This is a genomic window from Thalassospira lucentensis MCCC 1A00383 = DSM 14000, assembly GCF_000421265.1.
Lineage (GTDB): Bacteria > Pseudomonadota > Alphaproteobacteria > Rhodospirillales > Thalassospiraceae > Thalassospira > Thalassospira lucentensis.
Map to the genome: position 1 here is coordinate 172,647 of NZ_ATWN01000001.1, position 57,671 is coordinate 230,317.

Consider the following 57,671-nt stretch of genomic DNA (forward strand, 5'->3'; position numbering starts at 1 on the left):
CAAACGGCGAAGGGTTTGATGCCATGTGCCAGCGTGTCTCCTTTGCCATGCAACAGGCATTGGCCGAGGTCACCGATAACGTCTGTGTTGTTGTTGCCCATTCAGGCGTGGCGCGCTGCATCCTGTATATGACCGGGTTTGAGGCCGATGGGCCACGCCTGCCCAACGCTACCCCGATGCTGTTCCGCCCGACCGCGACCGGCTGGGACTATGAAAATTTGACCGAAACACTGATCAAGGAGATTTCCGCGTGAACCAACCGCAGACCAATGCGCAAGGCCCCGACCAAACTGCACGCACCGCACGCGAAGCGGTGGTTTTTGATATGGATGGAACACTGGCGCATTTCGATGCCGATACCCTGGGGCATCTGGTTCATGGAGTGGAAAAACACTGGGATGCGTTTTTTGACGCGATGGATTTGGCCAAGCCGATTGAAAACATCGAACGCTTGCTGCGCATCCTGCATGCCTCGGGCCACGCGATTGTCATCTGCTCTGGCCGCCCCGCCGGTTGGCAACATCGCTCCGAAGCATGGCTGCGCGCCCATAACATTCCATTTGACGGCATGTACCTACGCCCCACCGATGCCGATCACCGTACGGATGAAGAAGTCAAAGAAGACCTTCTGGCGCAAATCCGTGCCGATGGGTTTGATCCGTGGCTGGTCGTCGATGACCGCAGTCGGGTGGTCGATAAATGGCGCGAGATGGGTTTGACCTGTTTGCAATGTGCGCCCGGCGATTTTTAGGGATGTGATTTTTAGGACGTGATTTTTGAGGGATCTGATTTCTAGGATCTGACTTTCAATCCTCATACAAATAAAAACACACAAAAAAGACCGGCCATGAAACGTCATGCGCCGGTCTTTTGAGACGGATTTGATTGTTCATTTAATTTGAATAATAGCGAACATTATTCAAAAAATTTTGCGTAATCGCCATACCCTTCGGCCTCAAGATCCTCAATCGCGACAAAGCGCAAGGAGGCCGAATTGATGCAGTACCGCAAACCCCCGCGATCCTGCGGGCCATCGGGAAAAACATGGCCCAAATGGCTGTCTGCATGTTTGGATCGCACTTCAATCCGGCGCATACCAAGGGTGTTGTCTTCGCGCGCAATCACATGTTCGCTGTCGATTGGTTTAACAAAACTCGGCCAGCCACATCCGGAATCAAACTTGTCACGCGATGTGAATAACGGCTCGCCCGAAACAATATCGACATAAAGCCCGTCTTCCTTATGGTCCCAGAAATCGTTGCGAAATGGCGGTTCTGTGCCGTTTTCCTGGGTAACGTAATACTGATCGGATGACAGGTCGGCGATTGCATCGGGGTCTTTGGTGTATTTGCTCATGCGTATCCTCTTGCCATCTGTGGGCATTCAAAATCATGTCTCCAAAGATGGCGGGAATATTGAAATTGTCCAGTCCCGACGCCGCCGAAACACATCAAAGTGAAGGCAGTTTACCCCTGACACCAAGGCTGGCGTTTGGTCTTGCCGTCATAGGCGCGCGCCAGTCCATTGCTGATCAGTTCAACATCAAGCGGACTGCCATCAATCCGCACCGATGCCACCACGCGCCCACCATATCGCCCCCATTCCGGTTCGCAGAACTCCACTGATTTGGCGGATTTCAGGCGGTTTCGCGCATAATCGCGGGCTTGCTTGGCAAGGTGTTTCTCGCTTTCGCATTTGCCCCGAATTTCGGGCGTATCCACCCCACGTACCCGCACCGACATATTGGCGATTTCACCAGGTAAACCGGGAATGGCGACATAGATAGTATCCCCGTCATAGGCATATTCCCCGCGATATTCGCGCAGCGGCCAGCCATAGCAGGCGGCCTGTGCCGGAAGGCTTGTTACGATCAGCGACAGAAGGCCAAGCATGGCGATGCGGGTTGTTCGGATTTTGCGGGCGAGGGGGATCATGAAATGGGGCGCTTATCTTTGTTATGGTCACGTTTTTAGGGGGCAGGCTAGAGCTTTAGGCGCGACAAAATCTGACTGGCACGCTGTTCAACCGGGCCTTTGCGGACCTCGATCAGGTCATATCCGCATTCGTGATAGGTCCGGCACAGGACGACATATGTTCTGACGGCTTCGGCGAAGTTTTGTGTTCGGGCATGATCGGTTTTGTAGATTTCCGCCCAAGGGGGCAGGATGAAAACGGTGCGGCGATAGCGGTATGTCTGGATCGCGCCCAGCAATCCTGTGTCGTCGGGCAGGTTCGATAACCGGCGATGCGCCAAGGTATCGGGCAGGCCGCGATCACAAAAGACCGTGCGCGGATGATGATCAAGCCCGGTCTGCCAGTCGCGGATGGATCGCCGCGCCATCAACCCGGCATAGGCTTCGTTATCGTCCCACGGCACAGCGTTGCCGCCGCGCTCGATCTGTTCTTCGATGATGGCGCGTGCAGCCTCCGGGCTGGTGTCATAGCTGCGGTGGTCAAGATGATTGATCAATGTGGTTTTGCCAGCACCGGGCCCGCCGGTAATGACAACAAGGTTGGATGTTATAGGCGTTTGCATTGGTGTTTCCTGCGCGAAGCGCCCCGATATGGAGGCACTTTGCGGCAAGGTCATGGCAGGTGTTGCTGATTTTTAGCGTGGAAGAAGCTGGGTGAGACGAGACTCGCTTTGTAGCGCCTTGCACTGTCCTGTCAACGTCAAAGCCAGAGTCAAAGCCAAAGCCAAAGCAGAGTTATTCGCCGACCTGAACCGATGGTTTTTCAATCCGGGCCAGAATATGGTCAGACACCAACTGGGCAGACGGCGACAGCCTGTGTCCGCGTGCGGTGATCAGGCTATAGGGTTTGATTTCGATGCCGCCGTCAAACGGCAGTTCGGTGATCAGTCCGCCACTGGCCAAAAGGCTTGTGACTTCCTCGGCCATTGGCGCAATGGAATCGGTATCGGCCAAGGTTGCCAATGTCACCAGAAGGGATGCGGAATTCAGACTGGAGTGGGGCAGCGGCAGGTGACGCGATATAAACGCGTCTTCAATCGTGCGGCGCATCAGGTTGCCGGGCGGGGGCAAAATCCATTCAAACCGTGAAAGCCGGGCCAGGGTTATCGGTTTGTTGTCATCAAGCAACGGATGACCAGTGCGCACCATCAGGCGGATGCGTTCACTGCGGATTTCGCGGATGTTAAATTGACGCGGGTTCATGTCTTCGGGCACACGGCCAATGACAAAATCATGATCGCCCGCCAGCAAATCCTTGATCAGAAGATGCGACGGCCCAACCGCAACATGGGCTTCAAGAAGTGAGTTGATCGATTGAATGCTTCGGATGGCGGGCACGACCAAATCAACGGCGGCTGCGGTCACGGCCCCGATGAATACCGTGCCGCCGCCATGCTTGATGTCCTCGATTTCGCGTTCGGCCTCGCGGATTTCGATCAGCATGCTGCGTGCGCGTCGGGCAAGGGCACGCCCGGCATTGGTCATTTCGATCCCGCGCGGGCTGCGCACACACAATCGCACCTCAAGAATCGTTTCCATTTCCGACAGCAGACGCGATGCCGCAGGCTGCGACGTTTTAAGCATATCAGCCGCCAGACTGATCTGACCGGTTTCCTCCATCGCAACGATCATGCGCAGGTGGCTCAGCTTCAATCCGCGCTGAAACAGATTGCCGGACCGAAAGAGCAAGGATTTGGCCGAGCTTAACGGACGGCTGTTGCGTGTTTCTGTCATGATGTTTTCTCCCTCGTGGGGATTTTAGTATATCGATTTTGATATGCAAGTTTCGAAATTACTTATTTGATTGTTATGTTGATGGCCTGAATAATGCTGCGCGTATCCTTTGGGAAAACGGATACACTATTAAGTGAAAACAAAGACACGACATACGCAGGCCACATCGCCTGAGAAAAGTCGGGCAAAAGAAATGGCTGTTATGCCGTGTCTTGTAGGGAGGATAGCAATGAAACGTCTCAGTGCCGTAATGGCAGGGGTCGCCTTTGGCGCGGCCGCAATGATGAGCCCGATGATTTCTGGCGGTTATGCACATGCCGACGAGAAAGGTTATGTCGGGATCGCAATGCCGACCAAATCTTCGGCACGTTGGATTTCTGACGGCAATTCCATGGTTAAGCAGTTTGAAGATGCCGGGTATAAAACCGATCTTCAGTATGCAGAAGACGATATTCCAAACCAGCTTTCCCAGATCGAAAACATGATCGTTAAGGGTGTTGATGTTCTGGTGATTGCCGCAATCGATGGCACGACCCTTTCGAACGCGCTTGAAAATGCGCAGGCAGCGGGCATCAAGGTTTTTGCCTATGACCGCCTGATCGTCGAAAGCCCGAATGTTGATTACTATTCGACCTTTGATAACTTTAAAGTTGGCGTTCAGCAGGCAACCTCACTGGTTGACGGTCTGCTTGAAGCCGGTGAACCACCTTTCAATGTTGAACTGTTTGGCGGTTCGCCAGACGATAACAACGCATACTTCTTCTATAACGGTGCAATGTCGATCCTGCAGCCGCTGATCGATGAAGGTACGGTTGTCATTAAGTCCGGCCAGATGGGCATGGACAAAGTCGGTACCCTGCGTTGGGATGGTGCGGTTGCACAGGCCCGCATGGATAACCTTCTGTCGGCCTATTACACCGATGACAAAGTCGATGGCGTTCTGTCGCCTTATGACGGGCTTTCGATTGGTATCCTGTCGTCGCTTAAAGGCGTTGGTTACGGTTCGGGCGACATGGCAATGCCAGTTGTTACCGGTCAGGATGCTGAATTGCAGTCGATCAAGTCGATCATTGCAGGCGAACAGTATTCCACGATTTTCAAAGACACCCGTGAACTTGCACGTGTGACCGTTTCGATGGTTGATGATGTTCTTGCCGGTCGCGAGCCGACCATCAATGACACCAAAACCTATGACAACGGTGTGAAGGTCGTTCCTTCGTATCTGCTTGAGCCGGTGATGGTTGATAAATCCAACTGGGAAGAAATCATTCTTGGTTCAGGCTACTACACCGAAGACGAAGTGAAGTAAGCCAGCACTTTAGCAATGGAACCCGGTGGAAATGTCGTTTGGCATGTCTGCCGGGTTCCAATGTCTGAACATTTCCGGATGCGGATGTCTTGCCAAAATGCACACTTTGCGTGATGTAGTTGCAGGCATGTTACGATCCGCCAAGAAATTATCCCGGACAATCAACAAGACACGTGTATAGAAGCGTCGTCGCACAGCGACGGCAGTGGGAGGACCGGATGGATACCATCCTGGAAATGAAGAACATCACCAAGACCTTCCCTGGGGTAAAGGCGCTGGATGATGTCAGCCTGAAGGTTGAACGTGGCGAAATTCACGCACTTTGCGGTGAAAATGGCGCCGGTAAATCGACCCTGATGAAGGTGCTGAGTGGTGTTTATCCGCACGGCACCTATGAAGGTGACATCCTCTATGACGGTGGCGTGCAGGAATTCAAGGATATCCGCAGCAGCGAAGAACGCGGCATTATCATTATTCATCAGGAGCTGGCTTTGGTGCCGCTTCTGTCGATTGCCGAAAACATCTTTCTGGGCAATGAAAATTCCGAAAACGGTATTGTAAACTGGCCTGCGACATTTGCGCGCACCGGCGAGCTGCTTTCGAAAGTCGGGCTTAAGGAAAATCCGGCAACACTTGTGACCAACATCGGTGTTGGCAAACAGCAGTTGGTCGAGATTGCCAAGGCGCTTTCCAAAAAGGTCAAACTGCTGATTTTGGATGAGCCGACCGCCAGTTTGCAGGAAAACGACAGTCAGAAGTTGCTTGATCTGTTGCTGGAATTCAAGGCACAGGGCATCACATCGATCCTGATTTCGCATAAACTTAACGAGATCAACCGGGTTGCCGACCGCATCACCGTGATCCGTGACGGTAAGGCGATTTCGACCCTTGATGCGCGCGGCGGACAGATTACCGAAGACGACATCGTCAAGGACATGGTCGGGCGCGATATGGCTCATCGTTATCCCGAACGCACACCCAACATCAGCAAAGATAAACTGATGGAAGTGCGCAATTGGTCGGCCACCCATCCGCTGCACCCTGAACGCAAGGTCGTTGATAACGTCAGTATCGACGTTGCGGCGGGTGAAGTTGTCGGGATTGCCGGGTTAATGGGGGCAGGGCGAACCGAACTTGCCATGAGCATCTTTGGCAAATCCTATGGTACTGAGATTTCTGGTGAAGTGCTGATCAACGGCAAACCCGCCGATGTTTCGACCGTTGAAAAGGCAATTGCCGCCGGTCTTGCCTATGTTACCGAAGACCGCAAGGAAATGGGCCTTATCCTTGATGAAAGTATTACGACCAACATCACCCTTGCCAATCTGGGGGGGGTGTCTGAACGCGGTGTTCTCAATGATGGTGCGGAACGTTCCGTTGCTGAAGAATACCGGGAGAAAATCAACATTCGGACACCGAATGTCGCGCAGAAGGTCGTCAATCTTTCCGGGGGTAATCAGCAAAAAGTTGTTTTGTCAAAATGGCTGTTTGCGGGACCGGAAGTTCTCATTCTTGATGAACCGACCCGTGGCATCGATGTCGGTGCGAAATACGAAATCTATACGATTATCAACCAACTGGCGGCCGACGGTAAGGGGGTCATTATGATCTCGTCGGAGATGCCGGAGCTTCTAGGCATGTGCGACCGCATCTACGTCATGAACGAAGGTGAGATCAAAGGGCAGCTTGCAGCAAAAGATGCGAGCCAGGAAGCAATCATGCGCATGATCCTGAAGGCGTGAGGAACAGACAATGAGCGATACTGAAAACAAATCACTTGGTTACTATCTGCGCACCCATATCCGTGAATACGGCATGGTTGTTGCGCTGGTCGCCATTCTTGCCTTCTTCCAGGTTGTGACCGATGGCATCATGCTTAAACCGGTCAACCTGACGAACCTGTTCTTGCAGAACAGCTATATCATCATCATGGCTGTCGGCATGCTGCTGGTCATTGTCGGCGGGCATATTGACCTTTCGGTCGGTTCGGTCGTTGGCTTTATCGGCGCCCTTGCTGCGGTGATGATTGTCCATTGGGATTTACCGACCGTCTTTGTCGTTCCGGCATGTCTTGTGGTCGGCGCAATCATTGGGGCAGCCCAAGGGTATTGGGTGGCCTATTGGCGCATTCCGTCGTTTATCGTCACTTTGGCCGGGATGCTGGTGTTTAAGGGCTTGACCCTGGCGCTTCTGGGCGGGGCATCGGTTGGTCCGTTCCCGCCGGAATTTCAGGCAATGTCGTCGGGCTTCCTGCCGGACTTCTTTGGCGGTTTGATCGAAGGGCGCTTTAACGTCTTTTCGATGACACTTGGCGTTGCACTGACGGCACTCCTGCCGATCCTGGGCATGCGGTCACGGGCAAAACAGGCGAAATTTGCCGCCGTTGATGAACCGATGGCGGTATTTGTCACCCAGCATGCGGTGGCCGGTTTGGCCATTCTGTTTGTGACCTATCTTCTGTCGACCTATCGCGGGTTGCCGAACATCCTGATCATTATGGCGGTGCTGATTGCGATCTTCACCTTTGTAACCAACAGCACAACACTTGGCCGACGCATCTATGCGCTGGGCGGGAATGAAAAGGCTGCCAAGCTTTCAGGCATTAATACCAAACGCCTGACCTTCTTTACCTTTGCCAATATGGGGATGCTGGCCGCTCTTGCCGGTCTGGTCTTTGCCGCACGTTTGAACACGGCAACACCAAAAGCAGGTCTTGCGTTTGAGCTTGATGTGATCGCAGCTGTCTTTATCGGCGGTGCATCGATGTCGGGCGGTGTTGGCAAGGTGATTGGTGCCGTGGTTGGGGCGCTGATCATGGGGGTCATGAACAACGGCATGTCGATTGTCGGTGTTGGCATTGACTGGCAACAGGTGATCAAGGGTCTGGTGCTGCTCGCAGCTGTGATCTTTGACGTCTATAACAAAAACAAAGCGTAACAATACGATGACGAGAAAAGGCGCAAATATTCCCACACACAGTCAATCCGATACGGTTTGGCAGGGATGTTTGCGTCTTTCACAGTCCCGCGTAACAGGTCCGTGTCTGTGCGTGAAAGGACCCGTCTCGATAATAATTCCAAAAGGAGAACGGGCATGACCAAGTTTAAACCGGCATCATGGCCACGCACCTTGCGTTCGCAAGAGGGCTGGTTCGGTGGCAGCAGCAAGGATGCCATCTATCATCGAAGCTGGATGAAAAACCAGGGTTTGCCGTCAGATTTGTTCGATGGGCGACCGGTCATTGGCATCTGCAATACATGGTCGGAGCTGACCCCGTGTAATGCGCATCTGCGAGATTTGGCAGAACGTGTTAAGCACGGCATTTACGAAGCAGGCGGCTTGCCGCTTGAATTCCCGGTTTTCTCGGCTGGTGAAAGCACGTTGCGCCCAACCGCCATGATGTTCCGTAACCTTGCGGCCATGGACGTCGAAGAAGCGCTTCGTGGGACGCCACTTGATGGCGTGGTCCTGATGGTGGGGTGTGACAAAACCACCCCGGCGCTTTTGATGGGGGCGGCCAGCGTGGATATCCCGGCGATTGTTGTCACCGGTGGTCCGATGCTTAATGGGAAATGGCGCGGACAGGATATCGGTTCGGGCACGTCGCTTTGGCAGCTTTCCGAAGACCGCAAGGCCGGTAAAATCAGCACCGAGGATTTCCTTGAAGCTGAAATCGCCATGTCGCGGTCGCCCGGTTCGTGCAACACGATGGGCACGGCGTCCACCATGGCCAGCATGGCCGAAGCCCTTGGTATGGCGCTTTCGGGTAATGCGGCCATTCCAGCCGTCGACAGCCGCCGTCGCGTGATGGCCCATATCACCGGGCGCCGTATTGTCGATATGGTCAAGGATGATCTGAAACCGTCCGACGTTCTGACCAAGGAAGCGTTTGAAAACGCCATTCGCGTGAATGGCGCGATTGGTGGATCGACCAATGCGGTGATCCACTTACTTGCGATTGCCGGACGTGTTGGCATTGATCTGAGCCTTGATGACTGGGACCGTTTGGGCCGTGATATCCCGACGATTGTCAATTTGCAGCCGTCTGGCAAATACCTGATGGAAGAATTCTTCTATTCCGGTGGTTTGCCCGTGGTGATCAAGGCACTGGCCGACGCCGGGAAGCTGCATAATGATGCGCTGACGGTGTCGGGCGAAACCATGTGGGATCAGGTCAAGGAAGTCCGCAACTGGAACGAAGACGTTATTCGTCCGTTCGAAAAGGCCCTGACCGAAAGCGGCGGTATTGCCGTGGTGAAAGGCAACCTGGCACCCAATGGTGCGGTGCTTAAGCCGTCAGCGGCAACGCCGGAACTTTTGACCCATCGCGGACGTGCCGTGGTGTTTGAAGACATCGATGATTACAAGGCCAAGATCTATGACGAAGATCTTGATATCGATGAAACCTGCATCATGGTTTTGAAAAACTGCGGCCCGAAAGGCTATCCGGGTATGGCAGAAGTCGGCAATATGGGCCTGCCGCCCAAGGTGCTGCGTAAAGGCATCACCGACATGGTACGTATTTCCGATGCGCGCATGAGCGGCACGGCCTATGGCACGGTTGTTTTGCATACTTCGCCCGAAGCTGCTGCTGGTGGTCCGTTGGCGGTGGTTCAAAACGGCGACATGATCGAACTTGATGTGCCCAACCGCCGTTTGCATCTTGATATCAGTGATGCCGAACTTAAACAGCGTCTGGCTGACTGGCACAGCATCGTTCCGGTGCCAGCAAGTGGCTATGCATCGCTGTACTACAAAAGCGTTATTGGTGCCGATAAAGGGGCCGATTTTGACTTCCTCGTTGGTCATCGTGGCAAGGAAATTCCCAAAGACAGCCACTGATCAACGCGAACACCAAAACTCCCGTCGGATGCTATTGGGGTAGCATCCGGCAAACACTGAACCGGCTGGCAAGAAATTGCTGGCCGGTTTGCGTTTGACGGGAATGTGCCAGCGAAACCGGGAAGATGAATGTAATTTGAAAATGGCAATCAAGGGTTGAATATTTTGATTTAAAGACCATACTGCATGTAGGGTTAAAATGCGTTTGGGGGCAAACGCCACGGGGGAGAGAACCATGTTCAAGCGGTCTTCAGCAGCACCATTGCGTGCGCTTATTCTTGCGGGGATTGGCTGTTGCCTTTCTGGTGCGGTTTGGGCGCAATCGTGTTCAGCCTTGCGCGATGCGCCGCTTGTCCCGACCGATACGGCGTTATGTAAATCGCTAAGTGCGACTGTGGCCGATCCGTCTGGCTTGCCGCTTGATCAATATGAAGACGCCCTTTCGAAATTCTTTGATAACTGGTGCCATCGCGATACGGATGCCGGATGGGTGCGCGATAAATATGTCCGTGATACCGGGCCGTTTACCGCCAGTCGCGACACGACCGATATCAATGGTCAATGGACAGGCACCTATCACGGGACCCATTCGCCCGTCGTCATCTGGTATTCCCCTGAGATGGTCACCTGGTTGTCGAAAAACCGGGGTGCCGAGGATGCCCGACCCAGTACCCCAACCGCGATCCCCGATGGTGCAATCATGGTCAAGGAGATGTATCCGCAACCTGCGGCGGCCTGTGCAGGGGAAGACCCCACACGTCTTTGGCCAACCAGCGGTGCGGCGATCATGGTGCGTGATCAGGAGGCATCCTATGATGGTTGGTTCTGGGGCTGGTATGGCTGGCCCGGATCGGGGTGGAAAGCCGATTGGCCAGCGGGAACCAGCAATGGTCCGCCCAATATGGGCTTTGGGCAATATTGTGTGAATTGTCATGGGTCGGCCAAGGACATGACCTTTGCCGAGGTACGCAACCTTGAAGGTCATCCGGGGCAACCCGAAGTTTTCCTGTCGCAGGATTTCTTTGCCGGGCAGTATCTGGGCCAGGATGGCGGTGTTGCGCCGTCTGTCAAAAAGATCACGCCATCCAATGATGCGCCGTCTGATATCCATAGTTTGCGGGCAAAACTTGAAAAGGTGCCAGATCCACTGGGCAAAGCCCGCACTAGTGCACATCCCGATATGGCGGCGATTTTAACCGCCTTTGCCAAAACCGGCAGCCCGTTTGAGTATGATCTGGCACCGCCAAGCGATATGCCGTCGCAGACTTATGATACTGTCTGGATGGATGCGGATGGCCCATCCGCGCACAGTCAATTCATGACCAGTGACCAATGTGTCGGGTGCCATGATGCCGGCAGTACGGGCTTGCAGTTTGACATGACCATGCCTGATCCGGATGGTGATCGTTTGTTGAACATGTCGCCGTACGCCACATGGCGATCATCGCCGATGGGGCTTGCGGGGCGCGATCCGATCTTCTTTGCCCAAATGGCAAGCGAGTTGCAAACCTTCCACAGTGATAAACCTGAACTGGTGCAAAACACCTGCTTTGGCTGTCACGGGATTATGGGACAGCGACAGTTCCAGATCGATCACAATATGGCGCAGCAGGCCAGTGCAACAGCTGGTGTGCAAACAGCAGTTGATTGTGGTGATTTTACCAGATCAATGGTCGATGCAATTCCATATCCCGCCAATAATTCGGCGGCTGGTCACGCATCCTATGGGGCGTTGGCGCGTGATGGCATTTCATGCATGGCGTGTCATCAGATGGTGTTGGGCAAGGATGCCACCGAGAAGTTCAAGGACGCACCGCAGAATGCCTGTGTGTTGCAGCGTCAGGAAACGCTGAACCCGGATGCAACGGGCTTTGCCAAAACCTTTACCGGCAGTTTCCTTGTCGGGGATGCCGATACGCTTTATGGGCCGTTTGATAAACCGCAAAAACATCCGATGGAATATACCCTTGGCATTACCCCGGCCAAAGGGGATGCCATCAAGACATCGGAAATGTGTGGCACCTGCCATACCGTGCATTTGCCGGTGTTAAAGGATGGCAAGCAGGTCGGCACGGTTTATGAGCAGACAACCTATGCCGAGTGGGCGTTTAGTGGGTTTAGAACCGGCTACACCCTTGATGGTGGGTTGCCCGGTGGTGCCGGGAAAATGGCGATGAGCTGTCAGGAATGTCATATGCCATCGGGCGATGACAAAGCCAAATTCCGCAGTAAAATCGCCTCTATTCAGGAATATTCCAACTTCCCGGCTGCTGCCAATACGTTTGGGCCGGAGTTGCTTGACCTTGAGACCCGTGACGGGTTTGCCCGCCATACGCTGGTTGGGTTGAACCTGTTCCTGGTTGAGATGTTCCAGCAATTCCCGGATGTTATGGGCATTCCAACCGCAGATCCGATGCTTGGCGACAAGGGCGTTGATCCGCTGGCCTATACCGAACGGGCGATGATCAAGCAGGCGCGCAGTGATACGGTTAATATCGCCATTAAGGACGCTGCGATCAAGGATGGCAAATTGACCAGTGAGGTCGCCATTGCCAGCCTGACCGGGCACAAATTCCCATCCGGCGTTGGGTTCCGCCGCGCGTTTGTGACGTTTGAAGTGCTTGATCAGGATGAAAAAGTCATCTGGGCATCGGGCCGGGTCAATGGGGCCGGGGTGATTGTTGATCAGGGCGGGACGCCAGTTGACGGCGAACTTTGGTGGGACAATCAGTGCAGCGCGCGTATTGATCCGCTTAAGCGGGCACATCAACCGCATTATCAGACGGTAAGTGCGCAAGATCAGGTCCAGATTTATCAGGAACTGGTCAGCACGCCGCCGCTTGATGGCAGCAGCCAATATAGCTGTGGTCACAACGTGGCGCCCAAAGGGCAACTGACGACCAGCTTCCTGTCGATCTGTGCCGAGGTGAAAGACAACCGTTTGCCGCCGGCCGGTTACCTTCCGCTTAAGGAACGGATTGAAATTTCCAATGCGCTTGGGGCCGGGGATGAGCTTGCCGAGGATGCCGGATTTACGGCCATTGGCGATGATCCCGATTATCGCACATCAACCGCGACAGGCGGGGACCACGTGAAATACGACATCAAACTGTCTGACATCGACGGGACACCGGCATCTGTGCGTGCCAAAATGTCCTATCAGGCGACACCGCCGTTTTATCTGCAGGATCGTTTCTGTACGGCCAAGGGTGATGATACCGAACGCCTTGCCTATCTTGTCGAGCACCTGAACCTTGATGATACCGCCGCTGAAAACTGGGCGTTTGAAATCGTCAATACCGGGGCGGTGCCGATCAAGTGATCTGAGGGTTGTTACCCTGCTGCGAAGATGGTTTACATTTCAGTTCAACCGCTGAGAGCTGGGAGTTTCTTGGTCGCGGGCTTAGGAAATAGCGATTGGGTTTCTTTGCCGTTACCGCCCTAGTCTAGGTGAATGGGTTAGTTAAGGCTGCTATTTCACAGCAACGTTATCGAAGAAGACAAGGGGGTTGATTTCGATTTCCTTGCCGGTCATCGTGGTAAGGAAAATCCCAAAGACACCCATTGGTTGAAAATTAAATGGATAGCAGATTCATTTCTGTCGCCGGACACCACGGTAGGTGTCCGGCGACTTTTAACCTCATGGAAAGCAGATCTGTCTAACTTAACTCAGTTTGTGCAATGGGAGGCAACTATTGCATTGTTCAACAGAAATACTGGAATTCCTTGCAAGTTAGAATACACTAATCCACATGGCTCGCACTTGAGACTGTGTTCGATTTTTGTCAGTTTACTGTGACACTTTGGGCACGCGTGCGACGGAGCTTTGGGAGAATTGACAGAGGTTGGATTTTTCTCAATCAGCACTAACGCGCCATGATGATACGCATCATGGCAATAAGGGACAAGTTCGTGCTTCAGAATCTTGTATCCAAGCTTTTTCACCGCAGGAATTATCCCCAAATTCCAGCCGCGATTGTACAACTTGGTTCTCTGTCCCTTGCTTCCTAGTTCGTAGGATGCCTCAATCACGAATACGTACTTACGGGCTACGCGATACATTTCTTGTATCGCTTCAAGTTCATATCCACCGAGCTCTTCGAGGCAATAGTGGCTGTACACAATATCAATGCTGTTATCTGGGTAAGGTAATTGAAGAATATTTGCAGCCGATAGTGTGTCTAAAGCGATTGATTTTTGGGCAGAAAAATCTCGTGCAAACTTGCATCTAGACCAAGATATGTCACTTCCATTGTAGGAGTTTTGTTCCTGATTTATAAATTCAGCCACTGGTAAAAGTGTTGTGCATTCTCCGGCACCCGCTTCTAGGACGGATCCGGGATCTTTACCTAATAGGCTAGCCACAAGTTCTGAGAGCCATTTATTGTGCAGGTCAACTGATTCACCGTAGTTTACCTGTTTGATTTCTCCGTAGTGAGTTCCCAGAGACACTAGGCCGCCTTCATCATGCCTTCGCATGTATTCGTCAACATATGATCCAGAACGCTTGTCATACGTAATGAGCGCATCCTGATAGTGTTCTTTCTGCAATCCGGCTGGCAGCTTTTGCAATGCTCTTTTAGCAAAAAACTTTATCTTGCGTTTGATGATTGCACGGATGTTAATTTTTGTTCTTTTATCAGTCATTTTTGACCTGTTAAAAATTTAATTTTATTAAACGAACTGCATATTATTTAGCTTAAGGTCATCTTTGGTTCAATCGAACTTTTGTTTTCAACGGTATCGTTCAAGTTCGGATCTGTTTGAATTGACCTATTCTTTTGATCTATCTCTTGACAGATATTGGTTAGCTCTAAGAAACTTGTCGCATGTTTGTCGGCAACGAGGTGCTTAACACCATTGTTTTTCTCAAAAGACACCGAAATAGAATAAGCTCCTACACTGCTTGCCGCTTCCATATCATTTGCATGATCACCAACCATGATAGTGGTGGCTGAGTTCTTTGGGGGCTGACCAAGTCGATCAAGAATGTAGCACAGGAAACGTCCGTCGGGTTTCTTTACCTCGAATGAATCACCTCCGGCAATCACAGTGAACAGATCAGCAATGCCAAGTTTTTGCAGGATAGCCTTGCACGGAGCTTCGGGTTTGTTAGATGCCAATGCAATCGTCCAGCCATCTGCTTTGAGGGCACGTAGAACATTTTCTGCATTCTCATAAAGACGGGTTTGGGTGTAGTTGGTGGCGACGTAGCGTGCGTTAAAATCAATATTTAGTTCATCAAGCGTTGCGTCGACGGGTGTTTTGCCCTGTGCGGCAAAGGCGCGTTTTGTCAGCATCCATGTGCCGTCGCCCAGCATGGCTTCGAGGTCGTGGCGCGCAAGCGGTGCCAGATCGTGCACGCCGAGCAACTCATTCATGGCAAAAAGCAAATCATCGACCCCGTCAATCAGGGTGCCGTCGAGGTCGAACATGATGAATTTTGCCATGATGTGGGGCTCCTGAAATGGATTGTTTGATCGGGGTGGGTAAGTTTAGGGGAACTTAACCGAGTTCGTGCCATTAACAAACGGTAACATCCGCTAACAGGCGGTAACAAAACGTGATTCTTTATGGGCTTTTGCTGCAAAAGAATATGTTCTAAGACTTGCGTCAAATTTGATGAACCGTGTGATTACGCATAATCGCACGGTGCAAGAACAGGGGATGCTGCACGAAAACGGCAGCAGGCGTGTTGATAAATGTCACTTGAGTTAAGTGTAGTTGTTTTGGCTGCAGGTATGGGCACGCGCATGAAAAGTGCCCTGCCCAAGGTGATGCATAAGGTGGCCGGTAAGCCGATGGTCAATCATGTGATTGATGCGGCGGCCAAACTTGATGCCGTGAAAACCATGGTGGTGGTTGGACCGGACATGCCAAAGCTTGTTGAGGCTGTCGCACCCCATCCGACGTTCGAGCAAACAGACCGTCTTGGCACCGCCCATGCGGTTTTGGCCGCCAAGGACGGGCTTTTGGGCCTGACGGGCAATGTGCTGGTTCTATATGCCGACAGCCCGCTTTTTACCGCTGAAACCTTGAAACGGTTGGTCGACGCGCGTGAAGAAGGGGATCACAGCGTTGCGGTGCTGGGTTTCCGCCCGGATGACCCGACCGGATATGGCCGTCTGGTGACGGATGCGAAGACAGGCATGCTCACAGCCATCGTCGAAGACAAAGAATGTGATGACGCGCAGCGTTTGATCAACTTCTGTAATTCCGGGGTGATGTGTTTCCGTGCCGAAGACATGATTGCGACCTTAGAGGCGATTGATAACACCAATGCCAAGGGCGAGTATTACCTGACCGATGCGGTTGAAGTGGCCCGCAACAATGGCAAAAGCTGTGTCGCGGTCGAAGTGGACGAGGCCGAAACCCTTGGGGTGAATTCACGTCCGCAATTGGCAGCCGCCGAGGCCATCCTTCAGGACCGTTTACGCATCACTGCGATGAATGAGGGGGCGACCCTGATTGATCCGGCGTCGGTTTTCCTGAGTGCCGATACTAAATTGGGTCGGGACGTCATTGTCGAACCCAATGTCGTGTTTGGACCCGGTGTCACGGTGGGCGATAACACCGTGATCAAGGCATTTAGCCATCTTGAAAGCTGCGTCGTTGGCCAAGGGGCCGATATCGGTCCTTATGCCCGCTTGCGTCCGGGGTCGGAGATCGGTGACGGGGCCAAGGTCGGCAACTTTGTCGAGATTAAAAAGGCAGTCATCGAAGACGGTGCGAAGGTCAATCATCTGAGCTATATCGGCGATGCGCGCGTTGGGGCCAAGGCCAATATCGGGGCCGGGACGATTACGTGTAATTATGATGGTTATCGGAAACAGCATACTGATATCGGGGCGGGGGCGTTTATCGGATCGAACTCGTCTTTGGTTGCGCCGGTTGAAATTGGCGATGGTGCGATTGTCGGTGCGGGTAGCACGGTTACCGGAAAAATTGACAAGGATGCACTTGTCCTGACCCGGGCGGAACGTACTGAAAAACCGGGCTGGGCTGCGGCGTTTCGCGATAAAATGCGCGCCCTGACCGGTAAGAAATAAACGAATACAGAACAATGATTTACCATCTGGTCGACCGTCCGGATGGCCCAAAGTGACAAGCGGCTAGAAGCGGGAAAGAAATCCATATGTGCGGCATTATCGGGATTATCGGCAAAGACAGTGTGAGCGAACGTATTCTTGAAGGGCTCAAACGCCTTGAATACCGCGGCTATGACAGTGCCGGGATTGCAACGCTGGTCAATGGCGATATTGAACGCCGCCGTGCCGAGGGCAAACTGATCAATCTGACCAATCGTCTGGCCGAAAGCCCGCTTGCCGGCGATGTTGGCATCGGTCACACCCGTTGGGCGACCCATGGTGTGCCGACCGAAAACAATGCCCATCCGCACACTGATGGCAAGGTCGCGGTTGTTCATAACGGCATCATTGAAAACTATCAGGACCTCAAGGCAGAGCTTTCGGGCAAGGGGCGCGCATTTGCCACTGAAACCGATACCGAGGTGGTTGTGCATCTGGTGTCTGATTTCCTTGATCAGGGCAAATCACCGCGCGATGCGGTTGCCGCGACCCTTCATCGTATCGAAGGTGCATTTGCGCTGGTGATTATGATTGCCGGTCAGCATGACGTGATTTTTGGCGCGCGCCGGGGCACGCCGCTTGCCGTAGGACTTGGCGAGGGGGAGATGTATCTTGGTTCGGACGCGATGGCCTTGTCGCATCTGACCAACAAGTTGATTTACCTTGAAGAAGGCGACTGGGTCGAAATGACCCGGGAGCACGTTCAGGTCCGTGATGAAAATGATGTTGAAGTGACCCGCGAAACCAAATTGTCGGCCGTTTCAGGTGCGATGATGGGCAAGGGGAACTATAACCACTTCATGCAAAAGGAAATCTTCGAGCAGCCTGCTGTAATCGGCGACACCTTGCATGCGTTTATCAATCCGGCGACCCAAACCATCAAACTGCCCGATATGCCGTTTTCCTTTGCCGATGCGACGCGTTTGACAATTGTTGCCTGTGGCACGTCCTATTACGCAGGTCTTGTCGCAAAGCACTGGATTGAGCGTTATGCCGGATTGGGTGTGGACGTTGATGTTGCATCGGAGTTCCGCTATCGCTGCCCGCCGCTTGCCAAGGGTGGCGTTGCGCTGTTTATTTCGCAATCGGGTGAGACACTCGATACGCTGGCGGCATTGCGCTATGCCAAATCAAAAGGCCAGAAAATCGTTTCCATCGTCAATGTGGCCGAAAGCACCATTGCACGCGAAAGCGACGTTGTTCTTCAGACCTATGCCGGGCCGGAAATCGGTGTGGCATCGACAAAGGCCTTTACCACGCAGTTAACGGTTCTGGCGTGCCTTGCGGTGACCATCGGGCGTGAAAACGGGACGCTGGCCAAGGACGAAGAAGCTGCCATTGTTAATGCACTGACCGAAGTGCCCAAACATGCCGCCGAAGTTCTGCATCACGATGAAGCGATCAAAAAGCTCGCGCTTGATATCGCTGATGCGCGCGATGTTTTGTATCTGGGCCGGGGTCTTGGGTATCCGATTGCCATGGAAGGTGCGCTTAAGCTTAAGGAAATTTCCTATATCCACGCCGAAGGCTATGCCGCTGGCGAGATGAAGCATGGGCCGATTGCGCTGATCGACCAATCGGTGCCAATCATTGTGATTGCGCCGTCTGACGAGCTGTTTGAAAAAACGGCGTCAAACATGCAGGAAGCCGCCGCACGTGGGGGCCGGGTGATCTTTATCTCTGACGCGCCGGGGTTGGCAAAGCTTGGTGATATTGCATCGGCCACGGTTGAGCTGCCAAAGGTCGCCGATTTCGTCGCCCCGATCCTCTATACCATCCCGGTTCAGATGCTGGCCTATCACGTTGCAGTCCATAAGGGGACGGATGTTGACCAGCCGCGAAATCTGGCAAAGTCGGTAACTGTCGAATAAGACAGTTCGCGCTTTTCATTGTGGCCGCCTGAATGTTGTGAGGCATTCTGTGCGGCCACAATTGTTTTAGAGCATTTTGCCCCAAAGACGACATATCAACGACAAAGTTGCAAACCACAAATCGACGATGCTGTTTTCGACGCCTGCTTTGGTGTCGACTGCCGGGCGTGATTTCTTGCGCTCGGAACACTGAAATCGAAAGAGTTTGCGATGAAGGTTGTGGTGACCGGAGGGGCAGGGTTTATCGGCTCGGCTGTTTGTCGGCTTCTTGCTCGAAAAAAGGGCTTTGAGATTCTTAACCTCGACAAATTGACCTATGCGGCCGACTTGCGCACAGTTGAGGTTGTCTCTGCTTTTCCCAACTATAGTTTCGCGAAAGTCGATGTTTGTAACAAGGAAGCGGTTGCTACGGTGTTTTCGGACTTTCAGCCTGATGCGGTGATGCATCTGGCCGCTGAAAGCCATGTGGATCGTTCGATAGATGGTCCAGCGGACTTTATTCAGACCAATGTCATCGGCACGTTTACGCTGCTTGAAGTGGCGCGGGACTATTTCAATGGTCTTGATGATGCGTGCAAACAAGCCTTTCGGTTTCATCATGTTTCAACCGATGAAGTTTATGGCTCTTTGGGTGACGAAGGGCTGTTTACCGAGCAAACGGCCTATGCACCGAATTCACCCTATTCAGCCACGAAGGCCGGGGCGGATCATTTGGTGCGAGCGTGGCATCATACCTATGGTCTGCCGGTGATTATCAGTAATTGTTCGAACAATTACGGGCCTTATCAATTCCCTGAAAAGCTGATCCCGTTGATGATCCTGAATGTTTTGCAGGGTAAAAAATTGCCCGTTTACGGTGATGGGGGCAATACCCGTGACTGGTTGCATGTCGAGGACCATGCAGAGGCCCTTTTTACCATCCTGACACAGGGCCGGGTTGGTGAGAAATACAACGTTGGAGGCTGTAACGAGGTTACCAATCTGGATGTGGTCCGCAAAGTTTTTGACGCGGTGACGACCCTTGTTCCCGAAACAGCGGGCAAGTCATTTGATGAGGTTGTTGATTTCGTTGACGACCGTCCGGGGCACGATTGGCGCTATGCGATTGATCCGTCAAAAATGCGCGATGAACTTGGCTGGAGCCCGAAATACAGTTTTGAAACCGGTCTTGCACAAACCGTGACGTGGTATGTCGATCATCGCGCGTGGTGGGAACCAATCCTTAAGGACAAATATGCAGGACAACGGCTTGGCCAGGGGATTGTGCAATGATCAAGGTTCTGGTCTTTGGTAAGAATGGGCAATTGGCGCAGAGCCTTGCGTGGCGAAGTTCTGCTTTTGCGGGCTTAAGCTTGCAGTTCCTTGATCGCAATGATTGCGACGTTGCGCAGTCAGACAATATTACCAAGGCCGTCGATCTACATCGTCCCGACATCATTCTTAATGCGACGGCCTATACGGCGGTGGATCTTGCCGAGAATGAACCTGAATTGGCGCGGCGTGTAAATTGCGATGCCGTCCGGACGATGGCTGAAAACGCGGCACGGCATTTGGTGCCATTTGTTCATATTTCGACAGATTACGTTTTCGACGGTGAGGGAAAGAAACCTTACCGCGAAACAGACCCTGTGGCGCCGCTGGGTGTCTATGGTGCGACGAAACTGGCGGGCGAAGAAGCCATTCGGGCGATCACCAACCAGCATCTTATTTTTCGAACGTCCTGGGTCTATAGCCCGTTTGGCAAAAATTTTGTCAAAACCATGTTGGGGTTGTTGGGCGATAAAACACATATTTCTGTGGTGGATGATCAGCAAGGGTGTCCGACAAGTGCGCTTGATTTGGCGACGGCCATTCTGCGCATCGTGCCCGACATTATCCGCCCTGGTTTTGATCAATTTGGCACCTATCATCTGGTTTCAGGTACCGAGATGTCGTGGTGCGCGTTTAGCCGTGAAATACAGGCAAAGGCGATCGAGATTTTTGGGCCGCAATGGCCGGGGGCAACGTGCGAGATCCAAGCGGTTACGAGTGCGGAGTTCCCGACGGCGGCAAGACGACCAAGCTATTCTGTGATGGCGCCGGAAAAATTCAGGGCCAATTTCGGGTTTGGTTTACCCGAGTTTGATCAGAGTTTGATGGCGGTTTTGCAAAATCTCGCAGAAGGGGATGCGCATGCGTAAGGGTATTATCCTTGCCGGTGGTACCGGGTCACGTTTGTATCCCTCAACGTTGGTTGTCTCCAAACAGCTTCAGCCGGTTTATGATAAGCCGATGATCTATTATCCGCTGACGACACTGATGCTGGCGGGGGTCAAGGATATTCTGATCATAAGCACCCCGCGTGATGTCCCGCTTTTTCGAGAATTGCTCGGCGATGGTTCTCAGTGGGGGGTGCGTTTGGCGTATGCGGTTCAAACCGAACCACGGGGCTTGGCAGATGCCTTTATTGTCGGGGCCGATTTTATTGGAGATGATCCCTGTTGTCTGATCCTTGGCGACAATATCTATTTTGGGCATGGCTTAACCGAGTTGCTTGGAAATGCGATGCGGCAATCGCGCGGTGCGACAGTGTTTGCCTATTTTGTTCAAGATCCCGAGCGGTATGGCGTGGTCGAATTTGATCGCGCGGGAATTGCACTTGATATCGAAGAAAAGCCAGACAATCCAAAGTCCAATTATGCGGTTACGGGATTGTATTTTTATGATGCAGACGTCGTTGATATTGCGCGCTCCATCAAGCCATCAGCCCGCGGTGAGCTTGAAATTACCGATGTGAACAAGGCGTATCTTCAGCGTGGGGCGCTTCGTGTGGAAAAAATGGGGCGTGGCTATGCTTGGCTTGATACCGGGACCCATGGGGCGATGCTTGATGCTGCCGATTTTGTGCGGACTGTGGAAAATCGGCAGAGCTTAAAAATCGCCTGTCCTGAGGAAATTGCCCTGAGAACCGGGATGATTTCAATTTCCCAGTTTGAAGACCTTATCACCGGGTTTGGTGCAAGTTCCTATCGCGAGTATCTTCAAACCGTACTGCGGACCTATGACCAAATGTAGCTAGGCTCAGGGGATCAAAAGTCCGGGTTGCGGCAATAATCAGCAAAGCTCATGGCCTGCATATCTTTTTGCGACAGGGTTAAGCCGCTTTCCTCGTGTGGCCACGGGATGCCAAGGTCTGGATCGTTCCACATGATGGATCGTTCTGCCTCGGGGGTGTAGGGGGCGGAAACCTTATAGTGAACCTCGGTGTCGGGTTCGAGCGTTACGAAGCCGTGGGCAAACCCACATGGGATCAAAATCTGGTTCCATTCTGTCGCACTGATTTCAGCACTTACCCATTTCCCGAAAGTCTTGGACCCTGCGCGAATGTCCACGGCAACGTCGAGGATGCGTCCATGAGCAACGCGCACGAGCTTGTCCTGCGCATAGGGTGTGCATTGATAATGCAGGCCCCGCAAAACACCGGCATTGCATGACACCGACTGATTGTCTTGAACGAAAGACTGGACAATTCCGGCATCGGCATAGGTCGTTTGATTATAGGTTTCCGAAAAGAACCCGCGTTCGTCGCTAAACTTTTTAGGAAAAAGCAGTTTTACATCCGGGATGGCGAGGGCTTCAAACTTCATTATTACGGCCTGAGATGCTGCGGTCTAACCATTTTAAAGTAACACGAAAAACAGACAAAACGACCTATCGTATTTAAGCTTAAGGATAAAGTTTGAACCAAAATAATAGGTCCTGACCCTAATCATTGTTGTCAGACGGTGATGGTCGTACGGTACGTTGGTACCCGAATGGAGACGTGTGATGCGGCGTGGGTTTGCTGTTTTTGTGGTCTTTTTGCCAGCCCTTCTTGCGGCATGCGCACAAGGCACGCGCCCAGTGGGCGATCTGGCGACGTTATCGTGTGATGCGCAACTTGCCTATATTGATGCGTTGGTCGCCCAAAACGGTGTGAGGAACGCGTCGGCTTCACCGGTTGCCGGGTTCGCATCTCTTCGGGCCAACCGGAACTCTGTTTTATTGGCGCGCCAGCTTGATGAAGATGGTGACGGGCAGGTCGATCAACCGGATCGTTGGCGGGACTTTATCGCACAGATGCGTGGCCTTGATCGCGACGCACGGCAAAGTGAAATGGCCAACCTTCCAGTTGTATCAGGTGTCTCTTTTGATCAGATTGAAGCTTGTGCCAACACAATGGCCACGTCTCTGATGCCCGATCAGTATCCGGTGCTGTCTGCAGCGGTATTTGTGCCTGATGACTATCTTGATTTTCAGCGCATCGCGGGTCTGTATCCGATAACAGCCTTCGCGGCCTATTTCGGATATGAAGGCTGGAAGCAGGAGAACTTTGCAAGTTTTGAGCAAAGGGGGGAGGACATTGCGTCGTTGGGAACGTGGTACGACTATTTAGTACCCGACCAAACTGATGACGGTTTCAACGACATTACGCTGGATGCCTTTGGCCTGCTGCAGCCAACGGGTGCCGAGCTTGAAAAACTGGCGCGGGCCTATGCGCCGGTTTTTCGGGTGAGAACGGGAAGTGAGAGTGACAAGGTTGGACAGCCGACCTTGCCCACGCGTGATGCTTTGGCCGTCGTCGATACAGATCATCCAAATATCTATTATCGCCTGAGCCATACATATTTTGCCGGAAAATGGCGGCCGCAAATCGTTTATGAGATCTGGTTCCCGGAACGCCCGGCCACCAGCCGGTTTGATATTCTGGCCGGGCATTTTGATGCGCTGGTCTGGCGGGTTACCCTTGATGATGATGGCACGCCATTGATCGGCGATGCGATCCATGGTTGCGGCTGTTATCACATGTTTTTTCCAAGTAACCGTTTGCAGCGAATCACCGCGCCAGAGGATAACGACATTCGCGAAACGGCGGAAATGCCCGCGAGATATGTTGATCAATCGATCTTGAAGCAGCCTGTTCTGTGGATCGATGAAACCAGCCACTATCTTCTGAAACTGACCGATGCCCGGGCTGACACAATGGCTGGTAATATGATCAGGCAAAACGCATCCCTTCGTCCAGCACGGGACTTGAGCCAGTTGCCGTTACAAAACGGGCAGGGCACGGCCAGCCTTTTTGATGAGGATGGATTTGTACCCGGCACGGAACGGCTGGAATGGATTTTACTCTGGCCGATGGGGGTTGAGAAACCCGGTGCCATGCGCCAATGGGGGCATCATGCAACGGCGTTTGTCGGGCGGCGGCATTTTGATGAGCCAGACTTGATGGATCGGTATTTCACGCCGCGCTGATCTGAACCCGTGATTGTGTGCCACATTATTGCCTTTTGCGCATTGCGATGGCGCGTGATACCTCTATCGAACTGGCCCATGCTGTTTATGGCGGCACCATGGCAGCCAAGGCCCGATTTGGGCCAATGTCGCCGAATTCATGATATTTTTGCGACGAACACGCCAATCCTATTGACAAAAATCACCCACTCCAATACATCCTGTTAGCACTCGCCGGGGGTGAGTGCTAATACGGGCTCATCCCGGTTAGTCGTAGTTTTAAACGAGCCTTTAGCTTTAACACGGAGTTGTCTAAAATGAAGTTCCGTCCGCTGCATGATCGCGTCCTGGTCCGTCGTGTCGAGTCCGACACCAAGACTGCCGGTGGCATCATTATTCCGGATACCGCGAAAGAAAAACCGCAGGAAGGCGAAGTCGTCGCTGTGGGTTCTGGCGTGCGTAAAGATGACGGCTCTGTCGTCGCGCTTGACGTCAAATCAGGTGACAAAGTCCTGTTTGGCAAATGGTCAGGTACCGAAGTCAAGGTTGACGGCGAAGAGCTGTTGATCATGAAAGAGTCCGACATTATGGGCATCATGGAATAAGTCAGCCCTTTGGGTGATTTATGTCCACGTTCATCCGTCTCATAGAGAGGAAAGAATATTATGGCTGCTAAAGACGTAAAGTTTTCTACCGATGCACGCGCTAAAATGCTGCGTGGTGTCGACATCCTGGCAGATGCTGTCAAGGTGACGCTCGGCCCGAAAGGTCGTAACGTTGTTATCGAAAAATCCTTTGGCGCACCGCGCGTGACCAAAGACGGTGTTACCGTTGCCAAAGAAATCGAACTTTCTGACAAGTTCGAAAACATGGGCGCACAGATGTTGCGTGAAGTTGCCTCACGTACCGCCGATATGGCGGGTGACGGCACCACCACTGCAACCGTTCTGGCTCAGGCGATCGTGCGTGAAGGCAACAAGTCTGTTGCTGCGGGCATGAACCCGATGGACCTGAAACGCGGTATCGATCTTGCGACCAACAAAGTCATCGAATCGATCCAGAGCCGTGCACGTAAAGTAACCGGCCGCGATGAAATCGCACAGGTTGGTAACATTTCGGCAAACGGTGACCGTGAAGTTGGCGATATGATCGCTGAAGCCATGGAAAAAGTTGGCAACGAAGGTGTTATCACCGTCGAGGAAGCCAAAGGTCTGCACACTGAACTCGACGTTGTCGAAGGCATGCAGTTTGACCGTGGTTACCTGTCGCCGTATTTCGTAACCAACCCTGAAAAGATGGTTGCAGATCTCGACAATCCTTACGTTCTTCTGTTCGACAAAAAAGTTTCTTCGCTGCAGCCGATGCTGCCGCTTCTTGAAGCTATTGTTCAGTCGGGCAAGCCGCTTCTTATCATTGCGGAAGACGTCGAAGGCGAAGCATTGGCAACCCTGGTTGTCAACAAGCTGCGCGGTGGTCTGAAAATCGCTGCTGTTAAAGCACCGGGCTTTGGTGACCGTCGTAAAGCAATGCTTGAAGACATCGCCGTTCTTACCGGTGGTCAGGTTGTTTCCGAAGATCTCGGCATCAAACTTGAAACCGTTACGCTCGACATGCTCGGCACCGCGAAATCGATCACCATCACCAAAGAAGAAACCACCATCGTTGATGGTGCTGGTGAGAAAGCACAGATCGAAGCACGTGTTGCCCAGATCCGCGCTCAGATCGAAGAAACCACTTCTGACTACGATCGCGAAAAACTGCAGGAACGTCTTGCGAAACTCGCAGGCGGTGTTGCCGTAATCAAAATCGGTGGCGCTTCGGAAGTCGAAGTTAAAGAACGTAAAGACCGCGTTGACGATGCCCTGCACGCAACCCGCGCTGCTGTCGAAGAAGGCATTGTTGCTGGTGGCGGTACGGCTCTGCTGTACTCTGTCCGTGCTCTTGAAGGTCTTGAAGGCGAAAACCACGACCAGACCATCGGTGTGGACATCGTTCGCCGTGCGCTTCAGGCGCCGGTTCGCCAGATTGCTCAGAACGCAGGTGTTGACGGTGCGGTTGTTGCCGGCAAGCTGCTTGAGCAGGATGACGTTGAATTTGGTTACGACGCCCAGAAAGGCGAATACACCAACCTCGTCAAAGCTGGCATCATCGATCCGGCCAAAGTTGTTCGTACTGCCCTGCAGGACGCAGCATCGGTCGCTGGTCTGCTGATCACCACCGAATGCATGATCGCTGATAAACCGGAAGATAAATCTTCTGGCGGCGGCGCACCTGACATGGGTGGCATGGGTGGTATGGGCGGCATGGGCGGTATGGGCTTCTAAGCCTTACCAACCAACCGACCTATTTGCTACGGAAAGGGGCCTCGCATTCGCGGGGCCTCTTTTCTTTTGTTCTTGGCCCTAAAACAAAAAAAAGCCCCGCCACAATCTGTGGCAGGGCTTTGTCTTGAGCGCGACTAAAAGGCTAGCCAAACAGCTTTTTCAATGCGCGTGGCTGACACCGCAAATACTGGTTGGCGGCTTTGACTTCGGCCCCCAGTGTTGCAGCCGCATGCCAAGGCCAGCGCGGGTCATACAGAATACCGCGCGCAAGGGCGATGGCATCGGCTTGGCCGGTAAAGGTGATGGCTTCTGCCTGTTCTGCCTCGGTGATCAGGCCAACCGCAATCGTAGTAATGCCGGTTTCTGATTTGATGCGATCGGCAAAGGGGACTTGATAGTTCGGGCCAAGCGGGATTTTCTGATCAATATGCAGGCCGCCCGATGAGACGTGAATGAAGTCGCATCCACGTGCTTTGAGGACCTTTGCCAACTCAACGCTTTGATCAATGTCCCAGCCGTCCTCAACCCAGTCACTGGCCGATATGCGCATGCCGACGGGGAAGTCCGTACCGACTTCGCGGCGGACTGCGTCATAAACTTCGAGCGCGAAGCGCATGCGGTTTTCAAGCGATCCACCATATTCGTCATCGCGCTTGTTAGAATGCGGGGACAAGAATTGATGGAGCAGATAGCCATGCGCGCCATGGAGTTCGATGGCCTCAAACCCGATGCGAAGGGCGCGCTTTGCGCTGTCGGCAAAGGCTTGCACAATTTCGGCCATGCGTGACTTGGAAAGGGCTTCGGGGGTTGGGTCACCCTGTTTAAACGGGACTGCCGACGGTGCAACAACCTGCCAACCATTTTTATGGTCAGGATCAATGGCAGCGCCACCATCCCATGGTTTTTCACAGGATGCCTTGCGCCCGGCATGCGCCAGTTGGATGGCGATTGGCATGTCGGAATGGCTGCGCACGGCCTTGATGGTTTTATCAAGGCTGGCCTCGGTTGTGTCATCCCACAGGCCAAGATCGCCGTAGGTGATGCGTCCTTCGGGCTCGACCGCACTTGCTTCTATGATCAGAAGTCCTGCGCCAGATTGGGCAAGGTTGCCCAGATGCATGTCGTGCCATGCGGTGGAGCTTCCGTTGTCAGCGGAGTACTGACACATCGGCGCAATGATAATGCGATTATCGAGGGCCAGTTTCCCCAAAGACAGGGGCGAGAATAAAGTGCTCATGGAATATCCTTGATATAGGGGAGGCGGCGGGGAACCCGCCATGCAATGGGGTGAAGCTAGTCTTTGGCCGTAGACTCCGCCAGTCCCAAAGTCAGTTTTTCCAAGGAATGGAATGCCAGCGGAGAAAAATCAAAAAAAGATCAAAAAAATGCATCTGGCGACTTGCGGAAATTTTCACCCGATCTATCTCAAGGAGGCAAAGGGGCATGGTGCCCTGATACGCGTCACGGTTGCAGCCTGGTCTGGACCACCGACGCAAGGATACTCGTCTGTAATGGAGGGTTATTATGACTGGACTTCAGAACCTTAATGGATCCGCACGTCGTCTTTCTTCTTCGCCGATTGCTGCCGATCCTTTCACCCTTATTTCCCGTGGTTTCGGGCGTGATTTCGACCAAATGATCGGTTCGATCCTTGGGGATCGTGCCGTGCCGTCCAAAGCCGCGCCTGGCGCGGATGGTGATGCGCAATCGGTTTTAAGCCCGCGGATCGACGTCCATGAAACCGACGATCATATTGAACTGTCGGCCGAACTTCCCGGTGTCGAACAAAGTGATGTCGATGTTTCGGTTCTCGAAGGTGTTTTGACCGTCACGGGGGAAAAGAAAACCACCCGTGAAAGCAATGAAGGTGCCCGCGTTGTTGAACGCAGATATGGTAGTTTCAAGCGGTCGTTCCGTCTTCCCGACACCATTGATGCCGATAATATTGCCGCATCGTTTAAAAATGGTGTTTTGACACTTACTCTTCCAAAAGTTGTGGAAGAAAAACCTGAGCCGCGCAAAATTACTGTCAGCGGCTAGGTCTTACCTCATCCTCCCTGAACTTGTCTTCTCTGTGTTGCCTGACGGGCGGTTTTTACCGCCCGTCTTTTTTGTGGCCGTCAGGGATTTAAAGTGATGGATGGCGGGCGCAGTTTTCAAGTGGCATATCAAAAATCCCGGTTTGATCAAACTGGTCGAGTGCGTCATGCCAAGGTTTAAGATCAATTCCCTGAGCCTTGATCCAATCAGGATTATAGTAAGTATCGCGATATCGATCACCGCCATCACACAGCAGCGTCACGACAGAGCCCTTTTCACCGGCCTTGTTCATGTCGCTGATCAACGACAAGGTGGCGATCAGGTTGGTGCCGGTTGAGCCACCACAGCGACGGCCAAGATGCTTTTCAAGGTATTGCAGGGCGGCAAAGCTTGCGGCATCGGGAATGCGATACATCCGGTCAACGACATTTGGGTTGAAGCTTGGTTCAACGCGGGGGCGTCCAATGCCCTCGACGCGTGATCCCTTATCCCCGGTGATGCTGCAATCACCTGTTTCATAGCCATTATAGAAAACCGAATTTTCCGGGTCGGCCACGCAAAGTTCGCAGCCTTGCCCAAGGATGCGGCCATAGCGAATGTAGCGGCCAATGGTTGATGACGTGCCGCCGGTACCCGCCCCGACAATGACCCAGCGTGGAACAGGATGCGGTTCGTGTTTAAGCTGTTCAAAGATGCTTTCGGCGATGTTGTTGTTGCCGCGCCAGTCGGTTGCCCGTTCGGCATAGGTGAACTGGTCCATGTAATGGCCGCCGAGTTCACGCGCCAGACGTTGTGATTCGTCATAAATCTGACCGCTTTGGTCGACCAGATGGCTTTCGCCACCATAAAAGGCAATCTGATCAATCTTTTGCTGCGATGTGGATTTGGGCATCACGGCGATAAAGCGCAGGCCCAGAAGACGTGCGAAATAGGCTTCTGAGACTGCCGTGGAGCCACTCGATGCCTCGATCACCGGGGTGTCTTTGGTGATCCAGCCATTGCACAGTCCATATAAAAACAACGACCGGGCCAGACGATGTTTCAAGCTACCGGACGGATGGGTCGATTCATCTTTGAGATACAAGCCAATCCCGTCAAGCGGGGGCAAATCCAACCGGATCAGGTGCGTATCGGCGGACCGGTTAAAATCGGCTTCGATGGTGCTGATGGCTTCGGCAACCCATTGGCAGTCATATGGCATGTCGCATCCTGATACTGTTTTTTTGACGTTATTTTCGATATCGGCCCAGAGATAAGGGATTATAATACAAAAAACGAGCGTGAAATTGTCTCGATACATTTTGACGAAACGTACGAATTAAAACAGATTGGGCTTGCTAACACTTTTTTCAAAGCTAACACTCTATAGTGAGTGTCGCGATTCTATCGATCTGATTAGGTGACTTGGAAATCATGGCTGACAAAGAAAAAGATCCATTTGCGGCCCGTCATGGGTCTGAGATAGGTGCGGCCTATGATGTGCCTGTGCGTGTTTCGACCGTGATTGGCAAAAGCCAGATTCAGGTGGCACAGCTGATGCGCTTAACGCGCGGGGCGGTATTGGAGCTTGATCGTCGTGTGGGCGAGCCCGTTGATATTTACGTCAACAACCGTCTGGTCGCGCGCGGTGAGCTGGTTGTGGTCGATGATAACTTGGGTGTCACCATCACCGAAGTGGTGAAAACCGGGACGATTATCGAAACCCATCACTGATCTGTTTTTACGCGATACAAAAATTCAAACCACCGCGCCAAACTGGCCGGTGGTTTTTTGTTTTACGCAGTATGGAACCTCGGCAGTTGCTAGGCGTTTGATTGCAAAGTTCCCTTAAAATGCCACATTGCAGCCCAAGGCTGTATTGACATTTACTGACCTCAATTAAAACGAGGGCGAATTCCATGCTTAATTTCCTGACATCCGGGCTGATGGCCCTGATTGGTCTTGCACTTGCCGGTGGCGGTGTCTGGCTGATCGCGGTTGGCGGCAGTTGGTACTACGCATTGGCAGGGCTGGCTTTTCTGGTTGCTGCCTTTTTGTCGTTTAAACGCAAACCTGCACTGTTGCCGTTCTATGGCCTGTTTCTGATTGCCAGTCTGATCTGGGCCGTCTGGGAAATCGGGTTTGATTGGTGGCAGCTTGGGCCGCGCGGCGGGATTACGGTCCTGATTGGCTTGTGGCTGATTACACCGATGTTTCGCAAAACGCTGACGTCGGGGAAGCCCGTGCCTGATGTCAAACCTGCACGGTCCTTCTTGCTTGAAGGAAGTGTGGTGCTGGCGGTTGTTGTTGCGGTTTATTCCATGTTGAATAATCCCCATGAAATCGCCGGACGTTTGCCCAGCGAGCCGGTAACAAGCAGCCCTGCATATGGTGGCACGGTTCCTGACGGCGACTGGCATCAGTATGGGCGTACGCCATTTGGACAGCGGTATTCACCACTGGATCAGGTCAATGCGGACAACGTTGCATCGCTCGAGCAGGCGTGGGTCTATCAGACGGGTGACGTGAAGCGCGTTGATGATGTGCCCGAAACCACCTATCAGGTGACCCCGCTTAAGGTCGGTGAAACGCTTTATCTGTGTACACCGCATAGCTGGGCAATTGCCATTGACGCAAAGACCGGGCAGGAAAAGTGGAAATATGATCCCGGCATTCCGCAAAACCCGGATCGTCAGCATCAGACGTGTCGCGGTGTGACCTATTACAAAGACCCGGCGGTAACGGAAAATGGGCCGTGTACGGCGCGTGTTTTCCTGCCGACATCGGATGCGCGTCTGATCGCGCTTGATGCGGACACCGGCGAGGTTTGCCCGTCGTTTGGCGACGAGGGTACGGTGCACCTTGAAGAAAACATGCCCTATAACCCCGAGGGGTATTATTATTCGACGTCACCGCCCGTCGCGGCGGCAGGCAAGATCATCATTGGTGGGGCGGTGAATGACAATTATTCGACCAAGTCGCAGTCTGGTGTCATTCGCGCCTATGACATTAATACTGGTGAGCTGATCTGGAATTGGGACTCGGGTAATCCCGAACAGACTGAACCGATCCCAGACGATCAGACTTATACCGCCAATTCACCCAACAGCTGGTCGGTATCGAGTGCGGATGAAGCGCTTGGTATGATCTATGTGCCACTGGGCAACAAGGTGCCTGATCAGCTTGGCATGAACCGCGATGAGAATGTGGAAACCTATTCATCCTCCATCGTCGCACTTAGCCTTGAAACAGGGCAGGTTCAGTGGGTGCGTCAGACCGTCCATCATGATCTTTGGGATATGGACGTTCCGGCCCAACCGGCGTTAATTGATATCACACAGGATGGTCAAACAGTTCCGGCCCTTGTCGGTCCGACCAAGCAGGGCGATATCTATGTCCTTGATCGCCGCACCGGGGAGCCGATTATTCCGGTTAATGAAGTTCCCGCACCGGGTGGTGCGATCCCCGAAGATTTTACGGCACCAACACAGCCGGTTTCTGATCTGACCTTTATGCCTGATCCACTGACCGAAAAGGATATGTGGGGCATGACCCTGTTTGATCAGATGGCGTGTCGTATCGCGTTCCATCAGTTGAAATATGAAGGGCGTTATACCCCGCCATCCTTGCAGGGAACGCTGGTTTATCCGGGGAATTTCGGGACCTTTAACTGGGGCAGTGTTGCGGTTGATCCGGAACGTCAGGTGATGTTTGGCATGCCGACCTATCTTGCCTTTACCTCAAAATTGATCCCGCGTGCCGAAGTGCCGCCCCGTGGTACGGAAAAAGCCAGCGAAATGGGCATCAACCGGAATGAAGGTGCTGACTACGCGGTGAGCATGGGGCCATTTCTGTCACCGCTTGGTATTCCATGTCAGGCCCCGCCTTGGGGCTATGTTGCGGGGGCCGATTTGCGCACGGGCGAGATTGCCTATATGCACAAAAACGGTACGGTCGAAGACATGACGCCTTTGCCCTTGCCGTTTAAACTCGGTGTGCCCGGTATTGGTGGTCCAATCATGACCAAGGGGGGCGTGGCGTTCCTTGGTGCGGCAGTGGATAACTATTTCCGTGCTTATGATGTCTCGACAGGTGATCAGCTTTGGGAAACGCGGCTTCCGGCTGGTGGCCAGTCCACCCCAATGACCTATGAAACCGATGACGGGACGCAATATGTGCTGATCGTTGCCGGGGGGCATGGGTCCATCGGGACGACGCCGGGCGATTACGTGATCGCTTACAAATTGGCGGAATAAACCAGCACGCCAGACTTAAAACAACAAAGGCACCTGTTATCGCAGGTGCCTTTGTTGTTTTTTGGCTATAGCTGTATATCTATTGCGCGGCTTCGTTTTTCAGGCGGTCATGGACGCGTTTGATTTCTTCGGGGCGCAGCCGTGGCTCAAGGGATGTGACGGCGGCTTTTGCATCCATCTTTTCTTTTTCTTCTGCGCCGGGGGGAAAGGTGATGTTGCCGCGCGCAGCCCGCGTGAGCCAATAATAGGATTCGGCATAGTTTTGCGCGATACCCCAGCCGCGTTCATACATGGCCCCTAACATGAACTGGGCCGCGTGCATGTTACCCTTGGCAGCAATTTCAAAATAGTGGGCGGCTTCGACGTAGTTTTGCTGGGCTCCACGGCCATGATAATATTGCGCACCGATCAGATAGGCCGCATTGCTGTTGTTTGGTGCAGCACGCAGGGCGCGTTTAAAGTATTCCGTTGCCCTGAACTGATCGTAGTTCAGGCCCCAACCATTAAAATAAAGCACCCCGATATAGTAAATCGCGCCAGCATGGTTGGCCTGTGAGGCATACATGAACCATTTGGCGGCTTCTTCGTAATTGGCGGGGCCAGTGTTGCCGCGATAATACAGCAGACCCAGCGCATATTGCGCACGTGGGTCGTCATTCTGCGCCGCCAGTCGCCACTGCGCGCGTGCCATTTCATAATTACCCGCCTGATAGGCACGGTATCCTGATTGATAATCGCCACCCGCCGTATTGGCGTGCGCATTGTTAGGGACAAATTGTGCGGTAAGCAGAAAGCTTGCGACAAGGGCAATTGCCCAACCAAGGCGGAGTTGAGTACGCAGAGATAACAAAAAATGACCGATCAGGAGTTGGATTTGAAGAGTGGGACCACTTTGCGCGCGCGGCCTTCGATGGCGTCGAGAACCTTGAGGATGTCCGAGCTTTGCTTGATCCGCTCGCCGCTGTGAAGGGCCAGATACTGTCCAGCATTTTTATGCTCGGCTCCAAGTTTGATGACTTGAAAAAGCGGTGTTTCATGTGTTGATCGGAAAATGGAAAACATCGCCATGCCATCAAGGTGGTCAATGGCATAGTCGCGCCATGCGCCGCCTGCAACCTGACGTGAATAGGTGTTCATGAGTCTCATAAGTTCAGCCCGGTCAAAATGGACAAAGCTTTTGGCTTTGCGGTATTTGGCCAAATCGAACAATGTTCCCATGTCATGCTCCGGCGAGGTTGCATTCAGACCGACAGCATCCAGATGTGACTGTCATATGACACGGTAGCGTGGATTTATCCCCGCCTCAAGTTTCAATGATCAAATAAGGCACGGTTCTGAAATCAACGACAGGATTGGGCATGAGGAAAAAAGTGCTCTCGAACAGACTGTTACAGGCTGCGCGAGCGGGTCGGCGGCCAATCAAGGGTCTGCGCACCTGTGTTGTATGGGTCTGGTGTGCGATAGCAGCTCACAGCGGCAAGCGACCGGTAACAGTAAAGCGGCGGTTCGGGGATCGGGTCTTTTTTGCAGTAGGATTTGCCATCAATTTTACGAATGGTGGAGCAATCCTGCCCGGTTGAAAGCGAGACCACATGATCGACCAGAGTTTTGTCGGTGTTGATGATGCTGACGACATCAAAAGCCAGATACCACTCAGCACCGGTAAAGATGCTGGTTCCAGCGATATCAGACATGGTTGTGCTGCATCCTGATACGCCCGTACCCAGTAGTGCGGCAAACAGCCCGGCAAGGATGCGTTGACGAATGACGCGCTTGGCATCAGCTCGGCTGTGGATAATTTGACGACGTTTCATGGTGGTCTCCGTCCCGACACCGGGCAATTTTGACCGATGACATTTAAAACTCTGTTCCCTCGAAGCCTTTCAAAGCAAGTAGCGTGCCGAAATGTGTCGGGTTGGGGCAACTATCGGTCATATGGTCGCTGCGAACAGGATTTTTAGGCGTTTGGGCGTTTCTAAGATTGATATTAGGGGCCGGGGCGAGCAAGCGTTGTGCGCAATTTTACGGAAATAGCCGTCCAGTACGACCTAAACTGCCAGTCAAAACGTGTTTTTGCGGGGTGTCAGGCAATTCTTACCGCCCTTTGTTTTGCAACTACACAGGCGTTGTCTGGTTGCCTAATCTGGCTTGAGAGCACCCAGAAGGCAAAATAATCGGCTTAAAGGTGTGAATGACGTTGAGTAGACTTGACCCCTTGTATGCAGGCGCGTTAAATCCTTGCCGGAATTAATTCTGATAAGCGGGCAAGTTGCCCGCTTTCTTGTGACCGGATTGGAGCCGTTTTCGTGGTTGATATTTTCCAGGAAGTCGAAGAAGACCTGAAGCGTGAACGCAGCGAAGCGCTGTGGCGCAAATACGGTAAATACGTGATTGGCGTCGCCGCAGTCATCGTGCTGGGTGTTGCTGGTCGCGAAGGCTGGAAAACTTACGAACACAGCACCAGCATTGAAAATGGTACGCGTCTTGCCAACGCAATTGACCTGACCCAGTCAGGCGAAAACAATCAGGATGCCGCACTCGCCGCACTTGATTCCATCATTGCTGATGGCAATGCGGACTTTGTCGCACTTGGACATTTCCAAAAAGCAGCAGTTTACCTGCGTGCTGGCGTAAAAGAGTCGGCCGTTGCTGAACTTGAAGCCGTTGCTGGCAATGGTGACATTGATCAGGTTTATCGCGATCTTGCGGTTGTCGAAATTGCCATGAACAACGCGACCCAAAGCAACGCCATGGATTTGATTGCGCGTCTTGAGCCAATCGCGGTTCCGGAAAACGCATGGTATTACTCCGCACGCGAGATGATTGCGATGCTGCATGTTGCTGCGGGCGAAATTGATGCCGCCAAGCCGCTTCTGACCGAAATTGCCGACGATAACGAAGCACCGTCGGGCATGCGGTCACGGGCAAGCGAGATTCTCAAGGCGATTGGTGCCTGACCACATCTAGAACAGATTTGGTCGGGATAACGTCCTGACCAATGCGATGCGAGCTTGAACCAGAGGATACGGTTTTGACGTCACGCGCTTTTAAGTCACTTGTTTGTGTAATGGGTCTTTCGGTCTTTCTTGCTGGCTGTTCCAGCTGGCTTGGCGAAGACGAAGCACCGCCCTTACCCGGTGAGCGTATCTCGGTTCTTGCCCTGCAAAGTACGGTGCAGCCCGATATTGATCTTAGTGATCAGCGCGTTGTCCTGCCTGAACCCGAACCAATGGTCGATTGGCCGCAGAACGGTGGTTTTCCAAGTCATGCGCTTCATCATGTCGGGCTTGAGAACGATGTTCTTGAGCAAGACTGGTCGGTCAGTATTGGCGAAGGTTCAATGGATGACAACCTGTTGCTCAATCAGGCCATTGTTGCCCGTGGTGTGATCTTTACCATTGATGCCAGCGCAGAGGTTCGTGCCTTTGCCGCCACATCGGGTAAGGAAATCTGGTCGATTGAACTGGCACCCGAGGATGAAGAAGACAGTACCCTGCTTGGCGGTGGTCTTGCCTATGAGAAAGGCATTATTTACGCAACCACTGGCTTTGCCGAAGTCATTGCGATTGACGCACCCAGTGCGACGGTCCTTTGGCGTCAGCAGGTAAGTGCGCCGATGCGGTCCGCACCGACCGTACGTGGCGGGCGTGTCTTTGCCATTACGATCGATAACCAGACCATTGCGCTTAATGCGATGAGTGGTGAGTTGCTCTGGAGCCATCGCGGCGCATCCGAAGGGGCCTCCTTTATCGGTGGGGCAAGCCCCGCTGTGGATCAGGGGGTTGTGATTTCGGCCTATTCAACGGGTGAGCTTTATGCGCTTCGGGTTGAAAATGGTCAGGTGATCTGGTCGGATGCGTTGGCGTCTGCCGGGCGTACAGATGCGGTGTCAGCGATTGCCGATATTCGCGGTTTGCCGGTGATTGATAATGATCTTGTATTTGCGACCAGTAACTCGGGTTTGACGGTCGGAATTGACCTTCGGACCGGGTATCGCGTCTGGGAACTTGAGGCCGGTGGCATTCAGTCGCCATGGGTTGCGGGCGATTATATATACGTCCTTACCAACACAAATGATCTGATTGCCTTGCGTCGGAAGACCGGACAGGTTAAATGGGTGACCGTTCTGCCACGTTTTGTCGATCCCGAAGATCAGGATGAACCGATTGTGTGGACCGGTCCGGTACTGGTCGGTGACAGGTTGATCGTTGGTAACGAGCAGGGCGAAGTAATGACTGTTTCCCCTTATAGCGGTGAAATCATCGGAAAGGACGAAGTGTCCGGTCCGATTACCTTACCGCCATCTGTTGCTGGTGACAGCCTTTACTTCCTGACTGCGGATGCCGATCTAATCGCATATCGCTGATCAGGTAAGAAAAAGTTTTCCGCAAGGTTTCCTTGCAAGATTTGCGGTGCGCCGTGGGCTTTTGCCTCCGGCGCATATCGCCGTTTATAACGAGAGTCTGAAAGTCAGATGTCGCTAAAAGTTGCCATTATCGGTCGCCCCAATGTCGGGAAGTCGACCCTGTTTAACCGTCTGGTCGGTAAAAAGCTGGCCCTGGTTGACGACCAACCTGGCGTGACCCGTGATCGTCGCTATGGCAAGGGCCGTCTGGGCCATATGTCGTTCGATATCATTGATACCGCCGGTCTTGAAGAAGTGTTCGATAACTCGATCGAAGGCATGATGCGCCAGCAAAGTGAGATGGCGTTTGAGGAATGCGACGTTGCGCTGTTCCTGATTGATGCCCGTGCGGGTTTGACGCCACTTGATAACCATTTTGCCGATTGGCTGCGCAAACGCCAAAAGCCGGTCTATGTTATTGCCAACAAGCATGAAGGCATTAATCAGGACCCGGGGCTGTATGAGGCCTATGGTCTTGGCCTCGGCGATGTTGCACCGATTTCTGCCGAGCATGGCCTTGGCATTGAATTGCTCTATGACATTCTTGAACCGCATTGGAAAGAATGGAAAGACGGCGTTCGCGACGAAAAGAAAAAAGCCCAGCAGGCCGCAGCCGAAGCCCAAAAGGATGCGGCGGCGGAAGCAGGCGATGACGGCTTTGAGGATTTCGATAACGAAGACGATTTTCCCGATGATGACGGTGAAACCTTCCCGTCGTTTGAGATCGAGCTTTTTGAAGACGACGAAGATGAAGATGGCGAGCTGATTGACGAAGGTCCGCGCGACAATTCGAAAATCCAGTTGGCGATTGTTGGTCGTCCAAATGCCGGTAAATCGACGCTGCTTAATCAGCTTCTAGGCGAGAACCGCGTGATGACAGGGCCGCAGGCCGGTTTGACCCGGGATTCGATCGCAGTCGATTGGGCCTATGAAGGACGTCCTATTCGTTTGGTCGATACCGCAGGCATGCGTCGTAAAAAGAAGATTGATGACCGCGTCGAAAAGCTTTCGGTTTCTGACACGTTGCGCGTGATCCGTTATGCGCAGGTGGTTGTCTTGATGCTTGATGCGACCAACACGCTTGATAAGCAGGACCTGACGATTGCGCGTATGGTGCTTGAAGAAGGCCGTGCCTTGATTATTGCGGTCAACAAGTGGGACACCGTGATTGATAAATCCGGTGTCATGCAGGCGCTGCGCGATAAGCTTGATACATCCTTTGCACAGGCCAAAGGCATTCCGGTTCTGACCTTCTCGGCCTTGACCGGGCGCGGGACCGAACGGCTTATGCCCACGGTTATGGATATCCACGATATCTGGAGCCGCCGCATCTCGACATCCAAGCTGAACCGTTGGCTTGAAGTTGTTAGTGAACGTCACTTGCCGCCGGTTATTTCCGGACGCCGCATTCGCCTGCGCTATATGACACAAGCCAAAGCGCGTCCGCCAAGCTTCTTTATCAACTGCTCCAAGGCGGCTGAACTGCCCGAAAGCTATACGCGTTACCTGATCAACGGTCTGCGCGAGGATTTCGATATGCCGGGCGTTCCGATCCGCGTTAATTTGCGCAGCAGTGATAACCCGTTTGCGAAAAAGAAAAAGAAGCGCTGAGCGTTTTGATCTTGATTCAACTCATTGTAAAACCGCCCCTGGAAACGGAGGCGGTTTTCTTTTTGGGGCTCAAAACTTTATACTTTGGTTCGAAGAGTCGATTTTTCTGTTTCTCAAGCGGATTAATTGTTCGAATTTCACATCCAGTCCCCATATCTAGTTGGGCGCGGACAAGCTGACTGTGATGTGCGACGTTATCGATAAGGGAATGGGTGGGATAATTTAAATGCGTTTGAAGCATGTGCTGGTGATTTGTTTTCTGGTGCTCTCGGTGCTGCCGTTGTTCGTGAGTTTCGGGATGCTTCAATCCTATTCTGCCACGCAATACCGCAACCAGATCGGAGACAAGTTGAACGCTGTTTCGCAATTGGCTAAGCAACGTTTGACGGCGGCGATTGCGCGCATCGAAGACAATACGACGTTGCTTGCGAACCGCACCCTGCTTCGGCAACAAATGGGTGAGTATGCGCAAACGCGCGAATATGCACTTTACGATACGATTGAAAACAGCCTGCACGAAGCCAAGCAGGGTATGGAACAGATTGTCGATATCGGTGTGTTTGCGGCCAACGGGCAGTTTATCGCCTCGATTAATCGGACGGCGACCTCCTTTGATCGTTCCATGCTCAAGGGGCGCGATCGGATTGTTTTCTTGCGCCATTCTCAGGAACTTATTGTTCGCAGTATTGCCGAGATTGAGCTGAAGGGCCGTACCGTCGGCTACATGGTCGTTGATTTTTCTGGCCAGTTTATTCTTGATCTTGTGAATGATCACACGGGGCTGGGAGAAACAGGCGAATGGCTGTTTGCTGTACGTGACGAAAACGGCGATGCGTTGTTTGCGGTGCCGTTGAAATATGATGCAAGAGCCGCCTTTATCCGCCGAGTTGCCAAGGATCGTCTGGACGTACCAATTACGCAGGCACTTCTTGGCAAAGAAATCATTATGGCGAATGCACCTGATTATCAGGAACGGCCTGTCATGGCTTCTACGCGGTATATCAAAAATATGGATATTGGCTTGGTCGCCAAGATCAACGAAAGCGAAGTAACCGCGATCATAGATGAGGCCAATAAATATCTTGTCATGCTAGGCATTGCACTTGTGCTTATTGCCATTGTCGTCGGAGTTCTGATCGCCAGCCTGATTGCGAAGCCGGTCGAGCAACTTCGCAAAGCAACACAGAAGCTGGCTTCTGGCGATTTTGATGTGCAACCGGTTGAGGCCGGTTGGCGCGAGGCAAAGGACCTTGCGGCATCTTTCACCGATATGGCCGAATCCATTTACGATTTGCAGGAAAACCTGCAACATAAAGTCGAAGAACGCACACGTGACCTTGATGAGGCCAATCAACGTCTAACGGAGATTTCCGTGCGCGATCCGTTGACCGGTGTCCATAATCGCCGCCATGTCATGGAACGATTGGACGAGGAGGCCTCAAGAGCGCGGCGCTATAGTGGGCAGTTGGCTGTGGCCATTTTCGACATTGATCACTTTAAGCAGGTCAATGATACCCTTGGACATGCCACCGGGGATGAGGTTTTGATCGGTCTTGCGTTTTGTGTGGAACATACTCTGCGGACGTCTGACTTGTTTGGCCGTATCGGTGGCGAAGAATTCTGCATTGTCATTCCCGAGGCCGACAAAGAAGGCACAATGCTTTTGATCGAACGCATTCGGTCTGCGATCGAGGCCTTGCCGTTTAATTTTGACGGCAAGCAACTCAAAGTGACATGCAGTTTCGGGATTGTCTTTTTGGCCGAGGAAATTGATAGCACAATGCTGCTGATGGAGTGCGCTGATAAGGCGCTTTACCATGCCAAGGAAACCGGACGAAACAAGGTTGTCGTTTACAACGACATGCCAAAAGACCTTTTGTCTGAAACCAGCAAAGACAACGCCGGTTAAGCCGCGAGTAGGCCGGGATATCGGGCCTTTGCCTTATTCCGCCGGGATCGACGGCCCGTTATCGATAATGTCGCGGATGTGATCGGGCAGGTCGCTTTGCGTCAGGCGTTCCTGCATGCTGGCATCCTGTGTAAAGGCAAAGATGTCTGCCAGATCCTGCCCGGAAAAATCAACCTGATATCCTAGGTCTGCTTGCTGCAGATGAAGCATTTCATCTGCACCGCGCCACATACGGGCGAAAAATTCAAACGGATTGCGCGACTGATCCATGTTGGATGCATCAAGACTGGGCGCAATGTCTCCTCCGACATTATTCACCGCATGACACACAACGCAGCCGCGTTCGGCGAAAAGGTCCTTACCGCGTTCTGCGCTCATTTCAGGCCAGGACGTCTTCGGACCATCCTGTGCGGCGTGGGATGGTGTCACACTGGCTGTCAGGGTCGCAAAACCAATCGTGCAAAAGGCTGCAAGTGACAGGAGCTGTTTGCGATGGATGGCCGATTTCATATGACGTCCCTTTGACGGAGTGTTGATGCGGGTAGGTCATGCTAACGATCCGACGGCGGGGAAAGCAATCAATTGATGTTGCTAACAGAATTTAAATTCAAAAGGTAGCGGCAAGAAACACATGTTCCTTGCCGCGGGATGTCACGAAAAGCGTGGCGGGTTAAGCCGCGCAAAGCCTTCCTGAATGTAATAGGGGTAATGGGGATAGGGTGGGGTGCGTTTGCTTACCTGATCAAGGCGTGCGATCTGATCATCATCAAGTGACCAGCCAACCGCGCCGAGATTGGCGATCAGTTGATCTTCTGTTCTCGCACCAAGAATAACCGAAGAGATGGTGGGGCGTTGCAGCAGCCAGTTGATCGCCACTTGCGCAACCGTTTTACCAATCTCCCCGGCGATGTCGTCAAGCACATCGACAATGTCATAGAGCATTTCATCGTCAACAGGTGGCCCAAACTGGGCGGTTTCTTTTAACCGACTGCCACTTGGAAGCGGCGTTTCGCGGCGAACCTTTCCTGTAAGGCGGCCCCAGCCAAGCGGGCTCCAGACCAAGGCACCCAGTCCCTGATCTTCGGCCAGTGGCATCAGGTCCCATTCATAATCACGCCCGACCAGCGAATAGTAAACCTGATGAGCGACATAGCGCGAATATCCGTGACGCTCGGCAATCGAGAGCGATTTCATGATTTGCCAACCCGCAAAGTTGGACGCACCGACGTAGCGCAGTTTGCCAACCCGGATCAGGTCATCAAGCGTTGCCATAACTTCCTCAATCGGGGTTGTGGCATCAAACGCATGAAGTTGCAGGATGTCGATGTGGTCGGTGCCAAGACGCATCAATGCGGCATCGGTTGCTTTGACCAATCGATCACGTGATGTCCCATAGTCGTTGGGGCCATCACCCATCGGAAGTCCAAGTTTGGTCGATAGCAGAACTTTGTCCCGACGCCCCTTGATGGCCGCCCCAAGGACGGTTTCCGATGCGCCGTCTGAATAGACATCTGCGCTATCAAACAGGTTCATCCCGTGTTCGAGGCTGATATCAATCATTCTGGTGGCACCTTTGGCGTCAACCGTTCCCCAGTTGGAAAAAAGCGGTCCCGTGCCACCAAAGGTCCCCGCGCCAAGAGATAATGCCGGGACGCGCAATCCGGATCGGCCAAGCTGTCTGTATTCCATTTCGATCTCCATTTTTGAGCAAGCATGCGATGGGGTCGAATATGGACAGAGGGCATATTTTCAACTAGAGGTATCTTAGGAATATTATTTGTGAGCTCAATTCACTATGGCGCGTCTTGATACCAATCGATCGGGTGAGATGGAAGTTTTCGTTCGGGTTGTCGAACGGGGTGGTTTTTCGGCTGCTGCAAAAGACTTCAACATGACACCATCGGCGGTTAGCAAGCTTGTCGGCCGACTTGAAGATCGGCTGTCGGCCAGATTGTTTAACCGCTCGACGCGCAGGCTTTTGGTGACTGTCGAAGGACAGCGCTATTACGACCGGTCTGTGCGCATTCTAGCCGATATGCGTGAGGCGGAAGAAGAAGCCGCCAACATCGTGCAACCCAAAGGAAAATTACGTGTCAGTGTCAATATGCCCGTCGGGCTGCATCGTATATTGCCACTGGTCCCTGAGTTCCAAACGCTCTACCCCAACGTTGATCTGGACATCACGGTGAGTGACAAGGTCGTCGATCTTTATGAAGAACGGGCCGACATCGCCATTCGAAGCGGGCCGTTGCAATCATCCGGCTTGATTGCGCGTAAGCTCGGCGAATGTCGCATGGTCATCGCGGCAGCCCCCGGTTATTTGGAACGCCACGGTGTGCCTCAATCGATTGAAGACCTGAATGAGCATGTGCTGATCGGCTACAACTTCCCGCGCGCGATCAGCGAATGGCCGTTCGATGTTAATGGTGAAATCAAAACCGTGATGCCCGGGGGAAAAACATGCGTTGGGGATGCGGAAAGTGCGCGGATGGTTGCGTTGGCAGGCGGGGGGATTGTGCGGCTGGCAGCGTTTCATATCCGTGAGGATGTCAATGCGGGTGCGCTAAAGGTTTTGGTTGATCAGTTTAATACCGGGATCGGTGTTGAAATCCATGCTGTTTATATCGGGCAGGGCGGCAATATGCCCGCCCGTGTCCGTGCATTCCTTGATTTCTGTATTGAACGCGTCGATCTGACATAAAAAAGGCCGGGAGTGCCCGGCCTTTAAATGCGGTGTTTGGTTCGTGCTTAATAGGCGTCGACGACTTCGCCGTGTTTGGTGCAATCGGCTGCTGCCAGATCGACAAAGACATCCATGATGCTGTCAGCACTTGGCAACGTCTGTGGGTCTTCGCCCGGATAGGCTTCTGCGCGCATCTTGGTGCGGATGCGGCCCGGGTTGACCAGATTGACCCGTACAGACGTTTCTTCCATTTCCTGAGCATAGGACAGCACAAGGCTTTCCAATGCCGCCTTGGTGGACGCATAAAGCCCCCAGAAGGCACGCCCCTTTGCCGAGGCGTTCGAGGTCACAAAAATCGCCCGCCCCGCGTCAGACAGCTGCAAAAGCTTGTCCGTTGTGCGGATCAGGTGGAAGTTTGCCGTGACGTTGGTGGCAAAAGTGTTCTGGAATATCTGACTGTCGATATGACCGACCGGGGCCAATTCGCCCAGAAGGGCAGCATTTCCGACAACGATGTCGAGCTTGCCAAATTTTTCATAAAGTGACGGCCCGAGAATATCGATCTTTTCAAACATTGTCAGATCAAGCGGCAGCAAGGTCAATTTGCCACCGGCTTCCCGGACCTCGTCATCAAGTTCTTCAAGTGCGCCAACGTTACGGCCCACAGCAACAACCTGTGCGCCCTCGGCGGCGAACCGCTTGGCGATTTCACGACCGATCCCGTGCGATGCACCGGTAACCAGTGCAACGCGTCCTTCAAGACGTTTGACATCCGTCATGCAGATTGCCTTTCGACCAGCTGGCTGAGCTTGCGGCCCTTGTTTTCGGCAGTGTGATCGGTGAGCTTGATCGGGTAGTCACCCGTGAAGCAAGCGTCACAGAATTCCGGACTGTCATTGTCACGGCCGGTAAGACCGGTCGCACGATACAGGCCATCAATCGTGACAAAGGCCAAACTGTCGACGCCAATAAGCTTTGCCATGCTTTCAATGTCGTGATTGGCCGCCATCAGTTTGTCTTTGGACGGGGTATCAACGCCATAGAAGCACGGGTTCATGGTCGGCGGGCTGGTGATGCGCATATGCACCTCTGCCGCACCGGCGTTGCGCACCAGATCGACGATTTTGGTCGAGGTGGTGCCGCGCACGATCGAGTCATCAACCAGAATAACGCGCTTGCCCTTAAGCTTGCCGGGGTTGGCGTTATGTTTCAGCTTCACGCCAAGGTGGCGGATCTGATCGGTTGGCTCGATAAAGGTACGACCGACATAATGGTTACGGATAATGCCAAGCTCAAAGGGAATGCCGCTTTCTTCTGCGTATCCAAGGGCGGACGGTACACCGGAATCGGGGATTGGCACGACAACATCGGCGTCAACGGCCGACTCACGGGCCAGTTCGCGGCCAATGTTTTTGCGCACGTCATAAACGCTTGTGCCTTCGACGATGCTGTCGGGGCGGGCGAAATAGACATGTTCGAAAATGCAGAAACGCGATTTGACCGGTTTGAAAGGTTTGATTGATCGAACGCCATTGTCGGTAATCTCGACAACTTCGCCCGGTTCGACGTCGCGGATGAATTCCGCGCCAACGATATCAAGCCCAACCGTTTCCGAGGACAGGATATAGGCGTCATTCAATTTACCCAGAACCAGCGGACGCACGCCCAGCGGGTCACGCACACCGATCAGTTTTTTCTGGGTCATGACCACAAGGCTATAAGCGCCTTCGACCTGACGGATCGCATCGATCAGACGGTCAACGATCTTTTCATACAGGCTGGTCGCGATCAGATGAATGAAGGTTTCGGTGTCCGAGGTCGACTGGAAGATGGAGCCGCGTTTGACCAAACGTTCTCGTACGGCAAGCGAGTTGGTCAGATTGCCGTTGTGGGCAATGGCAAGTCCGCCAAATTCAAAATCCGCAAACAGCGGCTGAACATTGCGAAGGCCCTTGCCGCCGGCGGTGGAGTACCGCACGTGGCCAACAGCACGGTGGCCTGGCAGGCTTTTGATTACGTCTTCTGATCCGAAGATATCACCGACCTGACCGGAGGCCCGATGTGCGGGGAAATCTTCGCCGTCGTAGGATACAATGCCTGCTGCTTCCTGTCCGCGATGCTGCAAAGCATGAAGGCCAAGGGCCGTCAATGCCGTGGCATCCGGGGATCCGAAAACACCGAAAACGCCGCATTCTTCACGCAGCTTGTCGTCATCAAATGGATTGGTGGTCAGCATGAGTGGGTTCCGCTCTCTCGCCGGTGGCGCAGGGATGCCGCACTCTTTGCGATACCCACACGCCTCACTCGTTAGTGGTCGCCTCAATCAGGCGATCCAGATCATCGCGCGAGGGCCTTGTATACCCGTTTAGGGGCGCTGGTCCAGTCCCTTTTGGTTCCGGGCCGAGAAGTTGGCGGTAGGTTTGCTCGTTTGCATCGGCGTCACGCTGGGCACGCGCCAGTTCTTCGGCTGTGGTATCGAAAATTTCGTTAGGAGCCATGCGCATAATGAGGAAGGCACCTTCCTCAAGAACCGGACGCGTACGGGCATCGCGCACCCAGTCTGGTTGTGAGGTGGCAGGTAGCAACCACGACAGGGCAAGAAAGGCGACGCAGACAATCAATCCGCCGCGCAGCAGACCAAAAACAAAGCCAAGCGTACTATCTAGGCTGTCCAGTCCGGAATTTTGCACTGCCCGTCCGATGCGGCCACTGATGAACGAGAAAATCAGGAACGAGATTAAAAACAGGCCGATGCCGGTCGCAAGGTCGGCAATCAGTTCAGACGGGATCAAATCGCGCACATAGGGCCGTGCAACCGGATAACCATACAGCGCGCAAAGCCCAGCCCCCAGCCAGCCCATCATCGACAGGGTTTCGTGGATAAATCCGCGGAAAAAGGCAAAGATACCCGACACCAGCACAATGCCGACAATGACAAGGTCAAACACATCGCGTGCACCAAGATCGGGGAGGGCGGAGAAATCCATGTATCGGTAAACCTTGTCAGTCTGTCTGCATATTTGTCAGGGGCTTAGGCGTGTTTAAGGCACAATGACCGGTTAGTACATGCCTTCGCGTGGACGCACCTTGTCACGGACATCGTCGCCGAAGAGGTTTACCAAATCCTGAAGATGGCCGATTTCAGTCTGATTGAGGCCCTTGATCGATATCTTTTTCTTGGCCTGTATACCGTTTTTCGGGGTGTAGGCGTTACCAAAGCCAAGTTTGGTGGCTTCTTTCAGACGCGATTCGAGTTGCCCGACCGGGCGGACTTCACCCGAAAGGCCAATTTCACCGACAATCACGGTTTCATTGGGAACCGGCTTATCGGCCACAGCCGAAATCAGAGCGGCGGCAACGGCCATGTCGGCCGCCGGTTCACCCACGCGCAAGCCACCGGCCACGTTCAGATACACGTCAAACTGACCCAATGCCAAGCCACACCGGGCATCAAGGACGGCCAAAATCATGTTCATACGGGCCGAATCCCAACCGACAACCGCACGACGCGGGGTTGCCAGTGCCGATTGTGCGACCAATGCCTGAATTTCGACAAGCATCGGGCGGGTGCCTTCAAGTCCGGCAAAGACGGCGGTACCACTTACGGGACTGTCGCGGTCGGCCAAAAACAGGGCGGATGGATTGGGGACTTCGACCAGACCGGCATCACCCATTTCAAACACACCGATTTCATCGGTGGCACCGAAACGGTTTTTCACTGCGCGCAAGATACGGAACTGGTGGCCACGTTCGCCTTCGAAATACAGAACCGTATCAACCATATGTTCCAAAACACGCGGACCGGCAATCTGGCCTTCCTTTGTCACGTGTCCGACCAAAAGGATGGCAAAGCCCCGACGTTTGGCCAGACGGATCAGTTCCAGTGCACAGGCGCGTACCTGCGAGACGGTGCCGGGCGCACTATCAAGGGTGTCGGCATACATGGTCTGGATCGAGTCAATGACCACGACTTCGTGTGAGCTGGCCTCTAAGGTTGTGATGATGTCGCGCAGGCTGGTCGCGGCGGCAAAATCGACCTTGGTTTTGCTAAGCCCCAAACGGGCGGCGCGCATGCGGACCTGATCAATGGCTTCCTCGCCCGAGATATAGGCGCATTTGTGTTTTGCAGCCATCGCACCGACGGCTTGTAGCAGGATGGTCGATTTACCAATGCCCGGATCACCGCCAACCAAAAGGGCAGATCCCGGCACCAGACCACCACCACACGCACGATCAAGTTCGGCAATGCCACTGATCATGCGTGGTGGGCTGGCACTTTGGCCTTCAAGGGCGACGAAATCGATGGTCTTGCCTTTGGCGCCACCGGAAATACCGCCTGTGGCCTTGGGGCCTTTTTCAACCCGTTCTTCTTCGATGCTGTTCCATTCGCCGCAGCCCTCGCATCGCCCGGTCCATTTGCGATATTCGGCACCGCAGTTCTGGCAGATGAAACGGCTTTGGGTTTTGGCCACTGAATGCTCCGCAGATCATAAGAAAACGTTGAAAAACGTAGAATGGGATGAAGGGCAGGTATGTCAGGTTAGATCAAAGATGTTTGAGATCAAGATCAAGTGGTCCTTCGATATCACCAGCAACGAACTGTTGCAAATACGGGTTATCGGTCTGATCTATTTCCGACACGGGTCCATCCCAGATGATCTTACCCTGATACAGCATGGCAACCCGGTCCGCGATCTTACGCGCGCTGGCCATGTCGTGGGTGATGGTAACAGCACTTGCGCCGAGTTCACGGGTACATTTGACAATCAGGTCATTAATAACATCGCCCATGATTGGATCGATGCCGGTGGTCGGTTCGTCAAAAAACAGGATTTCGGGTTCTGTCGCAATGGCGCGTGCAAGGCCAACGCGTTTTTGCATGCCACCCGACAGGGATGCCGGCGACAGATTGGCAACATCGGCGTCAAGCCCGACATCCGCCAGTCGCGCAATCGCAAGATCGCGGGCAAGCTTGGGCTTCATGCCTTTGCCTTCGATCAGGCCAAAGGCAACATTTTCCCAGACAGAAAGTGAATCAAACAGGGCGGCCCCTTGAAACAGCATGCCAGTCTTGGCCAGCATGGCTTCATGGTCGGACCGGATGGCGGTCGTCATATCCAGACCGTCAATGACGATGGATCCCTGATCGGGGGTCAGAAGGCCTAAAATGCATTTCAGGGTGACGGATTTTCCCGTGCCCGAGCCGCCAATGATCGCCACCGAGGAACCGGCTGCGACATCAAGATCAACCCCTTGCAGCACCTTCTTGGCCCCAAAGGCCTTGTGAACATTGCGCAGGGATATTTTGGCTGGGGTGCTCATGATCTGTTTGCTGTCCTTAGCGGGTGAAGAACAGTTCGGTGACGACATAGTTCGAAATCAGGATCAGGATTGAACTTGATACGACCGCATTGGTGGTGGCCTGACCAACGCCCTGTGCGCCACCACGTGAATTATAGCCGTGGTAACAGCCCATCAGGGTGATGATAAAGCCAAACACAGCCGCCTTGACCAGACCCGATACAACATCAAGCTGTTCCAGATACTGGAACGTGCTGCGGATGTAGGATGCTTCGTTAAAGCCAAGCTTGTTCACACCGACCAGATATCCGCCCAGAACGCCGATGATATCACCGATCAGGACCAGAATTGGCAGGGTGATCAATCCGGCAATCACGCGCGGCACCACCAGATATTTAAACGGATTGGTCGAAAGGGTGACCAGCGCGTCGATCTGTTCGGTTACACGCATGGTGCCGATTTCAGCCGCAATAGCGGCACCAACCCGCCCGGCAACCATCAGTCCGGCCAAAACAGGGCCAAGTTCGCGGGTCATGGAAATGACCACAACCGTCGCGACCGCACTTTCGGCAGAGAACCGTGAAAACCCTGAATAGGACTGCAGGGCTAAAACCATCCCGGCAAACAGTGTTGTCATCGCGACAACCGGCAAGGAGAAATAGCCGATTTCACGCATCTGTTTGAAAATAAGCCGGAAATAGATCGGCGGGGCAATCATATGGCCAATGGTACGCCCGGCAAACACCGTGACACGCCCGACAAGAGCCAAAAACGAAAGAAACATACGGCCAACCGGCGCAAAGATCGGCATCGGAACCTTGATTACCCCTGTTATTGGCCAACCCATTATAGCTGACCGTTTTTTATCATTCAGCTTTCTGTATAGACCCGACGATAGCGATGTCCAAGAGAAGTTAGAATTTCATAACCGATTGTACCAGCAGCAGATGCAACGTCGTCAACCGTCATGTTCTCATCAAGCAATGATACCATGTCGCCACTCTTAAGCGGTTTACCCGGAAGATCGGTAATATCAACCGTTATGGCATCCATCGAAACCCGTCCGACATAGGGGACTGCATGCCCCTTAATCTTAAGCTTTCCGGCATTGGACAACGACCGAAGCCAACCATCGGCATAGCCAACGGCAATGGTTGCGATGCGCGACTTGCGCGTGGCTTTCCACGATGCGCCGTATCCGACAGTTTGTTCGGCTGGAATTTCGCGGATCTGCAATATCTTGGCATTGAGGGTCACAACCGACCGCATCGGATTTTCGGCTTCGGGGGTTGGATTCCCGCCCCAAAGTGCAAAGCCCGGACGGCAGAATTCCAAATGGTAGTCGTCGTTACGGAAGATGGCCGATGAATTGCAAAAACCACGCGGTGCAGGTGGAAGGCGGCGATACCATTTCATAAACAGATCAAACTGTCGCTTGGTAATCGGGTTTTCGTGTTCGTCTGCGGCGACCGGGTGGGTCATATAACCCGCCTTTTCAAAGCCATAGAGCAGTGATGAGTACCGATCAACCAGATCACTTACGTCTTGGGGCGACAGGCCAAGGCGGCTCATGCCGGTATCAAGATGGATAAAGGCCGGCGCCGGGCGTTCGTGTTCGCGGCACAGGTTTGACCAGCGTTCGATCTGTTCAAGGTCGTTTAAAACCGGAATGACATCATTCTCGATAAAGAACTCCTCGTCACCGGGTAAGACGCCATTGAGAACAGCAATACGTCCGCCGCCCCGCAGAAGCGGGAAAAGCTCGGCGGCTTCGTTGGCCTGGGCGACAAAGAACAGTCGGCAGCCCTGTTTTTTGAGGACCGGCACAATCATATCCGCACCAAGGCCATAGGCATCTGCCTTTACCACAGCACCACAGGTGCGACCGGTATAGCGCTTGGCCAAAGTCTTATAGTTGTCGGCAACTGCTTTCATATTGATTTGCAGTTCCGCGCACTCGGCAGCACGGCCGACGGCGGGAAAAACAGTCATTCGAATTACCCCGTGGAGTCCGTTTAGGGATGGAAAAGATCCCTATTCATGTTCTTCTTCGGTGTGATCAAGGTCGCCAAATTTGGTGTAGTTCCCGTCAAAGAACAAACGCACGTTGCCCACCGGGCCGTGACGTTGCTTGGCGACGATAACCTCTGCGGTGTTGTAGACGTGGTTCAAACGGTCCTGCCAATGTGAATAGCGTTCACCGAATTTATCGGTGGCTTCTTCCGGGCGTTGGACCGGTTCGGAACGTTCGAGATAATATTGTTCACGGTAAATGAACATCACAACGTCGGCGTCCTGCTCGATCGAGCCGGATTCACGAAGGTCAGAAAGCTGCGGACGTTTATCGTCGCGCTGTTCGACCGCACGCGATAGCTGTGACAGGGCCAAAACGGGGACTTCAAGCTCCTTGGCAATTGCCTTGAGCATACGGGTGATTTCCGAAACTTCCTGTACACGGCCATCGCCGCGGAAGTTGGTCGGTGGTGCCAGAAGTTGGAGGTAATCGACGACGATCATCGCAAGGCCATGCTGACGCTTCAGGCGGCGACAACGTGTGCGCAACGTCGATACCGGAAGGGCCGGTGTATCATCGATATACAGCGGAACCGTGTTGAGTTCTTGGGTTGCCAACAGCAGGCGTTCAAAATCCTGCTCGTTAAGGTCACCACGGCGCATGTTGTCGCCAGAAACCTCGGCGGCTTGCGACAGCAAACGCGCGGCAAGCTGTTCGGCGGCCATCTCAAGCGAGAAGACGGCAATTGCACCCGTACGGATTTCGTCGCGGGTGTCTTCGCCCTGTGCGCGGTTTTGATTGGATGCGATGGCGGCATTAAAGGCGATGTTCATCGCAAGGGCTGTTTTACCCATCGACGGACGCCCGGCAAGGATGAGCAAATCAGATGGATGCAAACCCCCAAGTTTGCGGTCAATGTCGCGCAAACCCGTTGTGACACCAACCACACGCCCGGCATTCTTATAGGCGTGATCGATATTCTCATAGGCCTTGGCCAATGCGGGGCCAAAGGCGACAAAACCCGATTCCGCCGACCCGGCGGTGGCAAGCGAGAACAGTTTTTGTTCGGCTTTTTCGATCTGGTTGGTGGCGTCTGTATCAAGTTCGTACTGATAGGCGTCATTGACCACATCTTCGCCAAGCTCGATCAGCTCGCGGCGCAGATACAGGTCATAGACCAGCTTGCCGTAATCACCGGCGTTGATCACCGACACAAGATTGTTTGACAGTTCGGCCAGATATTGCGCACCGCCGATCTCGGCCAGGTGTTCATCCTGCTTGAAAAAGGCTTTCAGCGTGACCGGGTTGGCCAGTTGTCCGCGTTCGATCAGCTTGCCGCAGGCTTCAAAAATACTGCCGTGGCGGCCATCGGCGAAATGTTCCGGGCGCAAGATATCAGACACACGCTCATAGGCGGCGTTGTTATTGAGTACCGCGCCGAGCAAGGCTGCTTCTGCCTCGAAGTTATGCGGAGCCATGCGTTCGAGCACCATATCGGCACCGTCACCGTGGTCTACATCAAGAGGAGCAAATAGGGCGTCTAAGTTGGGATCTGTCATGGGCGGAAAAGGTATCAGTCATCTGGTTGGCGGCAAAGAGTTAATCGGTATACATCATAGCGGGTATTCCATAAGCGCAGAGGTCGCGATTCAAATAAATTATTGAATTCGGGTGATTTTCCAAATTGGGCAAAAAGAAAACGGCATATCCGGATGGATATGCCGTTTCCCAAAGTGCGTCGAAAAAGACCAGCGATTACGCTTTGGTGTCTTCTTCGTTAGGAGCATCTGCAGAAGCTTCTTCTGGAACTTCTTCTTCGAAGAGTTCTTCAGCAGCTTCGAGAGCTTCTTCTTCTTCCGCTTCCATTTCCTCGATCGTGCCAAGAACAGCAGCACCTTTACGGAGCTGTTCAGCGGCATCTTCTTCGGAACGTGCAACGTTGGCAGTCACTTCGACAGCGACTTCCGGATGCAGATTGATTTTGACCTGGTGCAGACCAAGGTTTTTGATCGGCTGATCAAGAACAACCTGGGTACGGGCAACAGTGAAACCTGCATCGGTTACTGCGGTCGAGATATCACGTGCAGTTACCGAACCGTAAAGCTGGCCAACATCGGATGCCTGACGAACGAGGGTAACAGCAAGTTCACCCATGTTCTCGGCAACCGCTTCGGCTTCTTTGCGGCGGTCAAGGTTGTCAGCTTCGAGCTGTACTTTCTGTGCTTCAAACACGGAAAGGTTTGCTTTGGTTGCACGAAGGGCCATGCCCTGCGGCAGCAAGCGGTTGCGGGCGTGGCCCGGCTTGACAGTGACTACGTCACCCATCTGACCGAGTTTTTCTACCCGCTGGAGCAGAATAACTTCCATCACCGATCCTCCTCATTGCTACGGGTCATCGGTTCTTTCCCCCGCAGCCTGATTAAATGCTCAACAATTCCAAGTCCGGTGATCGCAACAAACGACCAACTAGACAGAACCGCGACGATGTAGAACACCGTCAGAATCATACGTTTTTGCGGCCATCGGGCTGCCTGCCCGTGTACCAGCGCCAATCCCTGAAACAGGAACGGCACCGCCAGTACCACCGCGACGTTTCGCGCCACATAGGCCAGAGAACCATCGGCAAAGCCGACCGTAAAACCAGCCACGGCAAACGCAAACAGCGACCATCCAGGCAGGGCAAAACTTGCCATTTTTGGTGTCGGACGCAGGTTTTTGCCTGCACGTACCAAAATTGCCTGTGCGATTGTTGCATTGGCAAACAGCATAAGAAGCCAGCTCACCGCAGCAATCGCCGGGAAGTAAATCTTGAACATACCAATCAGACCCTGAACATCAGACGTCATAGGGACGCCCATTTCCGAGTATATCTGGCTCAGGAATTGCGAAACGAATTCCTGAATGTCCAAACCTTCCGCCGTCAGTGTTCCGGTAATGATAATCATCACCGTCGCGACCATGACAGCCATGGCACTTACAACAACTCCGGAAGGAATAAAGGCAAGATTGCCGTTTTGATCCTTCCGAATGACCAGCGCCATGCGGGTCAACAACATCGCTGGTCCGGCAAACACGACCATAAAGACCGTGAAAGGCAGTAATCCCCCCAAAAGAACAAGGGCACTACATGCGGCAAATGCCGCAACCAGCAGGCGTTTGGGCCCTTGCCACAATCCCGTAAGGAAAAGCGGCAGATGCCCGAAATATGAAAGTAATAGCGCAACCGGATTACCCGAGAGAACCAGAAGAAACAGGACGGCACTGCCAAGTCCCGAGCCAATAGCTATAAGGGTGTCACGTTGCATTATTTACTCCCGACCCGAGACCATAAACGGGTCTCTTGCCGACTGACTTAAACCTGATCGGAATAAGGCAGCAGCGCCAGGAAGCGTGCACGTTTAATGGCTTTTGCCAGTTCGCGCTGCTTCTTGGCCGAAACCGCAGTGATACGGCTCGGAACGATTTTGCCGCGTTCGGAAACGAAACGCTGCAGCAGTTTGACATCTTTGTAGTCAATCTTCGGCGCATCCGCACCCGAGAACGGGCAGGTTTTGCGACGACGGAAAAACAGACGACGTCCAGCCATAATATATTCTCCTCGCTATCTGTTAGCCGTGCTGACGGGGACCGCCGCGACGATTACCGCCTCGACCGCCGCGCTCGTCGCGGTTACGCAGAATTGCTGACTGTTCTTCTTCGAACTCGTCAACTTTGACAGTCATCTGACGCAGAACGTCTTCGTTCAGGCGCATCTGACGCTCATATTCCGCGATCGTTGCGTGGTCGGCTTCAATCTGGAAGAGAGTATAGTGGCCTTTGCGGTTCTTCTTGACACGGTATGTCAGGGAACGCAGACCCCAATATTCGGTTTTAGCAATCTTGCCGCCGAGACCTTCAACGGTCTGGACCAGCTTTTCGTTCAGGCTTTCGACCTGTGCGGTCGAGAAGTCCTGACGTGCGATGAACACGCTTTCGTACTTGCTCATAATACTCCTAATCACTCCTTGTGGCTTATCTCTTCCCAACATGACCTCATGTCATGCAGGCATAGCCGGGCAATCCCGGCAAGGAGCCGTGAGACGGCGGAATATACACTTTTCGCCCATTAGTGCAACGCCAAATACACCTTTTCCACAAGTAGGCGTCAGGATCGCAATTTGGACGCAACGCGTGCGTTTGCGTATGTTTCAGCCTTCTATGCACGTCTTTGTAAGAGTTGCACTTTCCTAAGGTCGGTTATGCGTGAAGTGGTTCACACTTGAAACAAAAAGTTCAAGGGAGTAGGCCTGTTAGCATTCGCTGGTCCGGTAATTCTCGCTTCCTGTTGGTTGTCCCCGTTGAAATCACGGGGGCCGTTATACCAAACCGGGGCGGGTGTTTTGTGTGTTAATGCCGAACCAAAGCATTGTCTTTTATTACCCGTGGTTTTGTGATGGTAGAACCCACAATTGATGCTGCGTCCTCACGCAGGGCATCTATGCTAAGTCTTTGTATGCTGGCACTTGTGGTCGGCGTGGTCACAGGTTATGGCGCGGTTGTTTTCCGTGCGCTTGTCGCGCTTATTCATAACGTCGCCTTTTACGGCGTCTTTTCCATTAATTATGATGCAAATCTGCTGACAGCGCCCAGCACCTGGGGCCCTTTGGTCATTCTGGTGCCGGTCATCGGTGGTTTGTTCGTTGTTTTTCTTGTTAATACATTCGCGCCAGAAGCCAAAGGCCATGGGGTGCCCGAGGTGATGAACGCCATTTATTTCGAACAGGGCCGTATTCGCCCGATGGTGGCGTTGGTCAAGTCGGTTGCATCTTCGCTTTCCATCGGGACCGGGGCATCGGTCGGGCGTGAAGGCCCGATCATTCAGATCGGCTCTTCGCTGGGATCCAGCATTGCGCAAATGTTCAACTTGCAAACCGGGCAACGCATCACATTGCTTGCCGCCGGGGCTGGGGCCGGAATTGCGGCAACATTTAATACGCCACTTGGTGCGGTGCTATTTGCCATCGAACTGATGATGCCAGAAGTTTCAACGCGCACATTCCTGCCGGTCGTGATTGCCACCGGGGCGGCGACCTATATCGGACGCATTTCGTTTGGTTTGGCACCCGCGTTCGAGGTGCCATTGGCCGCCGTGCCACAGGTCTCGGCCGTCGATCTTCAGGCGCTGATTGTTTATGTTGTTCTTGGTGTGTTGTGTGGGATTGCGGCTTGGGCGTTGATCCGTTCCATGCTGGTGACCAGCACCTTGTTTAAAAAGATGCCGGGCAACGATTATACCCGCCATGCTGTTGGTATGCTGTCGATCGGCATTCTGATGTATGTTTTGCTGCTGACGGGCGGCAATTACTATGTCGACGGTGTGGGGTATGGGGTCATTCAGGAAATCCTGCGTGGAACGATGACGTCCTTGCCGTTGCTGGTGATCCTGTTCTTTGCCAAACTTTATGCGACATCTGTCAGCATTGGTTCTGGGGCATCTGGTGGTGTTTTCTCGCCGTCGTTGTTTGTCGGTGCGACCCTTGGGGCTGCTGTCGGTGTTGTCGGCAACATGATCTTCCCGGATGCGGGCATTACGCCGGTTGAATTTGCGCTTGTGGGTATGGGCGGCGTTGTCGCGGCGGGTACTGGTGCGGCCATGACCGCGATCATCATGATTTTCGAGATGACCCGCGACTATAATATTATTGTGCCACTGGTTGTTGCGGTTGCGATTGCGCTTGGCTTCCGCCGGATGATCATCTCTGAGACGATCTATACATCCAAACTTGTGTTGCGTGGTCGTCACATTCCAAAGGAACGTCACAGCAACATGTTTATGGTCCACCCGGTGCGCGAAATCATGACATCCGATCAGATTTATATCGATGCATCTTTACGTGTTTCTGAAGTGATCGAGAAGATTGGTCCATCACCTGTGGCAAAACCGCTTGTTGTGATGGAAGGGGGGCGTATTGCAGGTGTTATTCCTGACGTCACGGCGCTGTACGCGGTTGCAGGCGATCAGGGACACAAGGCACTTAAGGAAGTGATCAAGGAAGACTTCGTTGTCGTGGTTGATGATATGAATATGTATGACGTGATCAAGCGCATGGAACGCCGTAAGGCACGCGCTGCTGTCGTCGTCAGGCCGTGCCGCGGGGTGCCACGTCAGGACGATATTCGCGGCGTGATTACGAAGTCGCATATCGCGGACAGCGTTGTTTCAAGCATGCAGCACTATATCGGCTAATCAGTTCATAAAGTGCACGAATTTGTGCGCTGCATGATAGACAGTTCTTCGAGAAAGGCAGCGAGCATGTCATACATGTTCGCTGCCTTTTGACTTGAAATCATGAAATTTCCTGCCACCTTGGTGTCAAGGTGTGTATGTGACGAGCCAAAAAGCCGTATCTGTTCTTGACAGTCGGGGCGGGCACGGTATCAAGAGGGCCTCAATTTTGAGGGGCCGATATTCGGCGCAGCCTTCGCATAAGCTGACAAAGGTATATTAAGTATAATGACACGCGCACTCGTTTTCCCCGGTCAGGGGTCGCAAGCGGTAGGTATGGGCAAGGAACTGGCGGAAGCATTCCCGGTTGCCCGCGAAGTTTTTCAGGAAATTGATGACGCGCTTTCACAGAAATTAAGCGCGCTGATGTTTGAGGGGCCGGAAAATGAACTGACCCTGACGGAAAATGCACAGCCTGCGCTGATGGCTGTCAGTCTTGCTGTTACCCGCGTTCTGGAAAACGAAGGTGGCTTCACGCTGACCGACAAATGCGATCTGGTCGCGGGGCATTCGCTTGGTGAGTATTCAGCACTTGCTGCGGCGGGGACTTTTGCGGTTGCCGATACGGCACGTCTTTTGAAAATTCGTGGTCAAGCCATGCAGGCCGCAGTTCCAGTTGGTGTCGGTGCAATGGCAGCCCTTTTGGGGCTGGACTTTGCCGATGCGGTTGCTGTGGCTGAGGAAGCTGCACAGGGCGAAGTTTGCACCGCCGCGAATGACAATGCCAATGGACAAGTCGTCGTATCTGGTCATAAGGCTGCTGTTGAACGCGCGATTGAAATTGCTAAGGAAAAAGGTGCCAAGCGCGCCGTTC

51 protein-coding genes (2 of these 51 cut by a window edge) are annotated in these 57,671 nt (G+C 53.2%); 25 read left to right on the plus strand and 26 right to left on the minus strand.

Translation table 11 applies throughout. The features are described from left to right. Positions 1 to 254, plus strand: partial view of a histidine phosphatase family protein gene (locus tag K355_RS0100830; protein ID WP_022730213.1) — the final stretch only. The gene continues 337 nt to the left of window position 1, outside the view; 254 of the gene's 591 nt are visible here — the last part of the coding sequence; the start codon falls outside the window, past its left edge; its stop codon occupies positions 252 to 254. Beyond that, positions 251 to 751 (plus strand): phosphatase domain-containing protein, encoded by a 501-nt coding sequence (locus K355_RS0100835; RefSeq protein ID WP_022730214.1) that lies wholly within the window; start codon positions 251 to 253, stop codon positions 749 to 751. The genes K355_RS0100830 and K355_RS0100835 overlap by 4 nt, the downstream gene beginning before the upstream one ends. A 164-nt stretch (positions 752 to 915) precedes the next feature. Here K355_RS0100835 and msrB read toward each other — a convergent pair whose 3' ends face one another. The 4 genes from msrB to K355_RS0100855 all read right to left on the minus strand — a co-directional run bounded on the left by msrB (position 916) and on the right by K355_RS0100855 (position 3,707). Further along, positions 916 to 1,356 (minus strand): peptide-methionine (R)-S-oxide reductase MsrB, encoded by a 441-nt coding sequence (gene msrB, locus K355_RS0100840; protein WP_022730215.1) that lies wholly within the window; start codon positions 1,354 to 1,356, stop codon positions 916 to 918. Between the two features lie 110 nt (positions 1,357 to 1,466). Beyond that, complete coding sequence (locus tag K355_RS0100845; RefSeq protein WP_022730216.1) at positions 1,467 to 1,934, minus strand: thermonuclease family protein; 468 nt, start codon at positions 1,932 to 1,934, stop codon at positions 1,467 to 1,469. Between the two features lie 47 nt (positions 1,935 to 1,981). After that, positions 1,982 to 2,536 (minus strand): AAA family ATPase, encoded by a 555-nt coding sequence (locus K355_RS0100850; protein WP_022730217.1) that lies wholly within the window; start codon positions 2,534 to 2,536, stop codon positions 1,982 to 1,984. A gap of 172 nt (positions 2,537 to 2,708) precedes the next feature. Then, a complete protein-coding gene (locus K355_RS0100855) occupies positions 2,709 to 3,707 on the minus strand; it encodes a LysR family transcriptional regulator (RefSeq protein ID WP_022730218.1) in 999 nt (332 codons plus the stop codon). Between the two features lie 229 nt (positions 3,708 to 3,936). Here K355_RS0100855 and chvE point away from each other — a divergent pair, with 229 nt between their 5' ends. From chvE to K355_RS0100880, 5 genes are all read left to right on the plus strand, one after another. Next, positions 3,937 to 5,016, plus strand: coding sequence for a multiple monosaccharide ABC transporter substrate-binding protein (gene chvE / locus K355_RS0100860; RefSeq protein ID WP_022730219.1), 1,080 nt, complete (start codon positions 3,937 to 3,939; stop codon positions 5,014 to 5,016). A gap of 218 nt (positions 5,017 to 5,234) precedes the next feature. After that, positions 5,235 to 6,758 carry a multiple monosaccharide ABC transporter ATP-binding protein gene (mmsA, locus tag K355_RS0100865; protein ID WP_022730220.1) on the plus strand — a complete coding sequence of 508 codons (1,524 nt, stop codon included), beginning with the start codon at positions 5,235 to 5,237 and terminating at the stop codon, positions 6,756 to 6,758. Between the two features lie 10 nt (positions 6,759 to 6,768). Continuing rightward, the gene (mmsB, locus tag K355_RS0100870; protein WP_022730221.1) at positions 6,769 to 7,953 is read left to right on the plus strand and encodes a multiple monosaccharide ABC transporter permease; all 1,185 of its coding nucleotides are present in this window, start codon (positions 6,769 to 6,771) and stop codon (positions 7,951 to 7,953) included. 156 nt (positions 7,954 to 8,109) lie between these two features. Then, positions 8,110 to 9,858: an L-arabinonate dehydratase gene (araD, locus tag K355_RS0100875; protein WP_022730222.1), complete on the plus strand. Its 1,749-nt coding sequence runs from the start codon at positions 8,110 to 8,112 to the stop codon at positions 9,856 to 9,858. A gap of 235 nt (positions 9,859 to 10,093) precedes the next feature. After that, positions 10,094 to 13,180: a hypothetical protein gene (locus K355_RS0100880; protein WP_022730223.1), complete on the plus strand. Its 3,087-nt coding sequence runs from the start codon at positions 10,094 to 10,096 to the stop codon at positions 13,178 to 13,180. Between the two features lie 347 nt (positions 13,181 to 13,527). On the opposite strand, the gene K355_RS0100890 is transcribed toward K355_RS0100880, so the two are convergent. Both K355_RS0100890 and K355_RS22795 read right to left on the minus strand, forming a co-directional pair. After that, positions 13,528 to 14,505: a methyltransferase domain-containing protein gene (locus K355_RS0100890; RefSeq protein ID WP_022730225.1), complete on the minus strand. Its 978-nt coding sequence runs from the start codon at positions 14,503 to 14,505 to the stop codon at positions 13,528 to 13,530. Between the two features lie 47 nt (positions 14,506 to 14,552). After that, on the minus strand, positions 14,553 to 15,308 hold the full coding sequence (locus K355_RS22795) for an HAD family hydrolase (RefSeq protein WP_022730226.1): 756 nt from the start codon (positions 15,306 to 15,308) through the stop codon (positions 14,553 to 14,555). Positions 15,309 to 15,560: 252 nt separating this feature from the next. Here K355_RS22795 and glmU point away from each other — a divergent pair, with 252 nt between their 5' ends. The 5 genes from glmU to rfbA all read left to right on the plus strand — a co-directional run bounded on the left by glmU (position 15,561) and on the right by rfbA (position 21,871). Then, positions 15,561 to 16,907 (plus strand): bifunctional UDP-N-acetylglucosamine diphosphorylase/glucosamine-1-phosphate N-acetyltransferase GlmU, encoded by a 1,347-nt coding sequence (glmU, locus tag K355_RS0100900; RefSeq protein WP_022730227.1) that lies wholly within the window; start codon positions 15,561 to 15,563, stop codon positions 16,905 to 16,907. Between the two features lie 86 nt (positions 16,908 to 16,993). After that, entirely contained in the window at positions 16,994 to 18,817 is a 1,824-nt protein-coding gene (glmS, locus tag K355_RS0100905; protein WP_022730228.1) for a glutamine--fructose-6-phosphate transaminase (isomerizing), read from the plus strand. Between the two features lie 210 nt (positions 18,818 to 19,027). After that, entirely contained in the window at positions 19,028 to 20,089 is a 1,062-nt protein-coding gene (rfbB, locus tag K355_RS0100910) for a dTDP-glucose 4,6-dehydratase (RefSeq protein WP_022730229.1), read from the plus strand. Beyond that, positions 20,086 to 20,997 carry a dTDP-4-dehydrorhamnose reductase gene (gene rfbD, locus K355_RS0100915; protein WP_022730230.1) on the plus strand — a complete coding sequence of 304 codons (912 nt, stop codon included), beginning with the start codon at positions 20,086 to 20,088 and terminating at the stop codon, positions 20,995 to 20,997. The genes rfbB and rfbD overlap by 4 nt, the downstream gene beginning before the upstream one ends. Then, positions 20,990 to 21,871, plus strand: a complete 882-nt coding sequence (rfbA, locus tag K355_RS0100920; RefSeq protein ID WP_022730231.1) for a glucose-1-phosphate thymidylyltransferase RfbA — start codon at positions 20,990 to 20,992, stop codon at positions 21,869 to 21,871. Before rfbD ends, rfbA begins: the two co-directional genes overlap by 8 nt. 14 nt (positions 21,872 to 21,885) lie before the next feature. Here the strand turns inward: rfbA and rfbC are convergent, their stop codons facing one another. Continuing rightward, a complete protein-coding gene (gene rfbC, locus K355_RS0100925; protein ID WP_022730232.1) occupies positions 21,886 to 22,443 on the minus strand; it encodes a dTDP-4-dehydrorhamnose 3,5-epimerase in 558 nt (185 codons plus the stop codon). A 181-nt stretch (positions 22,444 to 22,624) separates the two neighbouring features. Between rfbC and K355_RS0100930 the strand changes: the two genes are divergently transcribed. The 3 genes from K355_RS0100930 to groL all read left to right on the plus strand — a co-directional run bounded on the left by K355_RS0100930 (position 22,625) and on the right by groL (position 26,394). Further along, complete coding sequence (locus K355_RS0100930; protein ID WP_022730233.1) at positions 22,625 to 24,091, plus strand: hypothetical protein; 1,467 nt, start codon at positions 22,625 to 22,627, stop codon at positions 24,089 to 24,091. Between the two features lie 296 nt (positions 24,092 to 24,387). Continuing rightward, positions 24,388 to 24,675 carry a co-chaperone GroES gene (gene groES / locus K355_RS0100940; protein WP_022730235.1) on the plus strand — a complete coding sequence of 96 codons (288 nt, stop codon included), beginning with the start codon at positions 24,388 to 24,390 and terminating at the stop codon, positions 24,673 to 24,675. Between the two features lie 60 nt (positions 24,676 to 24,735). Continuing rightward, positions 24,736 to 26,394 (plus strand): chaperonin GroEL, encoded by a 1,659-nt coding sequence (groL, locus tag K355_RS0100945; RefSeq protein WP_022730236.1) that lies wholly within the window; start codon positions 24,736 to 24,738, stop codon positions 26,392 to 26,394. 142 nt (positions 26,395 to 26,536) lie between these two features. On the opposite strand, the gene K355_RS0100950 is transcribed toward groL, so the two are convergent. After that, entirely contained in the window at positions 26,537 to 27,631 is a 1,095-nt protein-coding gene (locus tag K355_RS0100950) for an NADH:flavin oxidoreductase/NADH oxidase (RefSeq protein WP_022730237.1), read from the minus strand. A 287-nt stretch (positions 27,632 to 27,918) separates the two neighbouring features. Here K355_RS0100950 and K355_RS0100955 point away from each other — a divergent pair, with 287 nt between their 5' ends. After that, on the plus strand, positions 27,919 to 28,434 hold the full coding sequence (locus K355_RS0100955) for an Hsp20/alpha crystallin family protein (protein ID WP_022730238.1): 516 nt from the start codon (positions 27,919 to 27,921) through the stop codon (positions 28,432 to 28,434). Positions 28,435 to 28,522: 88 nt separating this feature from the next. On the opposite strand, the gene K355_RS0100960 is transcribed toward K355_RS0100955, so the two are convergent. Next, positions 28,523 to 29,635, minus strand: coding sequence for a PLP-dependent cysteine synthase family protein (locus K355_RS0100960; protein WP_022730239.1), 1,113 nt, complete (start codon positions 29,633 to 29,635; stop codon positions 28,523 to 28,525). 212 nt (positions 29,636 to 29,847) lie between these two features. On the opposite strand from K355_RS0100960, the gene fliN reads away from it, so the two are divergent. Together fliN and K355_RS0100970 are read left to right on the plus strand one after the other, a co-directional pair. Next, positions 29,848 to 30,147, plus strand: a complete 300-nt coding sequence (gene fliN / locus K355_RS22805; protein ID WP_022730240.1) for a flagellar motor switch protein FliN — start codon at positions 29,848 to 29,850, stop codon at positions 30,145 to 30,147. A 185-nt stretch (positions 30,148 to 30,332) separates the two neighbouring features. Then, the gene (locus tag K355_RS0100970) at positions 30,333 to 32,669 is read left to right on the plus strand and encodes a glucose/quinate/shikimate family membrane-bound PQQ-dependent dehydrogenase (RefSeq protein ID WP_022730241.1); all 2,337 of its coding nucleotides are present in this window, start codon (positions 30,333 to 30,335) and stop codon (positions 32,667 to 32,669) included. A gap of 79 nt (positions 32,670 to 32,748) precedes the next feature. Here the strand turns inward: K355_RS0100970 and K355_RS22810 are convergent, their stop codons facing one another. The 3 genes from K355_RS22810 to K355_RS0100985 all read right to left on the minus strand — a co-directional run bounded on the left by K355_RS22810 (position 32,749) and on the right by K355_RS0100985 (position 34,483). Continuing rightward, entirely contained in the window at positions 32,749 to 33,519 is a 771-nt protein-coding gene (locus K355_RS22810) for a tetratricopeptide repeat protein (RefSeq protein WP_022730242.1), read from the minus strand. A gap of 11 nt (positions 33,520 to 33,530) precedes the next feature. After that, a complete protein-coding gene (locus K355_RS0100980; protein WP_022730243.1) occupies positions 33,531 to 33,887 on the minus strand; it encodes a DUF2794 domain-containing protein in 357 nt (118 codons plus the stop codon). 170 nt (positions 33,888 to 34,057) lie between these two features. Further along, the gene (locus K355_RS0100985) at positions 34,058 to 34,483 is read right to left on the minus strand and encodes a hypothetical protein (protein ID WP_022730244.1); all 426 of its coding nucleotides are present in this window, start codon (positions 34,481 to 34,483) and stop codon (positions 34,058 to 34,060) included. A 492-nt stretch (positions 34,484 to 34,975) separates the two neighbouring features. Here K355_RS0100985 and K355_RS0100990 point away from each other — a divergent pair, with 492 nt between their 5' ends. From K355_RS0100990 to K355_RS24920, 4 genes are all read left to right on the plus strand, one after another. Next, the gene (locus tag K355_RS0100990) at positions 34,976 to 35,626 is read left to right on the plus strand and encodes a DUF2659 family protein (RefSeq protein WP_022730245.1); all 651 of its coding nucleotides are present in this window, start codon (positions 34,976 to 34,978) and stop codon (positions 35,624 to 35,626) included. Between the two features lie 74 nt (positions 35,627 to 35,700). Next, positions 35,701 to 37,035, plus strand: a complete 1,335-nt coding sequence (locus tag K355_RS0100995; protein ID WP_028791194.1) for an outer membrane protein assembly factor BamB family protein — start codon at positions 35,701 to 35,703, stop codon at positions 37,033 to 37,035. Positions 37,036 to 37,143: 108 nt separating this feature from the next. After that, positions 37,144 to 38,685, plus strand: a complete 1,542-nt coding sequence (der, locus tag K355_RS0101000) for a ribosome biogenesis GTPase Der (protein WP_022730247.1) — start codon at positions 37,144 to 37,146, stop codon at positions 38,683 to 38,685. Between the two features lie 226 nt (positions 38,686 to 38,911). Then, positions 38,912 to 40,594 (plus strand): diguanylate cyclase, encoded by a 1,683-nt coding sequence (locus K355_RS24920; protein WP_022730248.1) that lies wholly within the window; start codon positions 38,912 to 38,914, stop codon positions 40,592 to 40,594. Between the two features lie 33 nt (positions 40,595 to 40,627). Here K355_RS24920 and K355_RS22820 read toward each other — a convergent pair whose 3' ends face one another. Together K355_RS22820 and K355_RS0101015 are read right to left on the minus strand one after the other, a co-directional pair. After that, the gene (locus K355_RS22820; RefSeq protein WP_022730249.1) at positions 40,628 to 41,104 is read right to left on the minus strand and encodes a c-type cytochrome; all 477 of its coding nucleotides are present in this window, start codon (positions 41,102 to 41,104) and stop codon (positions 40,628 to 40,630) included. A 141-nt stretch (positions 41,105 to 41,245) separates the two neighbouring features. Then, the gene (locus tag K355_RS0101015) at positions 41,246 to 42,283 is read right to left on the minus strand and encodes an aldo/keto reductase (protein WP_022730250.1); all 1,038 of its coding nucleotides are present in this window, start codon (positions 42,281 to 42,283) and stop codon (positions 41,246 to 41,248) included. 106 nt (positions 42,284 to 42,389) lie between these two features. On the opposite strand from K355_RS0101015, the gene K355_RS0101020 reads away from it, so the two are divergent. Next, positions 42,390 to 43,295 carry a LysR substrate-binding domain-containing protein gene (locus K355_RS0101020; protein WP_022730251.1) on the plus strand — a complete coding sequence of 302 codons (906 nt, stop codon included), beginning with the start codon at positions 42,390 to 42,392 and terminating at the stop codon, positions 43,293 to 43,295. 47 nt (positions 43,296 to 43,342) lie between these two features. On the opposite strand, the gene K355_RS0101025 is transcribed toward K355_RS0101020, so the two are convergent. The 12 genes from K355_RS0101025 to rpsF all read right to left on the minus strand — a co-directional run bounded on the left by K355_RS0101025 (position 43,343) and on the right by rpsF (position 54,578). Then, the gene (locus K355_RS0101025) at positions 43,343 to 44,056 is read right to left on the minus strand and encodes an SDR family NAD(P)-dependent oxidoreductase (RefSeq protein WP_022730252.1); all 714 of its coding nucleotides are present in this window, start codon (positions 44,054 to 44,056) and stop codon (positions 43,343 to 43,345) included. Further along, positions 44,053 to 45,513: an amidophosphoribosyltransferase gene (purF, locus tag K355_RS0101030; RefSeq protein ID WP_022730253.1), complete on the minus strand. Its 1,461-nt coding sequence runs from the start codon at positions 45,511 to 45,513 to the stop codon at positions 44,053 to 44,055. Before purF ends, K355_RS0101025 begins: the two co-directional genes overlap by 4 nt. 64 nt (positions 45,514 to 45,577) lie before the next feature. Further along, entirely contained in the window at positions 45,578 to 46,264 is a 687-nt protein-coding gene (locus K355_RS0101035) for a CvpA family protein (protein ID WP_022730254.1), read from the minus strand. Positions 46,265 to 46,336: 72 nt separating this feature from the next. After that, on the minus strand, positions 46,337 to 47,749 hold the full coding sequence (radA, locus tag K355_RS0101040) for a DNA repair protein RadA (protein WP_022730255.1): 1,413 nt from the start codon (positions 47,747 to 47,749) through the stop codon (positions 46,337 to 46,339). A 73-nt stretch (positions 47,750 to 47,822) separates the two neighbouring features. After that, positions 47,823 to 48,599, minus strand: a complete 777-nt coding sequence (locus K355_RS0101045) for an ABC transporter ATP-binding protein (RefSeq protein WP_022730256.1) — start codon at positions 48,597 to 48,599, stop codon at positions 47,823 to 47,825. Between the two features lie 16 nt (positions 48,600 to 48,615). After that, positions 48,616 to 49,389 carry an MlaE family ABC transporter permease gene (locus K355_RS0101050; protein WP_022730257.1) on the minus strand — a complete coding sequence of 258 codons (774 nt, stop codon included), beginning with the start codon at positions 49,387 to 49,389 and terminating at the stop codon, positions 48,616 to 48,618. Positions 49,390 to 49,448: 59 nt separating this feature from the next. Next, positions 49,449 to 50,570 carry an alanine racemase gene (alr, locus tag K355_RS0101055; RefSeq protein WP_022730258.1) on the minus strand — a complete coding sequence of 374 codons (1,122 nt, stop codon included), beginning with the start codon at positions 50,568 to 50,570 and terminating at the stop codon, positions 49,449 to 49,451. Positions 50,571 to 50,612: 42 nt separating this feature from the next. Further along, positions 50,613 to 52,151 (minus strand): replicative DNA helicase, encoded by a 1,539-nt coding sequence (locus tag K355_RS0101060; RefSeq protein WP_022730259.1) that lies wholly within the window; start codon positions 52,149 to 52,151, stop codon positions 50,613 to 50,615. Between the two features lie 196 nt (positions 52,152 to 52,347). Further along, complete coding sequence (gene rplI / locus K355_RS0101065) at positions 52,348 to 52,959, minus strand: 50S ribosomal protein L9 (protein ID WP_022730260.1); 612 nt, start codon at positions 52,957 to 52,959, stop codon at positions 52,348 to 52,350. Next, positions 52,959 to 53,897 (minus strand): DUF2232 domain-containing protein, encoded by a 939-nt coding sequence (locus K355_RS0101070; RefSeq protein ID WP_022730261.1) that lies wholly within the window; start codon positions 53,895 to 53,897, stop codon positions 52,959 to 52,961. Before K355_RS0101070 ends, rplI begins: the two co-directional genes overlap by 1 nt. Before the next feature lie 47 nt (positions 53,898 to 53,944). Further along, on the minus strand, positions 53,945 to 54,178 hold the full coding sequence (gene rpsR, locus K355_RS0101075; RefSeq protein ID WP_007090355.1) for a 30S ribosomal protein S18: 234 nt from the start codon (positions 54,176 to 54,178) through the stop codon (positions 53,945 to 53,947). 22 nt (positions 54,179 to 54,200) lie between these two features. After that, positions 54,201 to 54,578 carry a 30S ribosomal protein S6 gene (gene rpsF / locus K355_RS0101080; protein ID WP_022730262.1) on the minus strand — a complete coding sequence of 126 codons (378 nt, stop codon included), beginning with the start codon at positions 54,576 to 54,578 and terminating at the stop codon, positions 54,201 to 54,203. Between the two features lie 491 nt (positions 54,579 to 55,069). Between rpsF and K355_RS22825 the strand changes: the two genes are divergently transcribed. Further along, complete coding sequence (locus K355_RS22825; RefSeq protein ID WP_211219009.1) at positions 55,070 to 56,818, plus strand: chloride channel protein; 1,749 nt, start codon at positions 55,070 to 55,072, stop codon at positions 56,816 to 56,818. A 267-nt stretch (positions 56,819 to 57,085) separates the two neighbouring features. Beyond that, positions 57,086 to 57,671, plus strand: the 5' portion of a protein-coding gene (gene fabD, locus K355_RS0101095) for an ACP S-malonyltransferase (protein ID WP_022730265.1). Its footprint extends 356 nt past the window's final position; only the first 586 of its 942 coding nucleotides appear in the window; it begins with the start codon at positions 57,086 to 57,088; the stop codon falls past the right edge of the window.

Bases quoted from the DNA above. Each gene is read 5' to 3' on its own strand.
- msrB (WP_022730215.1), bottom strand. From the start codon at position 1,356: ATGAGCAAATACACCAAAGACCCCGATGCAATCGCCGACCTGTCATCC.
- K355_RS0100845 (WP_022730216.1), bottom strand. From the start codon at position 1,934: ATGATCCCCCTCGCCCGCAAAATCCGAACAACCCGCATCGCCATGCTT.
- K355_RS0100850 (WP_022730217.1), bottom strand. From the start codon at position 2,536: ATGCAAACGCCTATAACATCCAACCTTGTTGTCATTACCGGCGGGCCC.
- K355_RS0100855 (WP_022730218.1), bottom strand. From the start codon at position 3,707: ATGACAGAAACACGCAACAGCCGTCCGTTAAGCTCGGCCAAATCCTTG.
- chvE (WP_022730219.1), top strand. From the start codon at position 3,937: ATGAAACGTCTCAGTGCCGTAATGGCAGGGGTCGCCTTTGGCGCGGCC.
- mmsA (WP_022730220.1), top strand. From the start codon at position 5,235: ATGGATACCATCCTGGAAATGAAGAACATCACCAAGACCTTCCCTGGG.
- mmsB (WP_022730221.1), top strand. From the start codon at position 6,769: ATGAGCGATACTGAAAACAAATCACTTGGTTACTATCTGCGCACCCAT.
- araD (WP_022730222.1), top strand. From the start codon at position 8,110: ATGACCAAGTTTAAACCGGCATCATGGCCACGCACCTTGCGTTCGCAA.
- K355_RS0100880 (WP_022730223.1), top strand. From the start codon at position 10,094: ATGTTCAAGCGGTCTTCAGCAGCACCATTGCGTGCGCTTATTCTTGCG.
- K355_RS0100890 (WP_022730225.1), bottom strand. From the start codon at position 14,505: ATGACTGATAAAAGAACAAAAATTAACATCCGTGCAATCATCAAACGC.
- K355_RS22795 (WP_022730226.1), bottom strand. From the start codon at position 15,308: ATGGCAAAATTCATCATGTTCGACCTCGACGGCACCCTGATTGACGGG.
- glmU (WP_022730227.1), top strand. From the start codon at position 15,561: ATGTCACTTGAGTTAAGTGTAGTTGTTTTGGCTGCAGGTATGGGCACG.
- glmS (WP_022730228.1), top strand. From the start codon at position 16,994: ATGTGCGGCATTATCGGGATTATCGGCAAAGACAGTGTGAGCGAACGT.
- rfbB (WP_022730229.1), top strand. From the start codon at position 19,028: ATGAAGGTTGTGGTGACCGGAGGGGCAGGGTTTATCGGCTCGGCTGTT.
- rfbD (WP_022730230.1), top strand. From the start codon at position 20,086: ATGATCAAGGTTCTGGTCTTTGGTAAGAATGGGCAATTGGCGCAGAGC.
- rfbA (WP_022730231.1), top strand. From the start codon at position 20,990: ATGCGTAAGGGTATTATCCTTGCCGGTGGTACCGGGTCACGTTTGTAT.
- rfbC (WP_022730232.1), bottom strand. From the start codon at position 22,443: ATGAAGTTTGAAGCCCTCGCCATCCCGGATGTAAAACTGCTTTTTCCT.
- K355_RS0100930 (WP_022730233.1), top strand. From the start codon at position 22,625: ATGCGGCGTGGGTTTGCTGTTTTTGTGGTCTTTTTGCCAGCCCTTCTT.
- groES (WP_022730235.1), top strand. From the start codon at position 24,388: ATGAAGTTCCGTCCGCTGCATGATCGCGTCCTGGTCCGTCGTGTCGAG.
- groL (WP_022730236.1), top strand. From the start codon at position 24,736: ATGGCTGCTAAAGACGTAAAGTTTTCTACCGATGCACGCGCTAAAATG.
- K355_RS0100950 (WP_022730237.1), bottom strand. From the start codon at position 27,631: ATGAGCACTTTATTCTCGCCCCTGTCTTTGGGGAAACTGGCCCTCGAT.
- K355_RS0100955 (WP_022730238.1), top strand. From the start codon at position 27,919: ATGACTGGACTTCAGAACCTTAATGGATCCGCACGTCGTCTTTCTTCT.
- K355_RS0100960 (WP_022730239.1), bottom strand. From the start codon at position 29,635: ATGCCATATGACTGCCAATGGGTTGCCGAAGCCATCAGCACCATCGAA.
- fliN (WP_022730240.1), top strand. From the start codon at position 29,848: ATGGCTGACAAAGAAAAAGATCCATTTGCGGCCCGTCATGGGTCTGAG.
- K355_RS0100970 (WP_022730241.1), top strand. From the start codon at position 30,333: ATGCTTAATTTCCTGACATCCGGGCTGATGGCCCTGATTGGTCTTGCA.
- K355_RS0100980 (WP_022730243.1), bottom strand. From the start codon at position 33,887: ATGGGAACATTGTTCGATTTGGCCAAATACCGCAAAGCCAAAAGCTTT.
- K355_RS0100985 (WP_022730244.1), bottom strand. From the start codon at position 34,483: ATGAAACGTCGTCAAATTATCCACAGCCGAGCTGATGCCAAGCGCGTC.
- der (WP_022730247.1), top strand. From the start codon at position 37,144: ATGTCGCTAAAAGTTGCCATTATCGGTCGCCCCAATGTCGGGAAGTCG.
- K355_RS24920 (WP_022730248.1), top strand. From the start codon at position 38,912: ATGCGTTTGAAGCATGTGCTGGTGATTTGTTTTCTGGTGCTCTCGGTG.
- K355_RS22820 (WP_022730249.1), bottom strand. From the start codon at position 41,104: ATGAAATCGGCCATCCATCGCAAACAGCTCCTGTCACTTGCAGCCTTT.
- K355_RS0101015 (WP_022730250.1), bottom strand. From the start codon at position 42,283: ATGGAATACAGACAGCTTGGCCGATCCGGATTGCGCGTCCCGGCATTA.
- K355_RS0101020 (WP_022730251.1), top strand. From the start codon at position 42,390: ATGGCGCGTCTTGATACCAATCGATCGGGTGAGATGGAAGTTTTCGTT.
- K355_RS0101025 (WP_022730252.1), bottom strand. From the start codon at position 44,056: ATGACGGATGTCAAACGTCTTGAAGGACGCGTTGCACTGGTTACCGGT.
- purF (WP_022730253.1), bottom strand. From the start codon at position 45,513: ATGCTGACCACCAATCCATTTGATGACGACAAGCTGCGTGAAGAATGC.
- K355_RS0101035 (WP_022730254.1), bottom strand. From the start codon at position 46,264: ATGGATTTCTCCGCCCTCCCCGATCTTGGTGCACGCGATGTGTTTGAC.
- K355_RS0101045 (WP_022730256.1), bottom strand. From the start codon at position 48,599: ATGAGCACCCCAGCCAAAATATCCCTGCGCAATGTTCACAAGGCCTTT.
- K355_RS0101050 (WP_022730257.1), bottom strand. From the start codon at position 49,389: ATGCCGATCTTTGCGCCGGTTGGCCGTATGTTTCTTTCGTTTTTGGCT.
- alr (WP_022730258.1), bottom strand. From the start codon at position 50,570: ATGACTGTTTTTCCCGCCGTCGGCCGTGCTGCCGAGTGCGCGGAACTG.
- K355_RS0101060 (WP_022730259.1), bottom strand. From the start codon at position 52,151: ATGACAGATCCCAACTTAGACGCCCTATTTGCTCCTCTTGATGTAGAC.
- rplI (WP_022730260.1), bottom strand. From the start codon at position 52,959: ATGGAAGTTATTCTGCTCCAGCGGGTAGAAAAACTCGGTCAGATGGGT.
- K355_RS0101070 (WP_022730261.1), bottom strand. From the start codon at position 53,897: ATGCAACGTGACACCCTTATAGCTATTGGCTCGGGACTTGGCAGTGCC.
- rpsR (WP_007090355.1), bottom strand. From the start codon at position 54,178: ATGGCTGGACGTCGTCTGTTTTTCCGTCGTCGCAAAACCTGCCCGTTC.
- rpsF (WP_022730262.1), bottom strand. From the start codon at position 54,578: ATGAGCAAGTACGAAAGCGTGTTCATCGCACGTCAGGACTTCTCGACC.
- K355_RS22825 (WP_211219009.1), top strand. From the start codon at position 55,070: ATGCTAAGTCTTTGTATGCTGGCACTTGTGGTCGGCGTGGTCACAGGT.